Consider the following 42725-nt stretch of genomic DNA (forward strand, 5'->3'; position numbering starts at 1 on the left):
GGGGGGGGTGTGGCTTGGGGTGCGGGTCGGGTCCCCCCGCGCCCGGGGGGGCCCCCCCCCCCCCGCCCCCCCCCCTCGACTCTACAAAGGCGGTGCGTCAGGCATTTCCGGCGTTCAAATCAACTACGCGCCCACCAACCACCACCTGCTGCAGGCGCAGTTCGGCGTCCAGCACCACCAGGTCGGCGCGGGCGTCGGGCGAGATGCGGCCGCGATCGTCCAGGCCCAGGTAGTCCGCCGGGAAGGTGGAAACACGTTGCGAGGCATCGGCCAGCTCCAGGCCGACGCGCACCAGATTGCGCAGTGCCTGGTCCATGGTCAGTGCGCTGCCCGCCAGCGAACCGGTAGCGAGGCGCACGCAGCCGCCACACTTGTGCACGCGCTGCTCGCCCAACGCGTACTCGCCGTCGGGCATGCCGGTGGCGGCAGTGGCGTCGGTCACCGCGTACAGGCGCGGAATCGCGCGCGCGGCCAGCCGGATCACGCCGGGGTGGATGTGCTGCAGGTCGGGAATGATCTCGGCGTACTGCGCATGTGCCAACGCCGCCGCTGCAATGCCCGGGCGATAGTGATCGACGCCGGTCATGCCGTTGAACAGGTGGGTGAAGCCGGAGGCGCCGGCCTGCAGCGCGGCCACGCCTTCCTCGTAGGTACCGGCGCTGTGACCGAGCTGCACTCGGATGCCCATCGCCGAGAGCGCGGGAATCAGCGCGGTGTGCTCACCAATTTCCGGGGCCAGCGTCATCACCCGGATCGGTGCCAGCGCATGCAGCTGCTGCACCAGTGCCAGCGTCGCCTCGATCGTGCGGTTGGGCTGCGCACCCAGACGCTGCGGGCTGATGAACGGTCCTTCCAGATGCACACCGACGATGCTGGCGGCGTCTGCATCGGGTGCCGCCATGGTGGCGGCCACGCCCTGCAGCGCGTGCTCGATCTCGTCCAGCCCGGCGGTCATGGTGGTCGCCAGCAGCGTGGTGGTACCGAAGCGCAGATGGGTGCGGGCGATGGTGCGTGCCACGTCGCCGCCCTGCATCAGGTCCACGCCGGCCGCGCCATGCACATGCAGGTCGATGAAGCCGGGCAGGATCACCGGCAGCAGCAGGTCGTCAGCACCGCTGTGGTCATCCACCTGCAGCTGGCGCACCTGCGAATCGAAGTGGACGTGGCCGCGCCGCCAACCCAGCGGGGTGAGGATGCGGCCATGCAGAGTGCGGGTGTCGGTCATGCGGTGGGCTCGGCGATGATCACTTCGATGCCCAGCCGCTGCAGCCCCTCACGGGTTGCGTCGTCGATGCCGGCGTCGGTGATGATGGCGTGGATCTGATCCAGCAGGGCGATGCGGTGCAGGCTGACGCGGCCGAACTTGGAGGCGTCGGTCAGCACCACGATGCGGCGCGCGCGCTCGACCATGCGGTGGTTGAGGCGGGCTTCGGCTTCATCGTGGGTGGTCAGGCCGAACTGCAGGTCCAGGCCATCCACGCCCAGGAACAGGGTGTCGAAGCTGTACGAGTTGAGGCTGGCTTCGGCCTGGCTGCCCTGCAGCGACAGCGACTGCTGACGCAGCAGGCCACCGGTCAGCAGCACGGTGATGCCCGCGGCATTGGCCAGTTCCCAGGCGATGTTCAGGCCGTTGGTCATCACCGTCACGTCGCGATGCGCGCGCAGGTGGCGGGCCAGGGTCATCGTGGTCGAGCCGGAGTCGATGATGATGTTGTCGCCGGGCTGCACCAGGCGCGCGGCGCGCGCACCGATCGATTCCTTCAGCGGCAGGTTCAGCGCGTCCTTCTCGTGGATGTCCTGTTCCTGCGGCGGCGTGCGCACCAGCGTGGCACCGCCGTGGGTACGGGTGGCCAGGCCCTGCGACTCGAAGTGGGTCAGATCGGCACGGATGGTCACCGCCGACACGCCGAAGCGCTCGACCAGATCGGCCACCTGCACCGAGCCGTGCTCGATCAGCAGCTGCAGGATCTGTTGCCGGCGGGAGCGGGTGTTGCGCATGGCCATTCTCAGTTTCGCGGGAAAAGGTAGAGATTAGCCGTTCGCAGCAACGGCGGGAGCCGAGCCTGCGCGGTGCGCGCGGGTTCCGGCCTGGTTGGCGCTGCAGGCGCGGGCGTATTCGCCCAGGCACAGGCCGATGCGGTGCTGCACCAGTGCGGTGGGGGTGTTGGCCAGGCGGCCTTCGCGCACGGCGCGGTACTGCTCCGGCAGGTACTGGCTGAGCAGCACCAGCGGCGGCGCATGCTGCTCCAGGTTGCCGAACAGGGTCTGCACCGCCTGCACCAGCGCCGGCTCGCCCCAGTAGTAGCGGCAGCGGTCGCTGAAGGAGTAACTGCGCAGCAGGCGCAGCGCCGCCTCATCGCCCTGGTAATAGGACTGCCAGTACTTCGGCTGCGCCACCATCACCTCGTCCAGCACCTGCGGCAGGCGCGAGCACTGCGCGGCCGGCAGCAGCTCGGCCTCGATCGCGGCCAGCGCGAACAGCGCTTCGCGGTAGGCGAAGGTCGCCGCCGGGCCGACCTTGAGGATGGCGAAGTGATCGCGCACCAGCGCGTGCAGGCCACTCTCGCGCTGGTAATCGGTGGAGTGCGCCTCGAACACGATGCGTGGCTGCTGTTCCAGGAAATCAGCCAGCGTGCTGGCGGCGGCCGCGTCGTACTCGTGCACGCTGCTGTGGTCGAAGTCCACGCCCGGCTGCACCACCATCGCGATCACGCGCTGCCACGCATCGCGCAGCTGCGGCGTGTCGAACGCCTGCTGGTGGATGGCGAGGGTCTGCGCGGCGGCGGCCGGCGTGGTTACCTGCAGGCCTTCGGCCAGCGAGGCTTCGCCACCGGGAATCGGCACTTCGGTACCGATCACGTAGACCGGCGGCGGCAGGCCGTGCTCGGCGGCGGTACGTTCGGCGATCTCGGCCAGCTCGGCCGAACGCGCGGCGACGATGGCATCGGGCAGCGGCACCGGGTCATCGGCGCAGGACATGCTGCAGTCCAGGTGGATCTTGTGGAAGCCGGCGGCGACGTAGGCTTCGATCAGCACGCGCGCGTGGGTCATCGCTTCGGCGGCCGGGCGCTTCTGCCAGGCATTCGGGCCGAGGTGGTCACCGCCCAGGATCAGCCGTTCGCGCGGGAAGCCTTCCTCATCGGCCAGGGCGCCGACGTAATCGCGGTACTGCGGCGGGGTCATGCCGGTATAGCCGCCGAACTGATCGACCTGGTTGGAGGTGGCCTCGACCAGCAGCACGGTGCCGTGTGCCAGCGCCACGTGCATGGCCGCGCGCAGCACCTGCTCGTTGCTGCAGCAGACGCTGTACAGGCCGACGTTGGCACCGGCGCGGTGGGAGGCAAGCAGGGTCTGCAACGGGGACATGGTCAGGCTCCGGACATCAGGAAAACGAGGGTTGGCAGGCGAGCAGGGCGGCACCACGTGCGCCACCGGCATCGCCGAAGCGCGGCGGCACGATCGGGGGTACCTGCACGCCGTTGAACAGATGGGCAGCGATGGCCGACGGCAGCTGCTGGTACAGCGGCGCGTACTGCGAGAGACCACCGCCGAGCACGATCACGTGCGGGTCCAGCGCCAGCACCAACGCAGCCAGGCTGTGGCCGAGCAGGTCGCGATGGATGTCCAGCGCCTTGCGTGCGCGGGCATCGCCGGCTTCGGCCAGCGCGATCACCGCGCTGGCGTCAGCGGCGCTGCCACCGAGATGGCGTTCGATCATCGCCACGCCACTGCCGGACACATAGCGCTCCACGCAGCCCTGCAGGCCACAGGCGCAGTCGATCAGCGGCAGGCCGTGGCGCTGCAGCAGATGACCGGGCACGCTCCAGTGGCCCCATTCGCCGGCCAGGCCGTTGAAGCCGGACAGCAGGCGGCCGTGCAGGCAGAAACCACCACCCGCGCCGGTGCCGAGGATGGCACCGAACATGCTGGGATAGCCGTCGGCGGCACCGCCGTGTGCTTCCGACAGGGCAAAACACTGCAGGTCGTTACCGAAATGCAGCGGCCGCTGCAGGCGCGCCTGCAGGTCGGCCGCCACGCTGTGGCCGGTCAACGCCGGCACGTTCGCGCTGAGCTGGCGGCCGCTGCGGCGGTCGCGCACGCCGGGTAGAGCGATGCCGATCGCCGCATCACTGCGGCCCAGCGCGGCATCGGCCTCGGCGACCAGGGTCACCACCGCCTGCAGGAAACCGTCGTAGTCGCCCTGCGGCGTGGCCACGCGGCGGCGCCAGGTGACCTGCATCGCCGCATCGCACGCCACCAGCTCGATCTTGGTGCCGCCGATGTCGATGCCGTAGCAGGCGTGGGCGATCAGCTCAGCCATGGTGGATGGTGACGCCCTTGACCACGCGGTTGACGGTGCCATCCGGGAACGGATTGTCCGGGGTCAGGCCGAGTGCGGCCGAGCGCTGCAGCGCGAACAGCTGCGCAAAGCCCAGCCACACCGGTGCCAGCCACGGATCATCCAGTGCCGGTACGGTGAGGGTGTACTCGTCGTCCGCACCGATGTCCGAATGCGGGCCAATCGCCAGTACCTGGCCGGCCACGCCGTCGCGGCGCAGTTCTTCCAGCAGGTCCTGTTCGTAGCGGCGCGCCAACGGCTGCACGCTGCGCAGCACCACCACCAGGGTGTTGCCATCCAGCGTCGACTTCGGGCCGTGGCGGAAGCCCAGCGGGGTGTTGGCCAGCGCCAGCACGCGGCCGGCGGTCAGTTCCAGCACCTTCAGCGCGCACTCGCGTGCCAGCGCTTCCAGCGGGCCGCTGCCGAGGTAGATGATGCGGTTGAACGGGCGCTGTGCCAGCGCCGCCACCGGTGCATCCCACTGCGCCTGGCCGTCGCGGGCCAGCGTGGCGATCTGCTTCAGGCGCGCCACGCGCGCATCCCACGGCGAACGATCGAACACGGTTAGCGCGGCCAGCAGCATGCAGGTCAGGCTGCTGGTCATGGCGAAGGCACGGTCGCAGCTGGCCGAGGGCATCAGCAGGGTGCAGGTATCGGCACGGCCGGCGCCACGTCGGGCCAGTTCGCCATCGGCATTGCAGGTGATGTCGAGGAAGCGCGCGTCGTCCACGTCGCTGCGCACGCGGTCGACTGCCGCCACGCTCTCCGGGCTGGAGCCGCTGCGGCCGAACGAGACCAGCAGGGTCGGGCGGTCGCGCTGCAGGTACAGCGCCGGGTGGGTCAGCAGGCTGGTGGTGTGCACCACGCGCACATCGGCTGGCCACTGCGCGTTGATCGCATCGGCCACCATCTCGGCAATGAAGCCGGAGCTGCCGGCGCCGCTGAACAGCACGCGCTGGTTGGGATCGTTGAGGCTGTCGCCAAGGAAGGCCTGCAGGCGGTCGCGGGCACGCGACAGGTCCTGTGCGAGGGCGTCCCACAGCGCGGGCTGCTGGGCGATTTCGGTAGCGGTATCGGCTCCGCCAAGGCGCTGCCAGGCGGACACATCGGAAAGCAGGGTGACGTCCATTCGGAGGTTCCAGTTGGGCCAGCGCACCATCTGTGTTTTCTTTCGAAATGTCAAACATCGAAAGTAAAAAGAAAGAAAATGGGGTGATGACTTTTCCCGCCGTGGAGTGCTCCGAAAAACGAAAGAACGAGCCGAATTCCGTATCGCACAATGCTTAACAGGCGCCTGCAAGCGCTTACACAAAGTATTGCGGCGCAACAACTTTCGTTTCAGTGGAATATATCTTCCTTTTTCCTTTCAATTTGTTGACATCTTTCGAATCGCTGCCCTAGAGTCGGCCCAATCGCTTTCGAAACGCCCGGTGAACGGGTTGGGAGTCCGCGTGGAAATCTGCGTTCGTCGCTCGCCGCTGATGCTGGCCCTGTTGCCGGCATTGATGCTGGCGTCCATGCCGGCCCGGGCCGAGCCCGTCGGCAACCTGCGTTCGGTCAGCGCCAGCGCCAGCCGTGACGGCGTGCAGGGCTGGGATCTGCAGACCGACAAGGGCGCGCGCATCCGCATCGAACTGCCGGCCACCGACATCATCCGCGTGCAGGCCGGCCGCAACGGCACGCTGACCGGCGCCGGCGACAAGGCCGCACCGATCGTGTTGCCGCAGCCCAAGGTGAACGTACAGGCGCAGCTGGAAGAAGACGCGCAGGAAATCCGCGTGCGTACCGATGCACTGGTGCTGCATGTGCAGCGGCAGCCGTTGCGCCTGCGCCTGGAGCGCCTGGACAACGGCCAGCCCACCGCCTTGTGGCAGGAACTGCAGCCGCTGGACCTGGATGCCACGCAGAGCGTGCAGGTGCTGTCCTCGCAGGCTGACGAAGGCTACTTCGGTGGTGGCCAGCAGAATGGCCGCTACCAGTTCAAGGGACGCGAGCTGGAGGTGTCCTATTCCGGCGGCTGGGAAGAGGGCGACCGCCCCAGCCCGGCACCGATGCTGCTGAGCAGCCGTGGCTGGGGCATGCTGCGCAATACCTGGAGCGATGGCAGCTACGATCTGCGCGAGACCGACCAGGCCACGCTGCTGCACCGCGAAGACCGCTTCGATGCGTACTACTTCGTCGGCGCCGACCTGCCGAAACTGATCGAGCGCTACACCCAGCTGACCGGCCGCCCCAACATGGTGGCGCGCTGGGCGCTGTCCTACGGCGATGCCGATTGCTACAACGACGGCGACAACAGCAAGAAGCCCGGCACCGTGCCCGAAGGCTGGAGCGACGGCCCGACCGGCACCACCCCGGATGTGATCGACAGCGTGGCCAAGCAGTACCGCGCCCACGACATGCCCGGTGGCTGGATTCTGCCCAATGATGGTTACGGCTGCGGTTACAAGCAGTTGCCGGAAACGGTGAAGGGCCTGGCCAAGTACGGCTTCCGCACCGGCCTGTGGACCGAGAACGGCGTCGACAAGATCGCCTGGGAAGTGGGCAAGGCCGGCAGCCGCGTGCAGAAGCTGGACGTGGCCTGGACCGGCAAGGGCTACCAGTTCGCGATGGACGCCAATCGCCAGGCCTTCAACGGCATCCTCGATAACTCCGATTCGCGCCCGTTCCTGTGGACAGTGATGGGCTGGGCCGGCATCCAGCGCTATGCGGTGGCATGGACCGGCGACCAGAGCAGCAGCTGGGACTACATCCGCTGGCACGTACCGACCCTGGTCGGTTCGGGCCTGTCCGGCATGGCCTACGCCAGCGGCGACGTCGATGCGATCTTCGGCGGCAGCGCCGAGACCTTCACCCGCGACCTGCAGTGGAAGGCCTTCACCCCGGTGCTGATGGGCATGAGCGGCTGGTCGTCGAACGCGCGCAAGCACCCGTGGTGGTACGACGAGCCCTACCGCAGCATCAACCGCGATTACCTGAAGTTGAAGATGCGCCTGACCCCCTACATGTACGGGCTGGTGCACGAGGCCGCGCAGACCGGTGCACCGCCGGTGCGTGGCCTGATGTGGGACAACGCGCGCGACCCGCATGCGCAGGATGAAACCTACAAGTACCAGTTCCTGCTCGGCCGCGACCTGCTGGTGGCGCCGGTGTACCGCAGCCAGGCCGCCAGCCGTGGCTGGCGCCGCGACATCCATCTGCCGGCCGGCGGCTGGATCGACTACTGGGACGGCCGCCGCGTGCAGGCCGCCGCCGATGGCCGCCAGCTCGACCGCCAGGTGGACCTGGCCACGCTGCCGGTGTTCGTGCGTGCCGGTGCGATCCTGCCGATGTACCCGTCGATGCTGTTCGACGGCGAGAAGCCGCTGGATGAAGTGACGTTCGACCTGTACCCGCAGGGCGAGTCGCAGTACACGCTGTACGAAGACGATGGCAACACCCGCCGCTACCAGCAGGGTGAATCGAGCACGCAGCAGATCCGCGTGCAGGCGCCGGCGCAGGGCAGCGGCCCGGTGCAGGTGCAGATTGATGCCGTGCAGGGCCAGTACAACGGCCAGCTGACGCAGCGTCGTTATGGCCTGCGCGTGCTCAGCCGCCAGGCGCCGCGCGCGGTGCAGGCCGGTGGCCGCGCGCTGCCGGCGCTGGCCGATGCCGCTGCGTTCAACAACGCCAGTGAAGGCTGGTACTTCGATGCCAAGGAGCGTCGTGGCACCGTGCATGTGCGCACCGCCGCCCAGGACATCCGCCAGCCGTTGCAGTTGCAGCTGGACTTCGCGGTGGCTGCCGCGGCCGCCGACGATGCCTATCCGGCCGCGCCGGTGCTGGGCCGCGAACTGCCGGCCGACAGCCTGCTGGTGGTGAATCGCCCGGCCGAAGAACCTGGCCATGCGCTGGAGAATGCCTTCGATGATGATCCGGGCACCTGGTTCCGCAGCGTGCGCAACCAGGCCGTGCGCACCGGTGCGCACGAGTGGGTGATCGGCTTCGGCGAGCGCAGGATGATCGACGGCATCGACATCGCGCCGCGCAACGACAAGAACTGGAAGCACGGCCAGGTACGCGACTACGAGGTGTACCTGGGTGACAGCAATGGCGAGTGGGGCGAGCCGATCGCCCGTGGCCGCCTGCAGCTGAAGGAAGGCCTGCAGCGCATCGACTTCCCGGCCCACGCGGGTCGCCTGCTGCGTTTCCGCGTGCTGAGCGTGCAGAACCCCGAAGGCGACGGCGCCAGCAGCACCGACCCGATGGTGACCGCCGCACAGGGCACCGCCCGCGCCTTCGATGCATTGCAGCCGCGCGATGTCGGCCCGATCGCCTTGTCCACCTTCCACATTCTTGAACACCAGGAACCGGAGCGACCGGCCCGGCAGCGCTATCTCTCCGAGCTGCCGGTGCCGGCCGCGCTGGCCAGCCAGGTGCGCACCGACCAGTCGTTCCGTGGCGACGCCGGCATGCGCATGAACGGCCTGCAGTTCCGTCGTGGCCTGGGCGTCGGCGCCAACAGCCGCATCGACCTGCGTCTGCAGGGAGGCTGGCACCTGCTGCGCGCCGACCTCGGCATCGACGACGCCTGCCGCACTGCCGGTGGCCTGCAGTTCCAGGTCTGGGGTGACAACCGCCTGCTGTACGACAGCGGCCTGGTGAAGGCGCCCGGCGTGGTCAAGCCGGAGCTGGACATCCGTGGCCTTTCCACCCTGAGCCTGCGCACGCTGGGTGCGCAGGGCAGCCAACCCGCCCAGGTCTGTGCCAACTGGGCCAACGCCGTGCTGATCGGCCAGGAGGGCGACTCCGCCAGCATCGTCGCCCCATGACCCCTACGTAACACCGCTCCTCCCCCCGCCCATTCCGACTACGGCCCTCATGGCCGTGGCCCGGGAGCGTTTTGCCCGCCGAACGCCCACGCGCTCACTTTTTGCGCCGCACCCCTGCCAGGAGAGAACCCCGATGTTGCCCGCACGCCACCACCGCCCCCCCTGTCGTTCGATCGCTCCGCTGTCGCTGGCCATTGCCGGCGTGCTGTTGTCGGTCGCCGTTCCTGCCTTCGCCCAGGAGAGCAAGGACAAGGCCACCGACCTGGCCCGCATCGAGGTCACCGGCTCCAACATCCGCCGCACCGACGTTGAAACCGCGTCGCCGGTGCAGGTGATCAGCAAGCAGGACATCCAGAACATGGGTGCGCGCACGCTGCTGCAGGTGCTCGACAACCTGCCGGCCGCTCGCCCGGCGCAGCAGGACGCGCGTTCGCTGTTCACCGGCTCCGATGGTGCCTCGCAGGCCAACCTGCGTGGCCTCGGCGCACAGGGCACGCTGGTGCTGCTGAACGGTCGTCGCCTGTCGTACTACGGTGCGCCGGCCGGCTTCCAGACCCAGTTCGTCAACATCGATGCGATTCCGGCTGCGGCCATCGAGCGCATGGAAGTGCTGACCGACGGCGCCTCGGCGGTGTACGGCACCGACGCAGTGGCCGGCGTGATCAACGTGATCACCAAGCGCAACTTCCAGGGTGCCGAAGTCAGCTTCACCAACGACACCTCCTCGCGCATCGACTCCTACGGCGAGCGCCAGGCCAGCATCACCGCCGGCTTCGGCGATCTGGCCGAAAACCGCTTCAACATCTACGGCGCGGTGAACATGTACCGCCGCGACGCGATTCCGCTGAGCGACTTCTACGACAAGCGGCCCGACCAGTACTACGTCAACAACCCGAACTACCTCAACAACCTGCGCCTGGGCGTGGGCAGCAAGCCGGGCGAGTTCAACCCGGGCAGCTACTTCGCCTTCGATCCGGTCACCGGCCGCCGCGTGCAGGAAGCTGCGCCGGGCTGCAAGAACGTGCTGACCAGTGAAGCGGCCGGTCCGCGTTGCGTCTGGGAAACCTGGATGAACAACGAGATCGATGCCGGCGCCAAGTCCGAGCGCAACACTGCCTACCTCAACGGCACCTTCCTGGTCGGTGACAGCACCGAGATCTTCGCCGAGGCGACCTACACCGACATCGACCTGCGCGCCAATGGCGGCACGCCGCGCACCTACGGCACCACCACCGGCAACCCGACCAGCTGGTTCTCGCGCAACACCGGCAACACCGTCAACCAGTTCCTGTACCCGTTCCTGGGCCCGAACAACGAGTACAACCACGCCAGCCCGCAGATGAAGGCGATGATGGGCGGTGTGGTCGGCCTGAACTACCTGCTGCAGGATGCCGGCGCCAACTACTTCGGCCAGCGCAACACCGACAAGAGCTACCGCGTGCTGGCCGGTGCACGCGGCAGCAGGGGTGACTGGAACTGGGAGACCGCGTTCGCCAGTGCGGGTACCCACTCCACCACCTATCAGACGATCAACGTCAACACCAAGGGCTTCGAGAAGGCCTTCGGTCCGTACACGATCGATCCGGGCACCGGCCGCGTGATCATCTCCGACCACCCGGCGTACAAGTTCGGCGAGATCAGTGAAGCAAACGCTGCCTTGATCCGTGAAGCGTTCCCGACCTTCGATATCCAGTCGTGGACCCGCCTGCACACCCTGGACGGCAAGATCGAAGGCCCGTTGTTCCAGCTGCCGGCTGGTGAGATGCGTGCCGCGTTCGGCTTCAATGCCAGCCGTGAGACCTTCTATACCCCGGGCAACGCCGATGCGGCCAACGGCCTGATCACCCAGCAGGGCGGCTCCTGGTTCGACGGCAAGCGCAACACCTACGCGCTGTTCGCCGAAACCGTGGCACCGATCACCGACAAGCTGGAACTGGACGCGGCGGTGCGCGTGGACAAGTACCCGAACTTCAGCGCCAACGTCGCGCCGAAGATCGGCTTCAAGTACCAGGCGTTCGACCAGCTGATGCTGCGCGGTACCTACTCGACCGGTTTCCGTGCACCGAGCCTGGCCGAATCCGGCAATGGCGGCGTGTTCGCGCAGCTGGGCGGCTACCGCGACGAGCTGCGCTGCAACGAGACCAACGCCATCGCCAACCTGCTGCTGAAGTCGCAGCGGCCGGGTGATGTCGATCTGGGCAAGACCCTGCTGAACGTCGATTGCAGTCGGACCGTGGCCCGCATGACCCAGCCGAACAAGGACCTGAAGCCAGAGAAGGCGAAGATCGCCACCCTCGGCTTCGTCTACGAGCCGGCAACCTGGCTGTCGGTGTCGGCCGACTACTGGTTCATCTACCGCGACAATGAAATCGTCGCGCCGGACTACCGCCGCATGGAAGACATCATCTCCTCGTCGCGTTCGCCGATCACCGACAGCGACCGGGCCAACCTGGCGCAGCTGGCGGCGATGTGTGCCGCCCCGGCCAGCGGCGTGAACTGCCCGTCGGCACTGCCAGGCTATTCCGCCGGCAATGTGGCCAGCGTGGTGGGCCAGTACAAGAACCGTGGCAAGACGCTGATCGACGGCTTCGACATAGACGCGCGCAGCCGCTTCTCGCTGGGGGACTGGGGCAACCTGAACATCGGTCTGGCTGCCACCATCGCCAACCGCAACCGCTTCTACATGGACGAAGCGAGCGGCTGGTACTACGGCGACGTGGTGGGCTACTACAACAACCCGCGCCTGCGTGCCACGCTCAACGCCGACTGGACCTACAAGCAGGTCACCACCAGCATGTTCGTCAACTATGTGGGCGGCACCAAGTGGGCCACCGACCAGGTCGACGAAAAGAGCAACAACAAGGAAACCTGCACCGGCGGCTACCTGGCCCTGCAGAAGAGCAAGTGCGACGGTGCACCGTCGTGGTGGACCGCCAACATGAGCGTCACCTGGCGCCCGGATGATGCGTGGAATCTGAGCTTCACGGTCAAGAACCTGTTCAACCGCCTGCCGTTCTACGACCCGAACAGCTTCCTGGGTGACTCCAGTGACTACGCAACGATCTTCGGTCGTGGTTACAGTGTGACCATCGGCTACCGGTTCAAGTAATTCCGTTTGCGTGACCTGGCGTGCCGGCTTCGGTCGGCACGCTGCCAAGAGGAGAGATGTTTGCCATGAAGCGTAGGGAATTCATCGCGGCCAGCGCCGCTGTCGCCGCCAGCAGCCTGCTGCCGCAGACCCCGGTCTGGGCACGCGGGCGCAAGGTGCGCCTGGCCATGATCGGTACCGGCATGCGTGGCCTGGTGCTGCTGAAGGAACTGGTGCGCCGCGACGACGTCGAGGTGGTCGCCGTCTGCGATATCGAGCCGATCATGCTCGGCCGCGCCGTGGAGATGGTCAGCAAGGCCGGCAAGCCGGCCCCGAAGGCCTACGGCCAGGACCGCGATACCAATGCCTGGAAGCGCCTGCTGGAACAGAAGGGCATCGATGGCGTGATCATCGCCACACCGTGGGAGTACCACGCGCCGATGGCGATTGCCGCGATGCAGGCCGGTGTGGCAGTGGGCTGTGAAGTAGTGGCCGGCATCACCCTGCAGGACCACTGGGACGTGTTGAAGACCCAGCTCAGCACCGGCACCCCGTACATGCTGCTGGAGAACGTTTGCTACCGCCGCGACGTGATGGCCGCGCTGCAGATGGTGCGCCAGGGCCTGTTCGGCGAACTGGTACACCTGCAGGCCGGCTACCAGCACGACCTGCGCGGCGTGAAGTTCAATTCCGGTGACCCGAACCAGCCCTACGACAGCGGCGTGGAGTTCGGTCCCAAGGGCTGGAGCGAAGCCCGCTGGCGCACCGAGCATTCGGTGGAGCGCAACGGCGAGCTGTATCCCAGTCACGGCATCGGCCCGTGCGCGATGTACACCGGCATCAACCGCGGTAATCGCTTCACCCACATCAACGCCTTTGCGACCAAGGCGCGCGGCCTGCACGAATACACCGTGGCCAAGAGTGGCGGCACCACCCATCCCAGCACCAAGGTGAAGTTCAAGCTGGGCGACATCGTGACCACCACGCTGGCCTGCGAGAACGGCGAGACCATCCTGCTGCAGCACGACACCTCGCTGCCGCGCCCGTACTCGATGGGCTTCCGCGTGCAGGGCACCAAGGGCCTGTGGATGGACGTGAACCATTCGATCCACATCGAAGGCCGCAGCCCGCCGCACCAGTGGGAAGAGTTCAAGAAGTACCAGGACGAGTATGAGCACCCGCTGTGGAAGCAGAATGCCGAGACCGCTGCCAGCGCTGGTCATGGTGGCATGGACTGGTTCGTCATCCATGCGTTTGTCGAGGCGCTGAAGGCCAAGGCACCGATGCCGATCGATATCTATGACGCCGTGACCTGGAGTGCGATCACCCCGTTGAGCGAGCAGTCGATCGCCAACGGCTTCCAGACGCTGGAGTTCCCGGACTTCACCGCTGGCGCGTGGAAGCAGCGCAAGCCGATCTTCGCGTTTGACGGCAAGTACTGATCTGCTTTTTGTAGAGTCGAGCCATGCTCGACTGGTTTGAATGCAACGCCGGGCCATGCCCGGCGTTGCTGTTTGCATCGGTGCATTGGCACCCGTAGAGCCGAACCCAGGCCCGGCTGTCTTTCCCGCCGATCGCATTAAACTAGCGGCCCCACCGTTGGCGGAGCCCCATACCATGCCATGGCAGAAGATCAGCGAACTTCCTGACCAGCGATTCGTCGGCCTCTACGGCACCGAATTCTGGCGAATCCACGAAGGCCAGGTCTTCCACCAGGGTCGGTTGCTGCGCAAGGCCGACGCGGCCAGTTTCGAGTTCATCCCCGAACACTATTTCATCGCGCGCGATTCGCACGCCGTCTACCACGCCTGGACCCGCCTGCCTGCGATTGACCGCGACAGCTTCCGCCAGTGCGGTGATTACTGGCTGGACAAGCGCAATGTCTACTTCGAATACGAGACTTCGCTGAAAGCCTTGGCCGAAGCCAATTGCGCCACCTTCCGCAGTATGGGCGGCGGCTACGGTGCCGATGACCATGGCGGCTGGTACTGCGGCCGGCGGATGAAGCACTGCCGGCGCGGCGACCTGCTGCAGACAATCCCGCAGGACCCGCTGTACGCCGTTGATGACAGCAACGTCTACTGCGACGGGAAGCCGCTGCCCGCGGTGGATCGTGCGCGCTGGCGGCTGCTGGATGGACACTTCTCGAGCGATGGAAGCCGTATCTACTATCTGGAACGGAAGCTGCCGCGCGTGGACGTGGCGTCGTGGCGTCTGTTGCAGGGGAGCTGGTCGCGGGACCATGAACACCTGTTCCATATGTTCATGATCGAGACCGACCCAACGCTGCGTGCACAGCATGGTTTCAGGGCTGATGAGGGTTGACGCTCGAGGCGGTTACCGCGAAACCTTGATCTGCGTCAGCCTTCCCCCGGATGCCCTGGCATGCGGTACGCGGAACATTGCACCAGGTTGCACGAGGTCGGCCTGCTGCATCATCTTGGGCCACCACTCCAGAAGCCGCGCTGCGCGCTCGTAGTGGTTGAACGTGCTCCAACCCTTGGCCAGAACGAATACGGTCAGGCCGAGGCGTGCGATCGCCTCGCGCTCTGCGGGCTTGCGATGATGATGATCCTGGGTAACGTGTACACGGATGCCTCGCTGGGTGGCCGCGTCGAAGAGCTCCAGGTCAGTAGTGCCGGGCTTCACGAACTCCCTTACGTGGAAGACTTCGTGTTCGTCCGTTCCTGCAATGGCGTCGATGGCCCGGGCCAGCGCGGGCGGAAGATTCTCATCGATCTGCGCCTTCAAGGCGCGGCTCGATTCTCGAACTGCAGTGCTTTCTTCACTGCAGTCAGAGGCAGGTCATAGAGCCTGGCCACGCGACGCTCGTCGCCACCTTCGGCGCGCAGCGCCTCGACAATGGCGATGGTAGGAACGCCCGATTCGGAAAGGATGGGCTGACCAAAACTGCGCTGTGGATCAAATACCACGGCGCGGGAGCCCTTCAGTGGGAACCATCGTTCGGCACGATCATCGATGCCCAGTTCGACGCCGTCGCGCAGTGAAGGTGCGATGACCTTGCGCATCACGTCCTGGCGCTTCACCACATCCACCAGTGCGGCATCGCCGCTGTCGCCCACGAGCTCCATGAAAATGCGGCGCCCATCGGTCTTGAAGCTGGTGCTGGTGAAGGGGTACTCCTTACCGAGCCGCTCGTTCAGCTCGACAATGGTTCGCCGCACCAGGTTGAGTGGCACGCCACATGCGACGAATGTGCGGACGAAGCGCAGCTCGATCAGATCGCGAAAGCCAATGCCGTCGATCTCTGAATCGGCCCATTGCGACTTCCACAGGGGAGGGTGGGCTTCCGGATTCCCGTGCTTCCGGCCCTGGTAGCCCTTCAGCCACCGGCGCAGTTCCGACGAGCTGCCGCCGATGAAGCGCGCGGCATCGGCGTAGGAATAGAGACCGACGCCGAGGCTGTCCTGTTCTGGCAAGGCGATACCCATGGCAGCGAGTCTACTCAATCCAAATGGATCTGGAGTGCAGATCCACATTCTGCGCCTTGCGGGACTCATAAGCTGAGAACGGGGACATGCGCGGGTGAATCTGCCCGGTGATTGGCAGGTCGAAGCCGACAAGGAGTTGGCGCGCCCGGAGGGATTCGAACCCCCGACCAATGGCTTCGGAAGCCACTACTCTATCCGGCTGAGCTACGGGCGCGTTGTAGAACCGCCGCGCCACCGACCAGTGCCGGAGCGGGCATCGCAGCGCCATGAAGCGGTGCGGGACCGGCATTCTATCCAGTTTCGCCGAACAAATCTCCCCCCACGGGCAAAGCCCTGCCAGAGGGGCAGGAGTATCCTATCGCCATGGCTGATACCCCCCTCACTTCGCCGCAGTCGCCGGCGACGCCGCGTTGGCGGCATTACTGGAGTCTGATGCGCGCTGATCGCCCGATCGGCACGCTGCTGCTGCTGTGGCCCACCTGGTGGGCGCTGTGGCTGGCCGCCGGCGGCCTGCCGCCGCTTTGGACCCTGTTCGTGTTCACCGCCGGCGTGTGGCTGACCCGCTCGGCCGGTTGCGTCATCAACGACTATGCCGACCGCTGGCTCGACCCGCATGTGGAGCGTACCAAGGCGCGTCCGCTGGCCACCGGCGCAATCAGCGGCCGTGCCGCGCTGGCACTGTTCGCCGTGCTGATGCTGGTGGCGTTCGGCCTGGTGCTGACCCTGAACGGGCTGACCATCGGCCTGAGCTTCATCGGCGTGTTCCTGGCCGCCAGCTACCCGTACCTGAAGCGCTATACCCATCTGCCGCAGGTCTACCTGGGCATGTCGTTCGGCTGGGGCATCCCGATGGCGTTCGCCGCCGTGCAGGGCGAGGTGCCGCTGCTGGGCTGGCTGCTGTATGCCGGCAACATCCTGTGGTCCACCGCCTACGACACCTGGTACGCCATGGTCGACCGCGAGGACGACCTGAAGATGGGCTCGCACTCCACCGCGATCCTGTTTGGTGACCTCGACCTGGTCATCCAGGGCGTGTTGTACGCGCTGTTCCTGGCCACCATGGCGCTGGTAGGCGTACGCGGCGGGCTGGGTGGGTACTACCTGGCCGGCGTGGTTGTGGCCGCTGTGCTGGTGGTCTACGAATTCTGGATCTGCCGCAACCGCGAGCGCGGCCCGTGTTTCAAGGCGTTCCTGCACAACAACTGGGTGGGTGCGGCGCTGTTTGCTGGCATCGCCGTGGATCTGGCGCTGCGCTGATCCCTGGGTTTGGTAGAGCCGGCCGCTGGCCGGCTGCACCCGTGCACGATCCCGAGGTTGCCGGCCAGCGGCCGGCACTACCCTCCTCCGCGACCTACGACCAATAGGTGGCTGACAGGCCGCACCCCACCGCCCAGAATCGGTCCATCGAACCTGGGAGGGTAGACGATGGCCTCGACGGCAGCAGTACAGGACGGCTGGATGGCGCGCGCTGCGCTGCGCTCGGCCGCCTGGGCGGAAAAATGGTTCCCCGATGCGTACGTGTTTGCGGTGCTGGGCGTGGTCATCGTCGCGCTGGCGGCGATGGGCTTCGGCTCGACTCCGCAGGCCACCGCCAGCGCCTTCGGTGACGGCTTCTGGAGCCTGATTCCCTTCACCATGCAGATGGCCTTCGTGGTCATCGGTGGCTACGCCGTGGCCACCGCGCCGGTGGTCGCACGTTTCATCGATTTCCTCGCCCGTGTACCGCGCACCGGCCGTGGCGCGGTGGTGTACGTGGGCCTGGTCAGCATGCTGGCCTCGCTGCTCAGCTGGGGCTTCTCGCTGGTGTTCGGCGGCCTGCTGGTGCGCGCGTTGGCGCGCCGTACCGAACTGCGCATGGACTACCGCGCGGCTGGTGCTTCGGCCTATCTCGGTCTGGGTGCGGTGTGGGCGATGGGGCTGAGTTCCTCGGCCGCGCAGCTGCAGGCCAATCCGGCCAGCATGCCGCCGGGGCTGGTCGAGATCACCGGCGTTCTGCCGTTCACCGAAACCATCTTCCTGTGGCAGTCGATCGCGCTGACCTCGGTGCTGATCCTGGTTTCGCTGCTGATCGCCTGGCTGACCGCACCGGCTGCCGGCAGTGCGCGTACCGCTGAGGATTTCCCGGGCGCCGCGCAGGCCGAGCCGGAACCACTGCAGCGCCGCACGCGCACGGGCGAGTGGCTGGAATACAGCCCGCTGCTGACCGTACTGCTCTCGTTGCTGGCGTTCGGCTGGCTGTTCAACGAGTTCGCCAACAAGCCGGTGGTCACCGCCATCGCCAACCTCAACACCTACAACTTCCTGTTCATTTCGCTGGGCCTGCTGCTGCACTGGCGGCCGCGCAGCTTCCTCAACGCGGTGGCCAAGGCGGTACCCAGCACCACCGGCGTGTTGATCCAGTTCCCGCTGTACGGTGGCATCGCGATGATCCTCACCCATGCTGCTGGCGGCGACGGGCAGACACTGGCGCACCGCCTGTCGAGCCTGTTCGTGCACGTGGCCAGCACCGATACCTTCGCGCTGGTGATGGGCGTCTATTCGGCGGTGCTGGGCTTCTTCGTGCCCTCCGGCGGTGGCAAGTGGATCATCGAGGCGCCATACGTGATGCAGGCCGCCAACGAACTGAAGGCACACCTGGGCTGGGCGGTGCAGGTCTACAACGCGGCCGAAGCGCTGCCGAACCTGATCAATCCGTTCTGGATGCTGCCGCTGCTGGGCGTACTGGGCCTGAAGGCACGCGACATCGTGGGCTTCACCTTCATCCAGCTGCTGGTGCACATCCCGCTGGTGCTGGGCCTGCTGTGGCTGCTGGGCATGACCCTGGCCTATGTGCCGCCGGTGATGCCCTGAATGCTGGGCTGGCTTGCCTGCGTGAGTTGGGAAGCCAGCCTCCTTCCGCGCGTGTTTCCGGCTGAGAACGCCATGAATGCGCGCCATGCTGACCACTGCATGAGCACATGCCGAACCCGCATGAATTCTTCAGCCGCTTGTGCCACAAGGGCTTCTGCGCGTTCATTCACAGGCGTACACGCAGATGTAGCCGCGCACCCACGCGTGATTAACCATTCGCTGCAGACGATGGCCACGTCCACCGCATTCCGCGAGTGGCTTTGGAGATCGGACATGGCACAGCAGAACCAGAACCCGAACCAGAAGCAGCAGGGCCAGCAGAACCAGAAGGATCAGCAGCAGGGTCGTGGCCGCGACCAGCAGCAGCAACAGCAGCAGGAACAGCAGCAGCGCAACCAGCGCAACCAGCAGCAGGGTGGGCAGGACGAGGAAGAGTGACCTCGCCACCAGCTCCGGTGATGCGAAGCCCCGCCCCGTGCGGGGCTTTGCTTATTCCAGCACGCCGACACGCTGCAGCACCGGCGCCGCCGACATGTCGTTCGGATTGGTGCCGGGCTGATCCTGCGGTACGTCCATGCCCATGCCGCGGTACAGATCCACCCAGTGCTGGGCAATCTGCCCGGTCTGCGGGTTGCGGAAGTTCATCGGCTGCAATGCGAATACGTGGTGCGCACGGAAGGCGCGTTCGATGAAGTCCGAGCAGTAGTAGCTGTCCTCGTTCAACACATACGACGTGTTGTACGGCTTGCCCAGCATCGTGCGCGCGGTGGCGACCGCATCCTTGATGGCCGCCTGCTGCGGCGCGTGCAGGCGATAGACCACGATCTGCCGCTGCTTGGCGCGCGCCTCCTGGCGGAACTCGACCAGCGATTGCCGGCGCGATCCTTTCTCGTCCGCATGCAATACCTCCCAGCCCTTCGGCGTGGAAGCGACCAGGGCGACGTGATCGAAGCTGGGCGCGCCCTGCTTGCCGGTGGCATCGTCGATGGCTGCACTGAGACCGCTGCGGCCGGCGGTGACGAACAGCAGGTCGCCTTCGTGGACATCGACGGCCCTCGCCACCGCCGGCCACAGGGCGGGCAGCAGCAGGCCGATCAGGAGCAGGAGGCGTTGCATGAGGACTCTCAGACAAGCGGAAAGCCTGAATTGTAGGGTGCGCGGTAGCATGGAGCGACCGGACCGGATTCAGGATGAGCCCATGTGTCGATACCGTTCTGCCGCAGTGCTGATGCTCGCCTGCGCCGTGGTGCTGGTTGCCTGCACGCCAGCGCCGCAGGCACCGCATACCGCGACCGAAGCCTCACCTACCGCAGCGGCGCCGGCGACCACCGTCGCCGAGCCCACAGCTGTGGCTGCACGCGGTGAATGCCTCTACCCGGACTTCGATACGTTCCTGAAGCATTTCGGCAACGAGATCGCGCTGCAGGAAAAGACCACCGCCGATCCGCTGCTGGACAGCTACATCGATGCAGAGGCCGAGCCGGAACCGCGCAAGGTGGAAAGCCGGCTGGCGCGGGCCGATGTCGAGTGGCCGGTGATGCCTGATCCCGCCGCACTGGCCGGGCAGGGCCGCGAAATGCAGGTCAGCCTCCTGGCCGATGGACAGCGGCAGGTGCAGATCCGCACGCCGGACAGCAGCGACCAGCAGACCTATACCTTCACGCAGGCGCCGTGCTGGACGCTGGTCAAGCGTGAGGATGAGTCGATCTGATGGCTGATCCGGCACAGGCGCGGCGGGCCAGCGGCTGCTAGGCTCGATCCCTGGTCCAGGCAGGGAGACGCCGATGCAGGCTTTCAGGAAGCGCACCACCACCGCCGCCATTGCCGCCGTATTGGCGATAGCCCCCTTCCGCGGCGCGCAGGCACAGTCGGTGCATGCCGATGACCGCACCTACTTCGCCAGCGCCGCGGCCGAACAGACCGCGCGTGATGCTCTGGGCAAGCGCGTCGAGGCCCTGCAGCACGCTTCCACCCTCGCACCGGCGGAACGATTCCAGCAGGCCGAGGCACTGGAGGCGCAGTGCCTGCGTCATCTCGGCTACCTGCATCTGCAGTCCGCCCGCAACGCGCGCGATCTTCGCCCGGCACAGGCGATGGAGCAGGCAGCGGGGCTGTGCAGCCGCATCGCTCGCAGCGGTCGCGCCGCACTGCGCGAGGCGCCCGCAGATGCGGCGTGGGCAGCACCGTATGGCTTCCTGCGCACTCGGGCGCTGAAGGAGGCTGCCACCCCGGCCAACGTCGCGCTGGATGAGGCCGTGGAGGCACTGGCCGATCCGGCGCTGGACAGCTTCGCGCGCCTGCGCGGGCAGATCCTGCGCAGCGCCGAGTATCCGCAGATCGAGCACGGCGGTCGTCACTGGGACACGGGCCGCGACAAGCAGCTGCTGGCCCAGCAGCCCGACCGCGCCCTGCGCGAGGCCGGCTGGAAGGGCTACTGGCAGGGGCTGCACTCGCGCCGTGAGCCGATGGCCTCGGTGCTGCTGGGGCTGGTGCAGGTGAATGACGCCGCCGCACGCCTGCAGGGTGACGGCTCGGCGCCGGCATATGGCTACCAGCGCATGGGCCTGGATACTGCCGCAGTGGATGCAACGCTGGTGGCGATCGAACAGCACGCCGGGGACCGCCGTGCCTACCAGGACATGCTGCTGCGCCACGCTGCGCGATCCGGCATCGACGCGCCGCAGATCTGGGATACCACCGTGCCCGATGCCGGCTATACGCCACCAGTGCTGACGTTGGCGCAGCTGCGTGACAACGCCGCCGATGCCATGCAGCACCTGGGACCGGCGTACGTCGCCGAACTGCGCGCGCTGCTCGATCCGGCCAACCAGCGCATGGATCTGGCCACCGAACGTGGTGACCGCAGCCAGGACGCGTTCCCGGTGAGCGCTCCCGGTGTGCCGGCAATGCTGTTCGTTGGCCTGCGCCGTGGTGATCTGGAAAGCGACGTCGAGATCGCCCATGAAGCCGCTCATGCCGTGCACGGCGAGTGGATGCAGCGCGGTCATGCGTCGCCGCTGCAGCGTAATGGCAGCCAGTGGCTGACCGAGGCGTTCGCGATCTACAACGAGCTGCGCTTCCGCGACCAGCTGTACCAGCAGGCAGAGGATCCGCGCGCCAAAGCCTATTACCTGAAATCGCTGCTGGACGACATGGTGCTGCAGCTGTTCACCTCTTCCGAGGAAGCGCAGCTGGAGCAGTCGATCTATCGGGGCGTGGCCGCCGGCACGCTGGGCACCGCCGATGACCTGGACGCGCTGACCGGGCAGGTGCTGGCGCGCTTCGGCCAGCAACCGGAGCGCTACCCGCAGCTGCGCAACACCTGGATCGGCAAGCGCCTGATGTATGAAGACCCGAACTATCTGGTGAACTACCTGTATGCGGGGCTGCTGGCCGTGCAGTTGTATGTGCAGGACCAGCGCGACCCCGAAGGGTTCCGTGAGCGCTATCTTGCCGTGCTTGGCGAGGGCTTCGACCGCGCGCCGAACGAGCAGGTGGCGCAACTGCTGGGGCACGCGCCTGACTGGGCGGCCCTGGTGGATGCCGATCTGCAGGTGTTCAACCAGACGGCGGCGCAGCTGCAGGCGCTGCATGCGCAGATCGAGGCAGGGCAGGGTACGTGAACCCGGCGCGCCCCTTGCAGCAGGCGGCCGCCACCGTGTGGATGCTGTTGCTGCTGTGCCTGCTGCCGATGGCGGCGACGGCGGTCACCCCGATACCTGCGCTGGACGATCCGGTGGTGGATGCCGCCAACGCGTTGTCCGCTGAAACCCGCGCCACCCTGCGCAGGCAGGCACTGCAGCTGCAGGCACGGAAAGGTGCACAGCTGCAGGTGCTGGTGGTACCCAGCGTGGGCAGCGAAGGCATCGAGGCCTATGCACAGCGGGTGTTCGATCAGTGGCAGCTGGGGCGCGCCGGTGTCGACGATGGTGTGCTGCTGTTGGTGGCGGTGCAGGACCGCCGCGTGCGCATCCAGACTGGCTATGGCCTGGAAGGAGCGCTACCGGACGCGTACGCCGCTCGCATCATCGACAACGCGATCGTGCCGCGCTTCCGTGAGGGCGATGTCGACCAGGGCGCGCTCGATGGCACGAAGATCATGGTGGCGCTGATCGATGGCGAGGACCTGCCGGCATGGGAAGAACCGTCGGCCAGCAATGTGCTGCCTGCGGACTGGCGACGCGCAGACTCGGTGGTGGCGTTGACCCTGCTGGCCGGTTTCCTGGCCGGGCTGTGGCGCTCGCCGCCGCCCCTCCCGCCGGCGAAGACCGAGGACGATTTCAGCGGCAGCCGTCGGGAGCGGCGGCGCAAGGCACTGGCCGCCAATGCATCGGCACCAAAACCAACCTGGCCGACCTTGCCGGCCTGGGGGCGCCCGATGCTGGTGACCGCTGTTGTGGGTGCGGGCATGCTCTCCGTGGCGCTGCTGCTGCCACGCCATGTGCTGCCCGGCCTGTGCTTCGTGCTGGCGCTGGGTGTGCCGGTGGCTGCCCTGCTGGGCTGGTGCTGGCGCCGCAGTCGAGGTGTGCGCATCGTGCTGTGCGGGATGCTGATGCTCAGCGTGCTCTTCCTTGTGCAGGCGCTGCTGCGTGGCCAGCTGCCACCGAGCCTGGCCCGGCACCTGTTGCTGCAGGTCGCTGCGGGCGTTGTCACCTTGATGGTGTTCCTGCTGGTGCAGGCCTGTCGCACACGCTGGAAGAAGAGCCGCAGCAGCTTCGTCGTGCGCATGACGGTGCTGGTGCTGTTGACCCTCGGCTATGCTGCGGGCGCGTTGCTGGCGATCCATCGTGCCGAAGGTGACGATCCACGGCTGCTGGCAATGATCGTGTCCGGGGTGTGCGGCGTACTGCTGTACTTCGTGTGGTTGTTCACCATGCTGCCGGGCGAGCGCGCACGCGGCCGGGCTTCATCATCCCGCGAACGCACGTCGTCCCGTTCGCCGTCCTCGTCGAGTTCGTCGTCGAGCAGTTCCAGCAGCTGGTCTGGAGGCGGCGGCCGCAGCGGCGGAGGCGGCGCGTCCGGCAGCTGGTAGTTCAGGTCGCCTGCACCCGCCAGCCGAGCGAGGCGTCCTCCACAACACCCGGGCCGGCCACGTCGCCGACCTGCAGCTGCAAGCCGCGCGCGTTCGGCAGGTCCTTCTGCTCGGGGAACCAGCGTCGATCCGCAGCGACCACGATCAGCAGGCCCTCGTCGTCGCCCATCGGCGCGAACTGCGGCGAAGGCGGGCTGATCGGTTGCAGGCCGAACCGCAGGCTGGACTGTTCGCGCACAGCGTCGACATCGTGGCTGGGCAGGCCGACTTCGCTCAGGCAGGTCAGTTCGCTGCCGTGGAACGCACCTTCGCGCGCGCTGGCCGGCAAACGGCGGCGGCCGATCAGTTCCAGGATCAGGCCGTCAGGGCCAGTGAAGTACACCGACTGCGACTGCCAGCCGCTCTCCAGCGCGAAGTAGTCCAGTCCCGCCGGATTGCGTTGCAGCGGCGTGCGCTCACGCAACCAGGTCATCGCCTCGCTGAAGCGGTTGTCCGGTACGTTGAAGGCCAGGTGCACGCCACCGACCGGATGATCACCCGCCGGCTTCAGCTCGATCGTGCTCCAGCCGATGTGCACGTGATTGCCGACCACGCGCTGCTGCAGCACATCGTGGAAATATGCAGCGACGGTGGTGACGTCGGACACCGGCAGGGTGAGGTGAAGCAGGCGCATGATCGATCCTCCGTGGAGCGCATGCACCGAGTGTAGACCTGGCGGGATTGCGTGGGTGTCACCGCGGGCGCAACGATTCGTTACGGTGGGTGCCGCGCTCGAAGATCACTCCACCGGCAGCCAGATTTCCACGCCGCCGTTGCCGCTGTGCTCATCGAAACGCATGTCGTAGCGTTCCAGATCGGGGGCGTCGGCCAGGCTGAGCCCGGAGCCGGGCAGGTAGTGATCCAGCAGCCAGAACCAGGTCGAGCGGATGGTCGAGATGTGCCCGCCGTGCCAGGCCACCAGGTAGCGACGCGGCGGAATGTCCACGCGTTGCCAGTGCGCAGGTACGCTCGGCACCGCGCTGGCCGGCAGTGCGGCGATGTAGTCGAAGCCGCCATCGTCATCACTGTTGCAGCACACGCCGAAGCTGATCGGTGCCGGCGTCGGCCATTCCCGGTTGAGCTGCGCCCACTGTCCGGGTATCGCACCGCCGCTGTCGCGGGTATGCCGCATGCCGATACCCGCGACCTGGAAGGCAGGGGTATCGAGCAGGCGCGGCGCTTCACCGCAGGCAGTCGGCGCATCGTCCACGCGGATCGCCTGCACCAGCGCCAGCCCATCGGTGCCTTGTTCGCGTACCCGCTCCGGGGTCTGCCCGAACTGCTCGCTGAAGGCGCGGGTGAACGCGGCATGGGTGGTGTAGCCCGCGCCCAGTGCCACCTGCAGGATGTCGCCCGCCCCGTTGGCCAGCCGCTGCGCGGCAGCGGTCAGGCGCCGTCCCCGCAGATAACGCACCACCGAGGTGCCGGTACGGGCCTGGAACAGGCGTGACAGGTGGAACGGCGAAAGCCCCGCTGCGGCGGCAATATCGGCCAGTGCCAACGGCTGGTCCGCATGGGTTTCGATGTACCACAACGCCTTGCCTGCCGCGCTCATCCAGCCGTTCCCCGATTCCGATGCCGGGCACAGTAGCGGATCGGCAGGCAGCGCGTTTAGCAGTTCTTGCGCTCAAGCGGCATCAAGCTGTCGCACTGACGTCATGGCTCCTTCACAGATCGCGCCGAGACTGCGCGCCTTGTCCAGGCCTGCGATATCCCTGCAGGTGCTGGCCCTGTCGCGTCCTCCCGGAGCCCTGCCGTGCATCGTTCGAAGCTTTCGCGTTCCATCCTCCTCGCCCTTTCCATGGCCAGCGCAGGAGGCGCGATCGCAGCGGAGGCCGATGCGGTCGATGCCCCGGCGGGCAGCCGTACGGCGCCCACCCAGCTCGACGCGATGCTGGTCACCGGTACCCGCGCCTCCAACCGCACCCAGTTCGAAACGTTGGCGCCGGTGGACGTGTTCACCAAGGAAGACATCAAGTCCGTTGAATCCACCGACCTGAAGGACGTGCTGGCGCAGCTGGTGCCGTCGTTCGTGGTGCAGCGCCTGCCGATGGCGGACGGTCAGGTGTTCGTGCGCCCGGCCACGCTGCGTGGCCTGTCGCCGGATCAGACGTTGGTGCTGGTCAACGGTCGTCGCTTCCATCGCAGCGCGCTGCTCGGCAACCGTGGTGCGCAGGCGGCCGACCTCGCACAGATTCCGACCAGTGCGATCAAGCGCATCGAAGTGCTGCGCGATGGTGCGTCGGCGCAGTACGGCTCGGACGCCATCGCCGGCGTCATCAACATCATTCTCGAAGATGGCCCCGGTACCGAGATTACTGCCGGCTACTCGCAGTACGCACAGGGCGATGGCGCCTCGCGCGACTTCAGTGCACGCACCGGCTGGTCGCTGGGTGACTACGGCAGCCTGGTGCTGTTCGCCGAATCCTCGAACTCGGATGCCACCTCGCGCACCCGCCAGCGCCCCGATGCCATCGCCTTCCAGGCTGCGCATCCGGAGCTGGACGTACCCAACCCGGTGCAGCGCTGGGGCCAACCGGAACTGGAAAGCCGCCGCGTCGGCTTCAACGTGAAGGCCAATGCCAACGACACGCTGGAGCTGTACGCGTTCGGCCTGTACAGCCACAGCGATGGCGTCAGCGATTTCAACTGGCGCAATCCGGATACCACCACCGGTGCCTACCGCACCACGGCGATCTTCCCCGGCTGGAACCTGCGTTCGATCTATCCGGTGGGCTTCAGCCCGCAGTACGGCAACGTCCAGAACGACCTGCAGCTGGTCGGTGGCCTGCGTGGCGAGATCACGCCGAAGCTGCGCTGGGATGTCAGCGCCTCGTATGGCCGCAACGCCATCGACTACAGCCTGAAGAACTCCATCAACGCCTCGCTCGGCCCGGCCAGCCCGACCGCGTTCGATCTCGGCCGCCTGACCCAGACGGAGAAGAACGCCAACGCCGACTTCAACTACGAGTGGGATGTGGCTGCGCTGTCCAAGCCGATCAACGTCGCCTTTGGTGGCGAGTTCCGCCAGGAGACCTACCAGGTGCGTGCCGGTGATCCGGCTTCGTACGCAGTGGGCCCGGGCGCTGCCGCTGGCCTGGAAGCCAATTCCAACGGCGCGCCGGGCTTCTCGGCCAGCCAGGCCGGGCAGTGGAGCCAGCGCAGCAAGGCGGCCTACGTGGATATGGAAGTGCCGTTGGGCGAGCGCTGGAGCATCGGCGCGGCCAGCCGCTACGAGGACTTCTCCAGCTTCGGCAGCACGCTGGACGGCAAACTGTCGGCACGCTTCGCGATCACCCCGGACGTGGCCCTGCGCGGCACGGTGTCCACCGGCTTCCGCGCACCGACACCCGCGCAGCTCAACACCACCAGCACCACCCAGGGCCTGGATACGCGCACGCTGCAGATCTTCACCAGTGGCCGCCTGTCACCGAACGATCCGCTGGCGCAGCTGCTCGGTGCCAGGCCGCTGAAGCCGGAAGAATCGCGTACCGCGTCGCTGGGCCTGACCTGGCGCACCGACCTGGGCCTGTCCGGCTCGGTGGATGTCTACCAGATCAAGCTCACCGACCGCTTCAGCCAGTCGGCCAGTTTTGCCATTCCGGCAGGCACGCCGAATCCGCTGGGCTATACCTCGGTGAACTACTTCACCAACGATTTCGATACCACCACCACCGGCGTGGACGTGGTCGGCAACTACCTGCGCGACCTCGGCGCGGGTCGCATGACGCTGACCCTGGCCTACAACTACAACCGCACCCGCGTGGACAACGGCAGCACCTCGGTGGCCACCAACGAAACCCAGCGCGTGCTGTTCGAAGACCGCCTGCCCGAGCACAAGGGCAGCCTGACCGGCAGCTGGGACATTGGTGCCTGGTCGTTGATGGCGCGCATGCGCTACTACGGCGCCTGGACCGACGCCAGCGGCAATGCGGTGGGCGACATCTACCAGCGCTTCGGCGCGATGAGCTTCCTCGACCTCGCCGTGGGCTATCGCATCAACGAGCACCAAAGCCTGCGCGTGGGGGCCGACAACGTGCTGGACCGCTATCCGGATGAGGCGGTGTTCCAGGCCAGCCGCGGCCTGGTCTACTCGCGCAACGCGCCGTACGACACCGATGGTGCCAACCTGTACGCGCAGTACCGGTTGAGCTTCTGATGGACCGCACGCGCCGCTCCCTGCTGCGTGCCGGCACCCTGCTGCCGGCCGCAGCCGCACTGTCTTCACTGCCCGCCATGGCTGCCACGCGCTACGCTGCGCCCATGCAGATTCCCGCAACGACCGAGGCGCCGGACGTGCTGGCCCGCGATGAAGGCTATTGGGCCTCCGTGGCCAGCCACTTCGACATCACCGACGAAGTGAACCACCTGGAGAACGGCTATTGGGGCGCGATGGGCCGCGAGACGCTGGCCAGCTACCAGCGCCATACCGCTGAAGTGAACCGTGGCAACGCCTGGTACGGCCGTCGTGAGTTCCCGGCGCAGTACCTGGCGGTGCAGCGGCAGGTAGCCGAGCTGCTGGGCGTGGGCGTTGATGAAATCGCACTGACCCGTGGTGCCACCGAGGCGATGCTGGCCCTGATTGGCGGCTACAACCGCCTGCAGCCCGGCGACCAGGTGCTGTACGCCGACATCGACTACGACAGCATGATCGGCGCGATGCGCTGGTTGCAGCAGCGTCGCGGCGTGCAGGTCGAGCGTATCGCGCTGCCGGCGGTGCCGGACCACGCGCAGATCCTGCAGGCGTATGAGGACGCATTCGCGCTGTTGCCGCGTCTGAAGCTGGTGCTGCTGACCCAGGTCAGCCATCGTCATGGGCTGGTGCTGCCGGTGGCCGAGATCGCCGAACGTGCGCGTGCACGTGGTATCGACGTGATCGTCGATGCGGCGCATGGGTTCGGCCAGATCGACTACGCGGTGCCGCAGCTCAAGGCTGATTTCGTCGGCATCAATCTGCACAAGTGGATCGGTGCGCCGGTGGGCGTCGGCGCGATGTACGTGCGCAAGGGCCGTGTGGCCGATCTTGACCCGTACATGGGGGAGACCGACGACGGCCGCGTGGGCAGCCGCGTGCATACCGGTACGGTCAACTTCGCCGCCTACCTGGCGCTGCCGGAAGCGATTTCCCTGCACCAGCGCATCGGCGTGGCCAACAAGCAGGCGCGCCTGCGTTACCTGCGCGAGCGCTGGACGGTACCGGCGCGGCAGATGGCACATATCGAAGTGCTGTCCTCACCGGATCCGGCGTTGGCGAGTGCATTGGCCAGCTTTCGCCTGCGCGGGCGCACCAGCGTGGCTGACAACCTCGCGCTGCAGAAGCGCCTGCTGGATGAGCATCGCGTGTTCACCACGCATCGTGACGGTTTGGACTCCGGCGCGTGCGTGCGGGTGACACCGTCGGTGTTCACCCGGCCGGAGCAGATGGACGCGCTGGTGCAGGCGCTCTCCGCCCTGGCCTGACTCTGCTTTGGTGGGTGCCAACCTTGGTTGGCACATTCCGTCCGTGCCGGGGAATCTTCCGCCGGGCATGGCCCGGCGCTACCGATCCTCCCCCAGCCTGGTGGGTGCCGACCGTTGGTCGGCACATTCCATCCACGCATGGCGTGCACGGGCATTGCCAACCAAGGTTGGCATCTACCGAAGCGGGTCCCGTAGATCCACGCCATGCGTGGATGCTCTCCACCTACCGCTCGATCGCCGGCAACGCATCCGACAACAACAACCGATCAATCCGCCGCAGCGCACTTTCCAGCTGCCGACGGTCCGCCGCCAGCCCCAGCGACAACCGCACCCCGTTCTGATGCTGTACCCCCGGCGGGCAGAACGCCGATGACGGTGCAATCGCCAGCCCCTGCAGCTGTGCGGTACGCACCAGGGTGGCATCGGTCCACGGTGCCGGTATCCGGCACCAAGCATGCAGGCCTTCAGCGCGCTGCAGCAGCGAAGGCGCAAGCAGATATCGCGCCAGTCGCACGCGTTCGCGCGCCTCGGTGCGCACCTGCGCCAGCAGTGACTGTGCCGAACCATCCAGCAGCAGCTGGCTGGCCAACGCCAATACCAGCGGATGGCCCATCAACCGCGTTGCTCGCAGCGCGGCCGTCATCGCCTCGGCATGCGCGGCGCTCGGGCAACGCACGAAGGCGGTGCGCAGGCCGGGGCTGATCACCTTCGACAGCGTCTCCACGTAGAACACATGACGCGGTGCCAGTGTTGCCAACGGTAGCGGCGCATCTTCGGCCAGATGCCAGTACGGATCGTCTTCGATCGCCAGCAGGCCTTCGCTTTCCAGCACGCGCGCCAGCGCTTCGCGCCGATGCAGCGGCAGGGTCAGTGCGGTCGGGTTCTGGCAGGTGGGATTGAGATAGACCAACCGCGCGCCGCTTTCGCGTGCCAGCCGGGCCAGTGCATCGGGGCACATGCCGTGTTCGTCGCTGTCCACCGGCAGCAGGCGCCGGCCCAGTGCGGCAGCGGCCTGCAGCAGGCCCGGATAGACCAGCGCATCGCAGAGGATCGCGTCGTCGTCGCGTCCCTGGCTGACCAGGATCGACGCGAGCGCCACCTGTGCACCTTCGGTCAGCAGCAGGCAGGCATCGTCCACCTTTCCCAGCATCGGCTGCAGCCAGCGCGCCGCTGCGTGGCGGTCGGTCGGGTTGCCGCCGCCCAGGTGATACGTCATCAGGTTCGGCGCGTTGCTGCGCGCAAGCACGGCGGCGGCACCGCGGCGCAGCGTCTCGGCCAGCGCGTCGGCATCGGTCACCGGCGGCACGTTCATGCTCAGGTCTACCACCTGGTCGAAGCCGGCCTTGGGCGGTGCGATGAAACTGCCCTGTGGTCCACGCGCTTCGATCAGGCCACGCTTGCGTGCTTCATCGAAGGCGCGGGTGACCGTGGTCAGGTCGATACCGAGCTGCTGCGCCAACGCGCGTTGCGAAGGCAGGCGTTGTCCCGGTGCGAGACCACCGCGGCGCACCGTGCGTTCCAGCGAGTTGACGATGCGCAGGTAGATCGGCCCGCTGTGCGCGAGTACGTCCTGCACCCATTCGCGGGCTGCGACATCCGGTCGCGGCATGTACGGAGCATGTCGGGGCGTATCGTTGCTTCCAACGGCGGGAGCCTGTCCATAACCATCGGTCGGTTCGGACAGGTGACCGCCGTTGTTGTCTGCGGCGGCCACGCCGGCCAGCGTCAGTGATGTCATTGCGCGTCCTCAGCGCTTGGCCTGCCAGGGGCAGTAGCAGCCCACGGCAAGCAGTCCTTTCGGGCGCACGGTCTCGCCGCGCACCAGTCTGTCCAGCAGCGGTTCGACGAAGCTGTTGGCCGAGTTGCAGACCATGCCGATGCTGTACGGTCCTACGTAGGCGAGGTGGCCCTGGCGATCCCAGATGGCTACGGCGGGGCTGGCCGGAATGTGTTCGATGCCGTCGATGGTCGGCAGGTTGATCACCTTGTTGCGCAGCGGCTCGGGCAGCTCGCCCTGCGTACCCGGACGGCGGATGGCATAGAAGTCGATGCCGGCGCGGCGGTACATGCTGATCAGGTAGCTCAGGTGCGCACCGGTCTCGCGGTTGCAGACCGCGCACGCCGGGTCCCAGAAATGCACCACGCGGATGCGGCCGGTATCACCGGCCAGATCGGCCGGCAGGCGCAGCTGCGAATCGTCGAAGACGATGGCCTGTTCGGTGAAGGTGGATTGCGCGCTGTAGCCGAAGTACTGCCACAACGCAGCTGCCACGCCGGCCATGAACAGGCAGGCGAGGGCGATCATCGTCGGTAGCAGCCAGCGGCGACGCGGCGCGGCTGCGCCCATCAGGAATCTTCCCGGCCGAACTTGTGCACGTACTGCTTGCGCATCTCGCGGCAGGAATCGGCCTGCGCGCGGCGCTGGATCTCGCTACGCGACGGATCCTCGCTGCGCTGCACGCACTGCTCGATGGCGTGGCGTTCGGCGGCCTGCACATCCACGGTCTGCGGCTGCAGGCAGACCCAGGCCAGCGCGGCCAGCATCAACACCACAAAGCCACCGCACCCGGCCATCACCAGGTGGAATTTCATTCTCTCGGCGCGCATCGATGCACGTCCCTTCATCCATACATTGCATACAAAATATCATCTTGTATGGATAAAGCACCATGCGCCCCGTTCAGACGATGGCGTTGTGGCGTGCCTCGGGGGCCTCGGACAGGATCTCGTTCAGCTTGGCCAGCGCCCCGGCCAGCGCGCCCTGGTCGACCGCGCCGCCCAACGACAGGCGGATCGCATTGCCCGGTGGCGGTTCTTCCACGCTGAAGGCATCGGAGCTGGCAATGCCCAGCCCCTGCTCCTGTGCGGCCTGGATCAACCGGTACTGGTCGAGCCGCGGCGGCAGCGGCAGCCACACATGCAGGCCGGCCGGATGCGCCTGGGCGCGGGCCGGCAGGTAACGGGCGGCAATGGCCTGGCGCTCGCGCAGTTCCTGCTGGAAGCGCTGCACCATGTCCTGGGCCTGGCCGCTGCGGATCCACTGCGAGGCCACCGCCACCATCGACTGGGTCGGCATCAGCGCGATTGCGCGCAGCGCATCCAGCACCGGTTCCATCGGCTCGCCGGCCGGCACCACCAGGTAGGCGGTGCGCAGGCCCGGGGCCAGGCACTTGGACAGGGTGGAGATGTAATAGACCGGGCAGCCGGCATCGCGGTGTGCGGCCAGCGGTGGCGCGGCGTCTCCGGCCAGCAACCAGTAGGGATCGTCTTCGATCACGGTCAGATCGTGGCGCTTGGCGACCGCCAGCAGCGCCTGCCGGCGCTGTGCCGACATCGTTGCCGTGGTCGGGTTCTGGATGGTCGGCACCAGGTACAGCAGGCGTGGGCGACGCAGCTGGCAGGCCTCCTCCAGCGCCTCCGGCAGCATGCCCTCGGCGTCCATCGCCACCGGCACCACGCCCCGCTGCAGCACCCGCGCGGCAGCCAGCAGACCCGGGTAGGTCAGCTGCTCGGCGGCAATCAGCTCGCCCGGCTGGGTGCGGGCCAGGATCAGCGCGCACAGCGCGGTCTGCGCGCCGGGGCAGATCACCACCTGGTCGGCACCGACCGTGCCCAGCATCGGCGCCAGCCACTGCACCGCAGCGGCGCGGTCCTCGCGGGTGCCGGCGCCGACGTGATAGCTCATCAGTTCGCCCTGGCCCAGCTGCTGGCCCACGTGCTGGAAGCCGGCCTCCATGCCCTGTGCGAACGGCGCGCTGCCCAGCAGCGGCGGGATGTTCATGCTCAGATCCACCGAGGTGCTGCGGTTGCCGGCCGACAGCGCGATGAAGGTGCCACCGGCGCCCTGCGCATCGAGCAGGCCGGCCTGGCGCAGCTCGGCGAAGGCACGGGTGACCGTGGTCAGGTCCACGCCCACCTGCTGGGCCAGGTCGCGCTGCGGCGGCAGGCGGTCGCCCGGGCGCAGCACGCCGTCATCCACCGCCTCGCGCACCTGCTGGGCAATCTGCAGGTACAGCGGGCCGGCGCCCTCGCGGAAGGGGCGAACCCAGGTGCGATTGGGGTGTTTCAGGCGGCGGCCGGCGGCAGGTGGCGTCATCGGTCAGTTTTTTCCATACGTGCAGATGCACAGGTCCATACAATGATGTATCTTGTATGGGCTTGATTGGAGTGGTTCGCCTGCTTGTAGGCGACCTCGTACCCACAGTGTAGCCGCTCCACGCCCGGGCGCTGCGCGCAGGCGAGCCGGTCAAGCGCGCTTCTTCAACAGGGTTGACCTCCAATGAATATCTGCTGGAACCGCATCCGCCTGGCGCTGGTCGCCCTGGCCTGCGTCGGCCTGTCGGGCTGTGACTGGGTGCTGCTGGATTCGAAGGGCATGGTCGGGCTCGCCCAGCGCGACCTGATCCTGATCTGCATCGGCCTGATGCTGATCGTGGTGATACCGGCCATCGTGCTGACCTTCGTGTTCGCCTGGCGCTACCGCGCCGGCAATACCAAAGCCAAATACATGCCTGACTGGTCGCACTCCACCAAGGTGGAGATCGTGGTCTGGGGCGTGCCGCTGATCATCATCGCGGTGCTGGCGGTGATCGTGTGGAAGTCCACCCACGAGCTGGACCCCTACAAGCCGCTGGACGTGGCCGGTGAGCCGCTGCATGTGGACGTGATCGCCACCGACTGGAAGTGGGTGTTCGTGTATCCGGACCTCGGCATCGCCACGGTCAACCAGCTCAACTTCCCGGTCGACCGCCCGCTGGCGTTCAACATCACCTCCAACTCGACGATGAATACCTTCTTCATCCCGCAGCTGGGTGGGCAGATCTACGCGATGGCCGGCATGCGCACGCAGCTGCACCTGATCGCCAACGAGCCCGGCCAGTTCCGTGGCATGTCCGGCAACTACAGCGGGCATGGCTTCTCGAACATGAAGTTCATCGCCACCGCCAGCAGCAACGAAGAGTTCGAGCGCTGGGTGACCGAGGTGCGCAGCGCGCCCGACGCCCTCAGCTTCACGCAGTTCAAGGCGCTGGCCGCGCCGTCGAAGAACGCACCGGTGCAGCACTTCTCCAGTGTTGAACCGCTGCTGTTCAAGAAGGTCATCGACCAGTTCATCGGCGTTGGTGAGAACACCGCTGCTGCGACCCCGGCGGGCGCTGCCGGCGGTGCCCAGGTTTCCCAGGAGTAACGAACATGTTGGGTAAATTGACGTGGGAGGCCGTGCCGCTGCACGAGCCGATCGTCGTGGTCACATTGGCGGCCATGGTGCTGGGTGGCCTCGCGCTGCTCGGCGCGGTGACGTACTTCAAGCTGTGGGGCCCGCTGTGGCGTGACTGGTTCACCACCGTGGACCACAAGAAGATCGGCATCATGTACGTGGTGGTGGCGCTGGTCATGCTGGTGCGTGGCTTTGCCGATGCGCTGATGATGCGCGCGCAGCTGGCCGCGGCTGGCCCGGGCAGTGACGGCTTCCTGCCGCCGGAGCACTACGACCAGATCTTCACCGCACATGGCGTGATCATGATCTTCTTCGTGGCCACCCCGTTCGTGGTCGGCCTGATGAACATCATCGTGCCGCTGCAGATCGGCGCGCGCGACATGGCGTTCCCGTTCCTCAACGCCTTCAGCTTCTGGATCTTCGTGGTCGGCGCCGCGCTGATGATGATCTCGCTGGGCGTTGGCGAATTCGCCATGACCGGCTGGGTCGCCTATCCGCCGCTGTCGGGCATCGAGTTCAGTCCAGGCGTGGGCGTGGACTACTACATCTGGGCGTTGCAGGCTTCAGGCATCGGCACCTTGCTGACCGGCGTCAACCTGTTCATCACCATCCTGCGCATGCGTGCGCCGGGCATGACCCTGATGAAGATGCCGGTGTTCACCTGGACCGTGCTGGTCACCAGCGTGATCATCATCGCCGCCTTCCCGATCCTGACCGTGGCACTGGGTGCGCTCACCCTGGACCGTTACCTGGACTTCAACTTCTACACCAACACGTTGGGTGGCAACCCGATGATGTACGTGAACCTGGTGTGGGCCTGGGGCCACCCGGAGGTGTACATCCTGGTGCTGCCGGCGTTCGGCATCTTCTCTGAAGTGACCGCCACGTTCGCGCGCAAGAAACTGTTCGGCTACAAGTCGATGGTGGGCGCCACGCTGGCGATCGGCATCCTGTCGTTCATCGTCTGGCTGCACCACTTCTTCACCATGGGCTCCGGTGCCAGCGTCAATGCCTTCTTCGGCATCATGACGATGATCATCGCCATTCCCACCGGCGTGAAGATCTTCACCTGGCTGTTCACCATGTACGGCGGCCGCGTCGAGTTCAGCGTGCCGATGCTGTGGACCATCGCCTTCCTGGTCACCTTCACCATCGGCGGCATGACCGGTGTGCTGCTGGCCATCCCGGGCGCGGACTTCCTGCTGCACAACAGCCTGTTCCTGGTCGCGCACTTCCACAACACCATCATCGGCGGCGCGCTGTTCGGCTACCTGGCCGGTTTCGCCTACTGGTTCCCGAAGGTGTTCGGCTTCACCCTCAACGAGCGCCTGGGCAAGTGGTCGTTCGCCTGCTGGGTGATCGGTTTCTACCTGGCCTTCATGCCGCTGTACATGCTCGGCTTCATGGGCATGACCCGCCGCATGAACCAGTACGACAACCCGGCGTGGACGCCGTACCTGATCGCCGCCTTCATCGGTGCACTGTTCGTGTTCGCGGGCATCATCCTGATGCTGGTGCAGATCTACGTGAGCGTGCGCGACCGCAAGCGCAACCTGGACCTGACCGGCGACCCGTGGAACGCACGCACGCTGGAATGGGCCACGCCGTCGCCGCCGCCGTTCTACAACTTCGCCGTGGTGCCCAAGGCCGATGAGCTGGATGCCTTCCACGAAGCGAAGAAGCGTGGCCTGCCGCCGCCGCCGAAGAAGTACGCACCGATCCACATGCCGAAGAACACCGGCGTGCCGCTGATCCTCAACATCTGGATCCTGGTGCTGTGCTTCGCCCTGGTCTGGCACATCTGGTGGATGGCTGCAGCCAGCTTCATCGCGATGATCGTCACCCTGATCGTGCGGTCCTATGACGAGGACGTGGACTACTACGTCAGTTCCGAAGAGGTGGCGCGCACCGAAGCAGCCAACCTTGCCAAGCTGAAGGAGGTACGCGCATGAACCTGTTGACCCGCCCCGAGCTGGCCAGCGACACGCAGGCGCACGAGGACCACCACGAACACGACCATGGCCACGAGCAGGGCGGCATGAAGGTGTTCGGCATGTGGGTCTACCTCATGTCCGACCTGGTGCTGTTCGGTTCGCTGTTCGCCTCGTACGCGGTGCTCAGCACCGCCTACGCCGGCGGCCCCACCGGCAAGGATCTGTTCTCGCTGCCGTTCGTGATGGCCGAGACCTTCCTGCTGCTGGTCTCCAGCATCACCTACGGCCAGGCCGTGCTGGCGATGCATCGCCACGATACCTCGGCAGTGCTGCGCTGGCTGGGCGTGACCTTCGTGCTCGGTGCCTCGTTCATCGGCATGGAGATCTACGAGTTCTCGCACCTGATCCACGAAGGCGCGGGCCCGAGCACCAGTGCCTACCTGTCGGCGTTCTTCGCCCTGGTCGCCACCCACGGCCTGCACGTGGCCAGCGGCCTGATCTGGATGGCGGTGGTCATGCACCAGGTCTACCGCCGTGGCCTGACCCCGACCAACATCACCCGTGTGTCGTGCCTGAGCCTGTTCTGGCACTTCCTGGACCTGGTGTGGATCTGCGTCTTCACCTTCGTCTATCTGATTGGAGCCTTCTGACATGGCCCACGTCGAAACTTCGCGCGCCGGCAATGCGCACGGCTCCACCAAGTCCTACCTGATCGGCTTCGTGCTGTGCGCGCTGCTGACCGTGGTGCCGTTCGCACTGGTGATGAACCCGGTGCTGTCGCGGCCGCTCACGCTGTTCCTGCTGGTCGGCTTCGCGGTGGCGCAGATCCTGGTGCAGCTGGTCTATTTCCTGCACATGGACCGCAAGTCCGAAGGCGGCTGGAACCTGGCCAGCTTCGTGTTCACCCTGGTGATCCTGTTCATCGTCGTCGCACTGTCGGTCTGGATCATCTGGAGCATGCACTACCACATGATGATCAACTGACCGTGGCCGGGGTGATCGGCATGGACCGCGCGATCACCCCGGCACCTCCGTCCTCTTTCCCCCACGGGCAGGCCTGACCGAGACCCCGCCCGCGTCTGCGTTGGTGGTACCCGTGAAGCGTCCTGCTGCTGTTGTCCGTTCGTTGTTCTCTCCCCGATTCCGCCTGCCGCTGCTGGCAGGCCTGGCCATCGGCCTGCTGGCTGGCTGCAGCGCGCAGTCGCGCATGGATTTCTACTCCAAGGACATTGCCTGCGAAGAGCTCGGCCAGCACTGGTCGATGCCTGACAGCCACGGCGCCGTGCGCGGGCCCAAGGATCTGCAGGGGCAGGTGACCTATCTGTTCTTCGGCTTCACCAGCTGCCCGGACGTGTGCCCGACCACCATGGTCGAGCTCAGCCAGGTCAAGCACCTGATGGGCAAGGATGCCGACCAGCTGCAGGTGGTGTTCGTCAGCGTCGATCCCGCACGCGACACGCCCGAAGTCGCCCGCACCTATGTGGAAGCCTTCGACCCCAAGGCGATCGCGCTGGTCGGCAACGAAGCACAACTGGCCGCGATGGCCAGCGACTTCAAGGCGTTCTACGAAAAGGAACCCGGCCCGGTGCCGGAAACCTACACCATGAGCCATATCGCCGGTGGCTACGTGTTCGACCGCCAGGGCCGCCTGCGCCTGTTCGCGCCCTATGGCATGCCGGTGGACAAGCTGTTCTCCGACGTGCAGCGCCTGCTGCTGGAGCCCGGCCACCCGGCCGCCGGCAACGGCCCGCTGGCCAGCTGCCACCTCAAGCAAGGCGACACGCTCGCCGCCCGGTAATCCTGGGCCATGCCCGGCTGATGCCGCCTGTTCGTCGCGCCCGCTGCCCCGGTAGGTGTCGACCTTGGTCGACACGCGGTGAATGAATCTGGTGGGTGCCGACCGTTGGTCGGCACACCCCCCATACACCAATCCCCCGGCCGGCCAGGAGAGCCAACCGGCCGGGGGCACCACTCAACGCCTTACTTGGTTTCTTCCCACTGCACCACGTCCGGCTCGGCTGCCTTGATGCCGGCGGTCGACAGCAGCTTGGTGGTCGCATCCAGCGCCGCGTTCACCGAGGAATACTCCACGATCGCGCGGCCGGAGGCCTTGGACACCTTCACCACGGTGCCGCCGGTGGCGGTGGCCGCACGCTGCGCCGAAGCCGCATCGGTGAAGAACACCTTGACGCGCGAGGTCGCCACGACCGGTGCGCCATCGTTGGAGACAGCGGCCGCAAACTTGCTGGTACCGGCATCCGCACGTGCGGCCACACCGGTAGACGCATCCGTGGACCGCTTGCTGCGGGTGCCGACGGCCGCAGCGCTGGCATCAGCCCCGGTGGTGATCCGGAACTGACCGCCGCTGGCCTGCTGCACGGTTGCCGACGGCGCCAGCTGGAAGCGCGAGCCGCCCACATTGAACGAACGGCCAGTGGCCTCCGCCTTCAACTGCTGCGTGTCTACGGTCGACAAGGTCTTCGCCGGAGGTGTCTGGCCCGAACTCTGTGCCCAGGCGGTGGTGGTCATCGCCGCGAGGGCGAGGGTGCTCAACAGAATGGTCGTCTTCATCATCAGTGCCCCAGAACGCGGATCTTGAAGAATTCGAGGTTGCCACGCGATGCAGCGTTCGCGGCCTGCCCCAGGTCGGTGACTTCCAGCGTCCAGGTGCCCGTGGCGTTCTCATCCAGGAAGGCATTGCTGGACAGCAGGTCCCAGTTGGTGAAGTTGCGCTGGACGCCATTGAGGCCAGAGCCGATCGCGGTGAATGCCGGCTGCACCACGCTGCGGGTGCCACTGGGCGAGATCAGCACGAACTGCAGCTGGCGTGTGTTGCTGTGGTTGACGCGGAAGCCGAGCTGCACGCTCTCGATGTTGCGCGCACCGTTGGCCAGCTGGAAGGTCAGGCGCGCCGCGGCCGCCGAGGTATTGCCGATGGCCACGGTACGCGTCGTGTTGCGCCAGCCACTATCCACCAGTGCACCCAGCGGCTGGAAGTCTTCTGCGACCTGTACCGCGCGTGCCGCGTTGACCACACCGAAACCGTACCAGTTGCTGTAGGCACGGCCGGCGGCATTCACCGTCCAGCCCGGCACCAGCACGCGGCCGTCGGAGTGGGTCACCGCTGCCCGGTTCGGATCGGTGCGGGTGGCGGTGGTGGCCAGGATGTACTTCACATCGCGGTAGGACAGGTTCGGGTTGGTCTCCAGCAGCAGTGCCGCCACGCCCGACACCATCGGCGTGGCCGCCGAGGTGCCGTTCATCTTGCCTGTGTAGTTGCAGGTGCTGTCGATGGCAGACTGGTCGCCGTCCAAAGTGTTGCGCAGGCTCGTGTTCTTGTTGCTTCCCTGCGCGCAGCCGGTGACATCGGTGGTGAGGATGGCCGGATCGTAGCGGATCGCCAGCTGCCCCGGCACGACCTGCCGCTGCCAACCATTCTCACCGCCGAAGCCGGACACCCACAGCGCCGAGCCGGTGGACGAGTAGGACGAGCGCACGCCATCGGCGCGCACGGCGGCAACGGTGATCACGTTGAACAGGTTGTTACGCGGGTCGCGGCCGGCCGGAATGCAACCCGTGTTGCGGTTCTTGGTGTCTGCCGAGCAGATGTCGGTGCCATCCGAGCGTGCGCCGTTGTTGTGGTTGTTGCCGGCGGCCTTCACGTAGATGCCACCGCGGCCGCCACGGGTGCCGGACATGGCCTGCTCATAGGCGGCGATGTCGTTCTGGCTGTAGGCCAGCGGGAGGTTGGGGTTGCCCGGGCTGGAGCCCCAGCTGTTGTTGAAGACCCCCACGTCGGCCACTTCGGCGCCGTCCCACCACGAGTACTCGATGTTGGAATTCGAATTGCCCTGGGCATTGGACGCCAGGAAGTTGAAGCCCTTCAGGGTGGCCGCCGAGGCGACGCCGCGCACGCCCAGGTTGTTGGCACCTACTGCACCTGCGATGCCGCCGACCATGGTGCCGTGATTGTCGCGGTCGGGATTGGACGGTGAAGGGTTGTTGCTCTGGTTGGCGAAGTTCTTGCCGGCGACCGCCGCAACGTTGGCGGCCAGGTCCGGGTGTGCGATCTGCAGGCCGTCATCGACGATGGCGATGGTGACGCCCTGGCCACGGATGCCATTGCGGAACAGGCCATCCACGTTCAGATCGTTGCCAGCCACCGGCAGGGTATCGCCCAGTACGGCCTGTCCGGTGTTGAGCAGATGCCACTGACGCCCGGCCAGCGGATCGGCCTGCTGGGCCTGGGCGGTGGCGGCCAGGCTGCCCAGCACCAGGGCAGCGGCAAGGGCCAGGCGCGCGGAGCGCGGTGGCGCGGAGCGTTGCGTGTGTCGCTTCATACACGAATCCTTCTGTTGTGAATCGGCATGGCAGGACGGCGGGGCGGAACTGCCCCATCGCAACGAGCCAAACGCGACACAACGAACAACCCCCTACCTCTTCACACTCCCAATCTGCAGATGTGCCGATTGCGTCACAAACACTTATGCCGTGGGGTAATGACGACTGCAGCGGCCCGCATCTGGTAGGTGCCCACCTTGGTTGGCACGCGTATCGACGCATGGCGTGGATCTACCCGGCATCATCGCGCGCCCTCACATCCGGCTGTGCTACTACAGCCCGTGCACCCTTCCGCATCGGAGCACGATGATGGTCAACCCTCTGGCCCAGGCCCATCGCGGCCTCGGCACCACGCTGTTCAGCCTGTTGAACCCGATACCCTTCGGCTTCTTCGTCGGCGCACTGATCTTCGACGCGATCTACCTCAACAGCGCCGAGGTGATGTGGGGCAAGGCCGCCGCCTGGCTGATCACCTTCGGCCTGTTGATCGCCATCATTCCGCGCCTGATCAACCTGTTCGCGGTCTGGCGCCGCAACGGTACCGGCACCCGCATCGACCGTATCGACTTCTTCCTCAACCTGGTCGCGGTCGTGCTGGCCATCTGGAACGCCTTCGTGCACAGCCGCGATGCCTATGCCGTCGCGGTGCCGGGCACGATCCTGTCGGCGCTGACCGTGGCCCTGATCGCACTGGGCCTGATCCTGCTGTCACTGCAGCCGCCGGTGCTGCAGGGAGGTCGTCATGGCTAAGCACATCCTGCCTACCGTGGGCGCCCTGGCGCTGGCCGTGATGCTGTCGGCCTGCGCGGGCAAGGCCGAGTACCAACCCACCGACCAATCCGGTGCGCAGCCGCCGCTGCCGGCACCGAAGAACTTCCTGATGCCGCCGATGCAGGTGCCGCGCGGCGTGGGCTGGGCCGAGGGCCAGTCACCCACGGTGGCCGAGGGCCTGAAGATCGAACGCATCGCCGCCAACCTGCTGCATCCGCGGCGATTGTTGACCCTGCCCAACGGCGATGTGCTGGTGGTGGAGGGCAATGGCCCCGGCGAAGAACCGGTCACCACGCCCAAGCAGTGGATCGCCGGCAAGGTCAAGGCGCGCTCGGGCAAGGCCGGCAAGGGCGGCAACCGGGTCACCCTGCTGCGCCGCACGCCGGGAACGAACACCTGGACCCAACGCGTCTACATCGAAGGCCTGCATTCGCCGTTCGGCATCCAGTTGATCGGCGACACGCTGTACGTGGCCAACACCGGCAACATCATGCAGTACCACTACGTGGCTGGTGAAACCCGCATGTCCGACAAGGGCCGTGAGTTCACCGACCTGCCCAGCACCATCAACCACCACTGGACCAAGGAACTGCTGGCCAGCCGCGATGGCCGCAAGCTGTACGTGGGCGTGGGCTCCAACAGCAACATCACCGAGAACGGCCTGGCCGTCGAGTACCGCCGCGCGGTTGTGCTGGAAGTGGACGTCGCCACTCGTGGCAGCCGCATCTTTGCGTCGGGCATCCGCAACCCGACCGGACTGGACTGGGAGCCGAGCACCGGCCAGCTGTGGGCGGTGGCAAACGAACGCGACGAGATCGGTGCCGACCTGGTGCCGGACTACCTGACCTCGGTGAAGGAAGATGGCTTCTACGGCTGGCCCTACAGCTACTACGGCCAGCACGTGGACGAGCGCGTGCAGCCGCAGCGGCCGGACCTGGTGGCCAAGGCCATCACGCCCGACTACGCCATCGGCTCGCACGTGGCACCGTTGGGCCTGCTGTTCTACACCGGCCAGGCGCTGCCGGCGCAGTACCAAGGTGGCGCCTTCATCGGCGAGCACGGCAGCTGGGATCGCTCACCATTGAGCGGCTACGAAGTGGTCTACGTACCGTTCAAGGACGGCAAGCCGACCGGGCGGCCGCAGACCGTGGTCAGTGGTTTCGCCTCGAAGGACGAGAAGACGCTGATGGGCGCGCCAGTGGGCATGGCCATGGATGCCGAGGGTGCATTGCTGGTCGCCGATGACGTGGGCGACGTGGTGTGGCGGGTGTCGGCCAAGTAGCTGTGTAGCGTCGAGCCACGCTCGACTGCTTTGGATCTGGCCCTTGTAGAGTCGGGGGGGGGGGGGGGGGGGGTTTTGTCTCGGGCTCGCGCTGGGGGGTGGGCGGATGAT

35 protein-coding genes and 1 tRNA gene are annotated in these 42725 nt (G+C 66.6%); 19 read left to right on the plus strand and 17 right to left on the minus strand.

Annotation, left to right across the window (positions count from 1 at the left end; translation table 11 throughout):
* Positions 1 to 97: 97 nt before the first annotated feature.
* Genes nagA through V3B25_RS06500 form a run of 5 tightly spaced genes read right to left on the minus strand, consistent with a single transcriptional unit; the run spans position 98 to position 5468 of the window.
* Positions 98 to 1225 carry an N-acetylglucosamine-6-phosphate deacetylase gene (gene nagA / locus V3B25_RS06480; RefSeq protein WP_049422589.1) on the minus strand — a complete coding sequence of 376 codons (1128 nt, stop codon included), beginning with the start codon at positions 1223 to 1225 and terminating at the stop codon, positions 98 to 100.
* On the minus strand, positions 1222 to 1998 hold the full coding sequence (locus V3B25_RS06485) for a DeoR family transcriptional regulator (protein WP_071227660.1): 777 nt from the start codon (positions 1996 to 1998) through the stop codon (positions 1222 to 1224). Before V3B25_RS06485 ends, nagA begins: the two co-directional genes overlap by 4 nt.
* A 33-nt stretch (positions 1999 to 2031) precedes the next feature.
* Entirely contained in the window at positions 2032 to 3366 is a 1335-nt protein-coding gene (locus V3B25_RS06490) for a D-tagatose-bisphosphate aldolase, class II, non-catalytic subunit (RefSeq protein ID WP_201117585.1), read from the minus strand.
* 16 nt (positions 3367 to 3382) lie between these two features.
* Positions 3383 to 4321: an ROK family protein gene (locus V3B25_RS06495; protein WP_107431792.1), complete on the minus strand. Its 939-nt coding sequence runs from the start codon at positions 4319 to 4321 to the stop codon at positions 3383 to 3385.
* Entirely contained in the window at positions 4314 to 5468 is a 1155-nt protein-coding gene (locus V3B25_RS06500; RefSeq protein ID WP_329810338.1) for an SIS domain-containing protein, read from the minus strand. Before V3B25_RS06500 ends, V3B25_RS06495 begins: the two co-directional genes overlap by 8 nt.
* A gap of 322 nt (positions 5469 to 5790) precedes the next feature.
* Between V3B25_RS06500 and V3B25_RS06505 the strand changes: the two genes are divergently transcribed.
* From V3B25_RS06505 to V3B25_RS06520, 4 genes are all read left to right on the plus strand, one after another.
* The gene (locus V3B25_RS06505) at positions 5791 to 9150 is read left to right on the plus strand and encodes a TIM-barrel domain-containing protein (protein WP_329810339.1); all 3360 of its coding nucleotides are present in this window, start codon (positions 5791 to 5793) and stop codon (positions 9148 to 9150) included.
* A gap of 133 nt (positions 9151 to 9283) precedes the next feature.
* Entirely contained in the window at positions 9284 to 12259 is a 2976-nt protein-coding gene (locus V3B25_RS06510; protein WP_329810340.1) for a TonB-dependent receptor, read from the plus strand.
* Between the two features lie 65 nt (positions 12260 to 12324).
* Positions 12325 to 13680 carry a Gfo/Idh/MocA family oxidoreductase gene (locus tag V3B25_RS06515; RefSeq protein WP_329810341.1) on the plus strand — a complete coding sequence of 452 codons (1356 nt, stop codon included), beginning with the start codon at positions 12325 to 12327 and terminating at the stop codon, positions 13678 to 13680.
* A gap of 55 nt (positions 13681 to 13735) precedes the next feature.
* Entirely contained in the window at positions 13736 to 14563 is an 828-nt protein-coding gene (locus V3B25_RS06520; RefSeq protein WP_204373792.1) for a DKNYY domain-containing protein, read from the plus strand.
* 12 nt (positions 14564 to 14575) lie between these two features.
* Here V3B25_RS06520 and V3B25_RS06525 read toward each other — a convergent pair whose 3' ends face one another.
* The 3 genes from V3B25_RS06525 to V3B25_RS06535 form a co-directional block, all read right to left on the minus strand.
* Entirely contained in the window at positions 14576 to 14989 is a 414-nt protein-coding gene (locus V3B25_RS06525) for a DUF5615 family PIN-like protein (protein ID WP_032127087.1), read from the minus strand.
* A complete protein-coding gene (locus tag V3B25_RS06530; protein ID WP_049422596.1) occupies positions 14986 to 15690 on the minus strand; it encodes a DUF433 domain-containing protein in 705 nt (234 codons plus the stop codon). The genes V3B25_RS06525 and V3B25_RS06530 overlap by 4 nt, the downstream gene beginning before the upstream one ends.
* A gap of 137 nt (positions 15691 to 15827) precedes the next feature.
* Positions 15828 to 15904, minus strand: a tRNA-Arg gene (locus V3B25_RS06535).
* 149 nt (positions 15905 to 16053) lie between these two features.
* Here V3B25_RS06535 and ubiA point away from each other — a divergent pair.
* The 3 genes from ubiA (at position 16054) to V3B25_RS06550 (ending at position 18978) form a co-directional block, all read left to right on the plus strand.
* Complete coding sequence (gene ubiA, locus V3B25_RS06540; protein ID WP_049422597.1) at positions 16054 to 16947, plus strand: 4-hydroxybenzoate octaprenyltransferase; 894 nt, start codon at positions 16054 to 16056, stop codon at positions 16945 to 16947.
* 168 nt (positions 16948 to 17115) lie between these two features.
* Complete coding sequence (locus V3B25_RS06545; RefSeq protein WP_329810342.1) at positions 17116 to 18540, plus strand: TIGR00366 family protein; 1425 nt, start codon at positions 17116 to 17118, stop codon at positions 18538 to 18540.
* 273 nt (positions 18541 to 18813) lie between these two features.
* Positions 18814 to 18978 carry a hypothetical protein gene (locus tag V3B25_RS06550; protein ID WP_329810343.1) on the plus strand — a complete coding sequence of 55 codons (165 nt, stop codon included), beginning with the start codon at positions 18814 to 18816 and terminating at the stop codon, positions 18976 to 18978.
* Positions 18979 to 19029: 51 nt separating this feature from the next.
* Here V3B25_RS06550 and V3B25_RS06555 read toward each other — a convergent pair whose 3' ends face one another.
* Positions 19030 to 19656, minus strand: coding sequence for a YiiX/YebB-like N1pC/P60 family cysteine hydrolase (locus V3B25_RS06555; RefSeq protein WP_329810344.1), 627 nt, complete (start codon positions 19654 to 19656; stop codon positions 19030 to 19032).
* Between the two features lie 82 nt (positions 19657 to 19738).
* Here V3B25_RS06555 and V3B25_RS06560 point away from each other — a divergent pair, with 82 nt between their 5' ends.
* The 3 genes from V3B25_RS06560 (at position 19739) to V3B25_RS06570 (ending at position 23572) form a co-directional block, all read left to right on the plus strand.
* Positions 19739 to 20251 (plus strand): hypothetical protein, encoded by a 513-nt coding sequence (locus V3B25_RS06560; protein ID WP_071227651.1) that lies wholly within the window; start codon positions 19739 to 19741, stop codon positions 20249 to 20251.
* Positions 20252 to 20324: 73 nt separating this feature from the next.
* Positions 20325 to 22163 (plus strand): M3 family metallopeptidase, encoded by a 1839-nt coding sequence (locus V3B25_RS06565; protein ID WP_049421136.1) that lies wholly within the window; start codon positions 20325 to 20327, stop codon positions 22161 to 22163.
* A gap of 41 nt (positions 22164 to 22204) precedes the next feature.
* Positions 22205 to 23572: a TPM domain-containing protein gene (locus V3B25_RS06570; protein ID WP_049421142.1), complete on the plus strand. Its 1368-nt coding sequence runs from the start codon at positions 22205 to 22207 to the stop codon at positions 23570 to 23572.
* A 1-nt stretch (position 23573) separates the two neighbouring features.
* On the opposite strand, the gene V3B25_RS06575 is transcribed toward V3B25_RS06570, so the two are convergent.
* Both V3B25_RS06575 and V3B25_RS06580 read right to left on the minus strand, forming a co-directional pair.
* Positions 23574 to 24245: a VOC family protein gene (locus tag V3B25_RS06575; RefSeq protein ID WP_201117572.1), complete on the minus strand. Its 672-nt coding sequence runs from the start codon at positions 24243 to 24245 to the stop codon at positions 23574 to 23576.
* 105 nt (positions 24246 to 24350) lie between these two features.
* Positions 24351 to 25166, minus strand: coding sequence for an AraC family transcriptional regulator (locus tag V3B25_RS06580; RefSeq protein WP_049400829.1), 816 nt, complete (start codon positions 25164 to 25166; stop codon positions 24351 to 24353).
* A gap of 201 nt (positions 25167 to 25367) precedes the next feature.
* Between V3B25_RS06580 and V3B25_RS06585 the strand changes: the two genes are divergently transcribed.
* Both V3B25_RS06585 and V3B25_RS06590 read left to right on the plus strand, forming a co-directional pair.
* Positions 25368 to 27770, plus strand: a complete 2403-nt coding sequence (locus V3B25_RS06585; RefSeq protein WP_201117569.1) for a TonB-dependent receptor — start codon at positions 25368 to 25370, stop codon at positions 27768 to 27770.
* Positions 27770 to 29071, plus strand: coding sequence for an aminotransferase class V-fold PLP-dependent enzyme (locus V3B25_RS06590; protein WP_201117567.1), 1302 nt, complete (start codon positions 27770 to 27772; stop codon positions 29069 to 29071). Before V3B25_RS06585 ends, V3B25_RS06590 begins: the two co-directional genes overlap by 1 nt.
* A 223-nt stretch (positions 29072 to 29294) precedes the next feature.
* Here V3B25_RS06590 and V3B25_RS06595 read toward each other — a convergent pair whose 3' ends face one another.
* Genes V3B25_RS06595 through V3B25_RS06610 form a run of 4 tightly spaced genes read right to left on the minus strand, consistent with a single transcriptional unit; the run spans position 29295 to position 33167 of the window.
* Positions 29295 to 30809, minus strand: a complete 1515-nt coding sequence (locus V3B25_RS06595; protein WP_329810345.1) for a PLP-dependent aminotransferase family protein — start codon at positions 30807 to 30809, stop codon at positions 29295 to 29297.
* Positions 30810 to 30818: 9 nt separating this feature from the next.
* Entirely contained in the window at positions 30819 to 31418 is a 600-nt protein-coding gene (locus V3B25_RS06600; RefSeq protein ID WP_201117563.1) for a DUF6436 domain-containing protein, read from the minus strand.
* Entirely contained in the window at positions 31418 to 31696 is a 279-nt protein-coding gene (locus V3B25_RS06605) for a hypothetical protein (RefSeq protein ID WP_236494394.1), read from the minus strand. Before V3B25_RS06605 ends, V3B25_RS06600 begins: the two co-directional genes overlap by 1 nt.
* A 55-nt stretch (positions 31697 to 31751) precedes the next feature.
* Complete coding sequence (locus tag V3B25_RS06610) at positions 31752 to 33167, minus strand: PLP-dependent aminotransferase family protein (RefSeq protein ID WP_049421130.1); 1416 nt, start codon at positions 33165 to 33167, stop codon at positions 31752 to 31754.
* 183 nt (positions 33168 to 33350) lie between these two features.
* On the opposite strand from V3B25_RS06610, the gene cyoA reads away from it, so the two are divergent.
* The 5 genes from cyoA (at position 33351) to V3B25_RS06635 (ending at position 38018) form a co-directional block, all read left to right on the plus strand.
* Positions 33351 to 34256, plus strand: coding sequence for a ubiquinol oxidase subunit II (cyoA, locus tag V3B25_RS06615; protein ID WP_032127101.1), 906 nt, complete (start codon positions 33351 to 33353; stop codon positions 34254 to 34256).
* A gap of 5 nt (positions 34257 to 34261) precedes the next feature.
* Positions 34262 to 36238 (plus strand): cytochrome o ubiquinol oxidase subunit I, encoded by a 1977-nt coding sequence (cyoB, locus tag V3B25_RS06620; protein WP_006474876.1) that lies wholly within the window; start codon positions 34262 to 34264, stop codon positions 36236 to 36238.
* Positions 36235 to 36870 carry a cytochrome o ubiquinol oxidase subunit III gene (cyoC, locus tag V3B25_RS06625; RefSeq protein WP_080281857.1) on the plus strand — a complete coding sequence of 212 codons (636 nt, stop codon included), beginning with the start codon at positions 36235 to 36237 and terminating at the stop codon, positions 36868 to 36870. The genes cyoB and cyoC overlap by 4 nt, the downstream gene beginning before the upstream one ends.
* 1 nt (position 36871) lies before the next feature.
* Positions 36872 to 37204, plus strand: a complete 333-nt coding sequence (gene cyoD, locus V3B25_RS06630; protein WP_006399830.1) for a cytochrome o ubiquinol oxidase subunit IV — start codon at positions 36872 to 36874, stop codon at positions 37202 to 37204.
* Between the two features lie 142 nt (positions 37205 to 37346).
* A complete protein-coding gene (locus V3B25_RS06635) occupies positions 37347 to 38018 on the plus strand; it encodes an SCO family protein (RefSeq protein WP_201119396.1) in 672 nt (223 codons plus the stop codon).
* Between the two features lie 182 nt (positions 38019 to 38200).
* On the opposite strand, the gene V3B25_RS06640 is transcribed toward V3B25_RS06635, so the two are convergent.
* Together V3B25_RS06640 and V3B25_RS06645 are read right to left on the minus strand one after the other, a co-directional pair.
* Complete coding sequence (locus tag V3B25_RS06640) at positions 38201 to 38794, minus strand: DNA breaking-rejoining protein (protein ID WP_153854732.1); 594 nt, start codon at positions 38792 to 38794, stop codon at positions 38201 to 38203.
* Positions 38794 to 40560, minus strand: coding sequence for a S8 family serine peptidase (locus tag V3B25_RS06645; RefSeq protein WP_329810346.1), 1767 nt, complete (start codon positions 40558 to 40560; stop codon positions 38794 to 38796). The genes V3B25_RS06640 and V3B25_RS06645 overlap by 1 nt, the downstream gene beginning before the upstream one ends.
* 310 nt (positions 40561 to 40870) lie before the next feature.
* Here V3B25_RS06645 and V3B25_RS06650 point away from each other — a divergent pair, with 310 nt between their 5' ends.
* Both V3B25_RS06650 and V3B25_RS06655 read left to right on the plus strand, forming a co-directional pair.
* Positions 40871 to 41311, plus strand: a complete 441-nt coding sequence (locus tag V3B25_RS06650; protein ID WP_329810347.1) for a DUF2231 domain-containing protein — start codon at positions 40871 to 40873, stop codon at positions 41309 to 41311.
* Positions 41304 to 42614: a sorbosone dehydrogenase family protein gene (locus V3B25_RS06655; RefSeq protein WP_329810348.1), complete on the plus strand. Its 1311-nt coding sequence runs from the start codon at positions 41304 to 41306 to the stop codon at positions 42612 to 42614. The genes V3B25_RS06650 and V3B25_RS06655 overlap by 8 nt, the downstream gene beginning before the upstream one ends.
* Positions 42615 to 42725 lie beyond the last annotated feature (111 nt).

Origin of the sequence: Stenotrophomonas sp. SMYL8 (assembly GCF_036320065.1) — a bacterium.
GTDB lineage: Bacteria > Pseudomonadota > Gammaproteobacteria > Xanthomonadales > Xanthomonadaceae > Stenotrophomonas > Stenotrophomonas maltophilia_A.

Coding starts and splice junctions, on each gene's coding strand:
- nagA (WP_049422589.1), bottom strand. CDS start 1,225: ATGACCGACACCCGCACTCTGCATGGCCGCATCCTCACCCCGCTGGGT.
- V3B25_RS06485 (WP_071227660.1), bottom strand. CDS start 1,998: ATGCGCAACACCCGCTCCCGCCGGCAACAGATCCTGCAGCTGCTGATC.
- V3B25_RS06490 (WP_201117585.1), bottom strand. CDS start 3,366: ATGTCCCCGTTGCAGACCCTGCTTGCCTCCCACCGCGCCGGTGCCAAC.
- V3B25_RS06495 (WP_107431792.1), bottom strand. CDS start 4,321: ATGGCTGAGCTGATCGCCCACGCCTGCTACGGCATCGACATCGGCGGC.
- V3B25_RS06500 (WP_329810338.1), bottom strand. CDS start 5,468: ATGGACGTCACCCTGCTTTCCGATGTGTCCGCCTGGCAGCGCCTTGGC.
- V3B25_RS06510 (WP_329810340.1), top strand. CDS start 9,284: ATGTTGCCCGCACGCCACCACCGCCCCCCCTGTCGTTCGATCGCTCCG.
- V3B25_RS06515 (WP_329810341.1), top strand. CDS start 12,325: ATGAAGCGTAGGGAATTCATCGCGGCCAGCGCCGCTGTCGCCGCCAGC.
- V3B25_RS06520 (WP_204373792.1), top strand. CDS start 13,736: ATGCCCGGCGTTGCTGTTTGCATCGGTGCATTGGCACCCGTAGAGCCG.
- V3B25_RS06530 (WP_049422596.1), bottom strand. CDS start 15,690: ATGGGTATCGCCTTGCCAGAACAGGACAGCCTCGGCGTCGGTCTCTAT.
- ubiA (WP_049422597.1), top strand. CDS start 16,054: ATGGCTGATACCCCCCTCACTTCGCCGCAGTCGCCGGCGACGCCGCGT.
- V3B25_RS06545 (WP_329810342.1), top strand. CDS start 17,116: ATGGCCTCGACGGCAGCAGTACAGGACGGCTGGATGGCGCGCGCTGCG.
- V3B25_RS06550 (WP_329810343.1), top strand. CDS start 18,814: ATGGCACAGCAGAACCAGAACCCGAACCAGAAGCAGCAGGGCCAGCAG.
- V3B25_RS06555 (WP_329810344.1), bottom strand. CDS start 19,656: ATGCAACGCCTCCTGCTCCTGATCGGCCTGCTGCTGCCCGCCCTGTGG.
- V3B25_RS06560 (WP_071227651.1), top strand. CDS start 19,739: ATGTGTCGATACCGTTCTGCCGCAGTGCTGATGCTCGCCTGCGCCGTG.
- V3B25_RS06565 (WP_049421136.1), top strand. CDS start 20,325: ATGCAGGCTTTCAGGAAGCGCACCACCACCGCCGCCATTGCCGCCGTA.
- V3B25_RS06570 (WP_049421142.1), top strand. CDS start 22,205: ATGCTGTTGCTGCTGTGCCTGCTGCCGATGGCGGCGACGGCGGTCACC.
- V3B25_RS06575 (WP_201117572.1), bottom strand. CDS start 24,245: ATGCGCCTGCTTCACCTCACCCTGCCGGTGTCCGACGTCACCACCGTC.
- V3B25_RS06580 (WP_049400829.1), bottom strand. CDS start 25,166: ATGAGCGCGGCAGGCAAGGCGTTGTGGTACATCGAAACCCATGCGGAC.
- V3B25_RS06590 (WP_201117567.1), top strand. CDS start 27,770: ATGGACCGCACGCGCCGCTCCCTGCTGCGTGCCGGCACCCTGCTGCCG.
- V3B25_RS06595 (WP_329810345.1), bottom strand. CDS start 30,809: ATGACATCACTGACGCTGGCCGGCGTGGCCGCCGCAGACAACAACGGC.
- V3B25_RS06600 (WP_201117563.1), bottom strand. CDS start 31,418: ATGGGCGCAGCCGCGCCGCGTCGCCGCTGGCTGCTACCGACGATGATC.
- V3B25_RS06605 (WP_236494394.1), bottom strand. CDS start 31,696: ATGAAGGGACGTGCATCGATGCGCGCCGAGAGAATGAAATTCCACCTG.
- V3B25_RS06610 (WP_049421130.1), bottom strand. CDS start 33,167: ATGACGCCACCTGCCGCCGGCCGCCGCCTGAAACACCCCAATCGCACC.
- cyoA (WP_032127101.1), top strand. CDS start 33,351: ATGAATATCTGCTGGAACCGCATCCGCCTGGCGCTGGTCGCCCTGGCC.
- cyoB (WP_006474876.1), top strand. CDS start 34,262: ATGTTGGGTAAATTGACGTGGGAGGCCGTGCCGCTGCACGAGCCGATC.
- cyoC (WP_080281857.1), top strand. CDS start 36,235: ATGAACCTGTTGACCCGCCCCGAGCTGGCCAGCGACACGCAGGCGCAC.
- cyoD (WP_006399830.1), top strand. CDS start 36,872: ATGGCCCACGTCGAAACTTCGCGCGCCGGCAATGCGCACGGCTCCACC.
- V3B25_RS06640 (WP_153854732.1), bottom strand. CDS start 38,794: ATGATGAAGACGACCATTCTGTTGAGCACCCTCGCCCTCGCGGCGATG.
- V3B25_RS06645 (WP_329810346.1), bottom strand. CDS start 40,560: ATGAAGCGACACACGCAACGCTCCGCGCCACCGCGCTCCGCGCGCCTG.
- V3B25_RS06650 (WP_329810347.1), top strand. CDS start 40,871: ATGGTCAACCCTCTGGCCCAGGCCCATCGCGGCCTCGGCACCACGCTG.
- V3B25_RS06655 (WP_329810348.1), top strand. CDS start 41,304: ATGGCTAAGCACATCCTGCCTACCGTGGGCGCCCTGGCGCTGGCCGTG.